At 71.1% G+C, this 56,959-nt stretch carries 51 protein-coding genes and 1 tRNA gene (2 of these 52 cut by a window edge); 27 read left to right on the top strand and 25 right to left on the bottom strand.

Annotation, left to right across the window (positions count from 1 at the left end):
- Positions 1-407, top strand: the 3' end of a protein-coding gene (locus tag JIX56_RS28215) for an LCP family protein (RefSeq protein ID WP_257544673.1). Its footprint begins 895 nt before the window's first position; 407 of the gene's 1,302 nt are visible here — the last part of the coding sequence; the start codon falls outside the window, past its left edge; the stop codon is at positions 405-407.
- Between the two features lie 69 nt (positions 408-476).
- Here the strand turns inward: JIX56_RS28215 and JIX56_RS28210 are convergent, their stop codons facing one another.
- Positions 477-845 carry a four-helix bundle copper-binding protein gene (locus tag JIX56_RS28210; protein ID WP_257544672.1) on the bottom strand — a complete coding sequence of 123 codons (369 nt, stop codon included), beginning with the start codon at positions 843-845 and terminating at the stop codon, positions 477-479.
- Positions 846-1,020: 175 nt separating this feature from the next.
- Entirely contained in the window at positions 1,021-2,178 is a 1,158-nt protein-coding gene (locus tag JIX56_RS28205) for an acyl-CoA dehydrogenase (RefSeq protein ID WP_257544670.1), read from the bottom strand.
- A gap of 206 nt (positions 2,179-2,384) precedes the next feature.
- Between JIX56_RS28205 and JIX56_RS28200 the strand changes: the two genes are divergently transcribed.
- The 7 genes from JIX56_RS28200 (at position 2,385) to JIX56_RS28170 (ending at position 9,099) form a co-directional block, all read left to right on the top strand.
- A complete protein-coding gene (locus JIX56_RS28200) occupies positions 2,385-3,728 on the top strand; it encodes a UDP-glucose dehydrogenase family protein (RefSeq protein ID WP_257544668.1) in 1,344 nt (447 codons plus the stop codon).
- A 350-nt stretch (positions 3,729-4,078) separates the two neighbouring features.
- The gene (locus JIX56_RS28195; RefSeq protein ID WP_257544666.1) at positions 4,079-4,798 is read left to right on the top strand and encodes a hypothetical protein; all 720 of its coding nucleotides are present in this window, start codon (positions 4,079-4,081) and stop codon (positions 4,796-4,798) included.
- Entirely contained in the window at positions 4,795-6,144 is a 1,350-nt protein-coding gene (locus tag JIX56_RS28190; RefSeq protein WP_257544664.1) for a copper resistance CopC/CopD family protein, read from the top strand. The genes JIX56_RS28195 and JIX56_RS28190 overlap by 4 nt, the downstream gene beginning before the upstream one ends.
- Positions 6,145-6,171: 27 nt before the next feature.
- Positions 6,172-7,257, top strand: a complete 1,086-nt coding sequence (locus tag JIX56_RS28185; RefSeq protein WP_257544662.1) for a cupredoxin domain-containing protein — start codon at positions 6,172-6,174, stop codon at positions 7,255-7,257.
- Positions 7,258-7,379: 122 nt separating this feature from the next.
- The gene (locus JIX56_RS28180; RefSeq protein WP_257544660.1) at positions 7,380-7,889 is read left to right on the top strand and encodes a hypothetical protein; all 510 of its coding nucleotides are present in this window, start codon (positions 7,380-7,382) and stop codon (positions 7,887-7,889) included.
- Positions 7,886-8,644 carry a cupredoxin domain-containing protein gene (locus JIX56_RS28175; RefSeq protein WP_257544658.1) on the top strand — a complete coding sequence of 253 codons (759 nt, stop codon included), beginning with the start codon at positions 7,886-7,888 and terminating at the stop codon, positions 8,642-8,644. Before JIX56_RS28180 ends, JIX56_RS28175 begins: the two co-directional genes overlap by 4 nt.
- Before the next feature lie 89 nt (positions 8,645-8,733).
- A complete protein-coding gene (locus JIX56_RS28170; RefSeq protein WP_257544657.1) occupies positions 8,734-9,099 on the top strand; it encodes a VOC family protein in 366 nt (121 codons plus the stop codon).
- Between the two features lie 289 nt (positions 9,100-9,388).
- Here JIX56_RS28170 and JIX56_RS28165 read toward each other — a convergent pair whose 3' ends face one another.
- The 4 genes from JIX56_RS28165 to JIX56_RS28150 form a co-directional block, all read right to left on the bottom strand.
- On the bottom strand, positions 9,389-10,675 hold the full coding sequence (locus tag JIX56_RS28165) for a dipeptidase (protein WP_257544655.1): 1,287 nt from the start codon (positions 10,673-10,675) through the stop codon (positions 9,389-9,391).
- Between the two features lie 139 nt (positions 10,676-10,814).
- Positions 10,815-11,993 carry a dipeptidase gene (locus JIX56_RS28160; protein WP_257551169.1) on the bottom strand — a complete coding sequence of 393 codons (1,179 nt, stop codon included), beginning with the start codon at positions 11,991-11,993 and terminating at the stop codon, positions 10,815-10,817.
- 43 nt (positions 11,994-12,036) lie between these two features.
- The gene (gene purE / locus JIX56_RS28155; protein WP_257544653.1) at positions 12,037-12,561 is read right to left on the bottom strand and encodes a 5-(carboxyamino)imidazole ribonucleotide mutase; all 525 of its coding nucleotides are present in this window, start codon (positions 12,559-12,561) and stop codon (positions 12,037-12,039) included.
- Positions 12,558-13,697 (bottom strand): 5-(carboxyamino)imidazole ribonucleotide synthase, encoded by a 1,140-nt coding sequence (locus JIX56_RS28150; RefSeq protein WP_257544651.1) that lies wholly within the window; start codon positions 13,695-13,697, stop codon positions 12,558-12,560. The genes purE and JIX56_RS28150 overlap by 4 nt, the downstream gene beginning before the upstream one ends.
- Before the next feature lie 262 nt (positions 13,698-13,959).
- On the opposite strand from JIX56_RS28150, the gene JIX56_RS28145 reads away from it, so the two are divergent.
- Complete coding sequence (locus JIX56_RS28145; RefSeq protein ID WP_257544649.1) at positions 13,960-14,502, top strand: GtrA family protein; 543 nt, start codon at positions 13,960-13,962, stop codon at positions 14,500-14,502.
- Positions 14,503-14,656: 154 nt separating this feature from the next.
- On the opposite strand, the gene JIX56_RS28140 is transcribed toward JIX56_RS28145, so the two are convergent.
- Positions 14,657-15,925 carry an ATP-binding protein gene (locus tag JIX56_RS28140; RefSeq protein ID WP_257544647.1) on the bottom strand — a complete coding sequence of 423 codons (1,269 nt, stop codon included), beginning with the start codon at positions 15,923-15,925 and terminating at the stop codon, positions 14,657-14,659.
- Positions 15,926-16,125: 200 nt separating this feature from the next.
- The gene (locus tag JIX56_RS28135; protein WP_239754987.1) at positions 16,126-16,803 is read right to left on the bottom strand and encodes a response regulator transcription factor; all 678 of its coding nucleotides are present in this window, start codon (positions 16,801-16,803) and stop codon (positions 16,126-16,128) included.
- A gap of 639 nt (positions 16,804-17,442) precedes the next feature.
- Between JIX56_RS28135 and JIX56_RS28130 the strand changes: the two genes are divergently transcribed.
- Positions 17,443-18,987 (top strand): peptide MFS transporter, encoded by a 1,545-nt coding sequence (locus JIX56_RS28130; protein ID WP_257544645.1) that lies wholly within the window; start codon positions 17,443-17,445, stop codon positions 18,985-18,987.
- A gap of 117 nt (positions 18,988-19,104) precedes the next feature.
- Here JIX56_RS28130 and JIX56_RS28125 read toward each other — a convergent pair whose 3' ends face one another.
- The 4 genes from JIX56_RS28125 to JIX56_RS28110 all read right to left on the bottom strand — a co-directional run bounded on the left by JIX56_RS28125 (position 19,105) and on the right by JIX56_RS28110 (position 22,529).
- Positions 19,105-20,214 (bottom strand): hypothetical protein, encoded by a 1,110-nt coding sequence (locus tag JIX56_RS28125; RefSeq protein ID WP_257544644.1) that lies wholly within the window; start codon positions 20,212-20,214, stop codon positions 19,105-19,107.
- A gap of 20 nt (positions 20,215-20,234) precedes the next feature.
- Positions 20,235-20,972, bottom strand: a complete 738-nt coding sequence (locus tag JIX56_RS28120) for an LPXTG cell wall anchor domain-containing protein (RefSeq protein ID WP_257544642.1) — start codon at positions 20,970-20,972, stop codon at positions 20,235-20,237.
- A gap of 201 nt (positions 20,973-21,173) precedes the next feature.
- A complete protein-coding gene (locus JIX56_RS28115) occupies positions 21,174-21,689 on the bottom strand; it encodes an ATP-binding protein (RefSeq protein WP_257544640.1) in 516 nt (171 codons plus the stop codon).
- A gap of 471 nt (positions 21,690-22,160) precedes the next feature.
- Complete coding sequence (locus JIX56_RS28110; protein ID WP_257544638.1) at positions 22,161-22,529, bottom strand: STAS domain-containing protein; 369 nt, start codon at positions 22,527-22,529, stop codon at positions 22,161-22,163.
- Positions 22,530-22,776: 247 nt separating this feature from the next.
- Between JIX56_RS28110 and JIX56_RS28105 the strand changes: the two genes are divergently transcribed.
- Positions 22,777-23,679, top strand: coding sequence for an RNA polymerase sigma factor SigF (locus tag JIX56_RS28105; RefSeq protein ID WP_257544636.1), 903 nt, complete (start codon positions 22,777-22,779; stop codon positions 23,677-23,679).
- 266 nt (positions 23,680-23,945) lie between these two features.
- Entirely contained in the window at positions 23,946-26,021 is a 2,076-nt protein-coding gene (locus JIX56_RS28100; RefSeq protein WP_257544634.1) for an RICIN domain-containing protein, read from the top strand.
- Between the two features lie 7 nt (positions 26,022-26,028).
- Here JIX56_RS28100 and hutI read toward each other — a convergent pair whose 3' ends face one another.
- From hutI to hutU, 4 genes are all read right to left on the bottom strand, one after another.
- Entirely contained in the window at positions 26,029-27,318 is a 1,290-nt protein-coding gene (gene hutI, locus JIX56_RS28095) for an imidazolonepropionase (RefSeq protein WP_257544632.1), read from the bottom strand.
- Complete coding sequence (locus JIX56_RS28090) at positions 27,315-28,685, bottom strand: formimidoylglutamate deiminase (RefSeq protein ID WP_257544630.1); 1,371 nt, start codon at positions 28,683-28,685, stop codon at positions 27,315-27,317. Before JIX56_RS28090 ends, hutI begins: the two co-directional genes overlap by 4 nt.
- On the bottom strand, positions 28,682-29,887 hold the full coding sequence (locus JIX56_RS28085; RefSeq protein ID WP_257551167.1) for an allantoate amidohydrolase: 1,206 nt from the start codon (positions 29,885-29,887) through the stop codon (positions 28,682-28,684). Before JIX56_RS28085 ends, JIX56_RS28090 begins: the two co-directional genes overlap by 4 nt.
- 227 nt (positions 29,888-30,114) lie before the next feature.
- Positions 30,115-31,788, bottom strand: coding sequence for a urocanate hydratase (gene hutU / locus JIX56_RS28080; RefSeq protein WP_257544628.1), 1,674 nt, complete (start codon positions 31,786-31,788; stop codon positions 30,115-30,117).
- 155 nt (positions 31,789-31,943) lie between these two features.
- Between hutU and JIX56_RS28075 the strand changes: the two genes are divergently transcribed.
- The 7 genes from JIX56_RS28075 (at position 31,944) to JIX56_RS28045 (ending at position 38,483) form a co-directional block, all read left to right on the top strand.
- Entirely contained in the window at positions 31,944-33,377 is a 1,434-nt protein-coding gene (locus JIX56_RS28075; RefSeq protein ID WP_257551166.1) for a diaminopimelate decarboxylase, read from the top strand.
- Between the two features lie 378 nt (positions 33,378-33,755).
- A complete protein-coding gene (locus JIX56_RS28070; protein ID WP_257544626.1) occupies positions 33,756-34,154 on the top strand; it encodes a hypothetical protein in 399 nt (132 codons plus the stop codon).
- Positions 34,151-35,047 carry a hypothetical protein gene (locus tag JIX56_RS28065; RefSeq protein ID WP_257544624.1) on the top strand — a complete coding sequence of 299 codons (897 nt, stop codon included), beginning with the start codon at positions 34,151-34,153 and terminating at the stop codon, positions 35,045-35,047. Before JIX56_RS28070 ends, JIX56_RS28065 begins: the two co-directional genes overlap by 4 nt.
- A gap of 37 nt (positions 35,048-35,084) precedes the next feature.
- Entirely contained in the window at positions 35,085-35,693 is a 609-nt protein-coding gene (locus JIX56_RS28060; protein ID WP_257544622.1) for a roadblock/LC7 domain-containing protein, read from the top strand.
- Between the two features lie 16 nt (positions 35,694-35,709).
- On the top strand, positions 35,710-36,084 hold the full coding sequence (locus JIX56_RS28055) for a hypothetical protein (RefSeq protein ID WP_257544620.1): 375 nt from the start codon (positions 35,710-35,712) through the stop codon (positions 36,082-36,084).
- Between the two features lie 172 nt (positions 36,085-36,256).
- Positions 36,257-36,976 (top strand): lipoprotein, encoded by a 720-nt coding sequence (locus JIX56_RS28050; protein WP_257544619.1) that lies wholly within the window; start codon positions 36,257-36,259, stop codon positions 36,974-36,976.
- 145 nt (positions 36,977-37,121) lie between these two features.
- Positions 37,122-38,483, top strand: a complete 1,362-nt coding sequence (locus tag JIX56_RS28045; RefSeq protein ID WP_257544617.1) for an APC family permease — start codon at positions 37,122-37,124, stop codon at positions 38,481-38,483.
- A 2-nt stretch (positions 38,484-38,485) separates the two neighbouring features.
- Here JIX56_RS28045 and JIX56_RS28040 read toward each other — a convergent pair whose 3' ends face one another.
- The 3 genes from JIX56_RS28040 to JIX56_RS28030 form a co-directional block, all read right to left on the bottom strand.
- Entirely contained in the window at positions 38,486-39,055 is a 570-nt protein-coding gene (locus tag JIX56_RS28040) for a hypothetical protein (protein ID WP_257544615.1), read from the bottom strand.
- Positions 39,056-39,155: 100 nt separating this feature from the next.
- Positions 39,156-40,016: a MurR/RpiR family transcriptional regulator gene (locus JIX56_RS28035; RefSeq protein WP_257544613.1), complete on the bottom strand. Its 861-nt coding sequence runs from the start codon at positions 40,014-40,016 to the stop codon at positions 39,156-39,158.
- Positions 40,013-41,590 (bottom strand): aromatic amino acid ammonia-lyase, encoded by a 1,578-nt coding sequence (locus JIX56_RS28030; RefSeq protein WP_257544611.1) that lies wholly within the window; start codon positions 41,588-41,590, stop codon positions 40,013-40,015. Before JIX56_RS28030 ends, JIX56_RS28035 begins: the two co-directional genes overlap by 4 nt.
- 236 nt (positions 41,591-41,826) lie before the next feature.
- Here JIX56_RS28030 and JIX56_RS28025 point away from each other — a divergent pair, with 236 nt between their 5' ends.
- Complete coding sequence (locus JIX56_RS28025) at positions 41,827-42,528, top strand: 2-phosphosulfolactate phosphatase (protein WP_257544610.1); 702 nt, start codon at positions 41,827-41,829, stop codon at positions 42,526-42,528.
- A gap of 314 nt (positions 42,529-42,842) precedes the next feature.
- Positions 42,843-43,280 (top strand): hypothetical protein, encoded by a 438-nt coding sequence (locus JIX56_RS28020; RefSeq protein WP_257551164.1) that lies wholly within the window; start codon positions 42,843-42,845, stop codon positions 43,278-43,280.
- Between the two features lie 370 nt (positions 43,281-43,650).
- Here JIX56_RS28020 and JIX56_RS28015 read toward each other — a convergent pair whose 3' ends face one another.
- Positions 43,651-45,045, bottom strand: coding sequence for a cystathionine beta-synthase (locus JIX56_RS28015; RefSeq protein WP_257544608.1), 1,395 nt, complete (start codon positions 45,043-45,045; stop codon positions 43,651-43,653).
- A gap of 168 nt (positions 45,046-45,213) precedes the next feature.
- Between JIX56_RS28015 and JIX56_RS28010 the strand changes: the two genes are divergently transcribed.
- The 3 genes from JIX56_RS28010 (at position 45,214) to JIX56_RS28000 (ending at position 48,945) form a co-directional block, all read left to right on the top strand.
- Positions 45,214-46,320 (top strand): SGNH/GDSL hydrolase family protein, encoded by a 1,107-nt coding sequence (locus JIX56_RS28010; RefSeq protein WP_257544606.1) that lies wholly within the window; start codon positions 45,214-45,216, stop codon positions 46,318-46,320.
- A 326-nt stretch (positions 46,321-46,646) separates the two neighbouring features.
- Positions 46,647-47,867 carry an acetyl-CoA C-acetyltransferase gene (locus tag JIX56_RS28005; RefSeq protein ID WP_257544604.1) on the top strand — a complete coding sequence of 407 codons (1,221 nt, stop codon included), beginning with the start codon at positions 46,647-46,649 and terminating at the stop codon, positions 47,865-47,867.
- 295 nt (positions 47,868-48,162) lie between these two features.
- Positions 48,163-48,945, top strand: a complete 783-nt coding sequence (locus JIX56_RS28000) for a hypothetical protein (protein ID WP_257551162.1) — start codon at positions 48,163-48,165, stop codon at positions 48,943-48,945.
- 152 nt (positions 48,946-49,097) lie between these two features.
- Here the strand turns inward: JIX56_RS28000 and JIX56_RS27995 are convergent, their stop codons facing one another.
- The gene (locus JIX56_RS27995; protein ID WP_257544602.1) at positions 49,098-49,409 is read right to left on the bottom strand and encodes a hypothetical protein; all 312 of its coding nucleotides are present in this window, start codon (positions 49,407-49,409) and stop codon (positions 49,098-49,100) included.
- A 103-nt stretch (positions 49,410-49,512) separates the two neighbouring features.
- On the opposite strand from JIX56_RS27995, the gene JIX56_RS27990 reads away from it, so the two are divergent.
- The gene (locus JIX56_RS27990) at positions 49,513-49,743 is read left to right on the top strand and encodes a DUF4287 domain-containing protein (RefSeq protein WP_257544601.1); all 231 of its coding nucleotides are present in this window, start codon (positions 49,513-49,515) and stop codon (positions 49,741-49,743) included.
- 80 nt (positions 49,744-49,823) lie between these two features.
- On the opposite strand, the gene JIX56_RS27985 is transcribed toward JIX56_RS27990, so the two are convergent.
- Positions 49,824-50,702, bottom strand: a complete 879-nt coding sequence (locus JIX56_RS27985; protein ID WP_257544599.1) for a Bax inhibitor-1/YccA family protein — start codon at positions 50,700-50,702, stop codon at positions 49,824-49,826.
- Positions 50,703-51,013: 311 nt separating this feature from the next.
- Positions 51,014-51,096, bottom strand: a tRNA-Leu gene (locus tag JIX56_RS27980).
- Positions 51,097-51,565: 469 nt separating this feature from the next.
- On the opposite strand from JIX56_RS27980, the gene JIX56_RS27975 reads away from it, so the two are divergent.
- Together JIX56_RS27975 and JIX56_RS27970 are read left to right on the top strand one after the other, a co-directional pair.
- A complete protein-coding gene (locus tag JIX56_RS27975; protein WP_257544597.1) occupies positions 51,566-52,336 on the top strand; it encodes an ABC transporter ATP-binding protein in 771 nt (256 codons plus the stop codon).
- Between the two features lie 70 nt (positions 52,337-52,406).
- Entirely contained in the window at positions 52,407-54,944 is a 2,538-nt protein-coding gene (locus JIX56_RS27970) for an ABC transporter permease (RefSeq protein WP_257544595.1), read from the top strand.
- A 150-nt stretch (positions 54,945-55,094) separates the two neighbouring features.
- Here JIX56_RS27970 and JIX56_RS27965 read toward each other — a convergent pair whose 3' ends face one another.
- Complete coding sequence (locus JIX56_RS27965; protein ID WP_257544593.1) at positions 55,095-56,393, bottom strand: class I SAM-dependent methyltransferase; 1,299 nt, start codon at positions 56,391-56,393, stop codon at positions 55,095-55,097.
- 392 nt (positions 56,394-56,785) lie between these two features.
- Positions 56,786-56,959, bottom strand: the final stretch of a protein-coding gene (locus JIX56_RS27960) for an NAD(P)/FAD-dependent oxidoreductase (RefSeq protein ID WP_257544592.1). The gene runs 1,212 nt beyond the window's last position; only the last 174 of its 1,386 coding nucleotides appear in the window; the start codon falls outside the window, past its right edge; its stop codon occupies positions 56,786-56,788.

Here is a 56,959-nt window from a genome sequence, read left to right as displayed (position 1 = left end):
TCGAGGCGGGCAATCAGACCCTGAACGGCGAGCAGGCCCTCGCCTTCGTCCGGACCCGCTACGCCCTCGCGGGCAGCGACCTGGACCGTACGAAGAACCAGCAGAAGTTCCTCGCGGCCCTTGCCAGTCAGACGGCGACGCCGAGCACGGTGCTGAACCCGTTCAAGCTGTACCCGACGATGAGCGCCGGCCTGGACACCCTGATCGTCGACAAGGACATGGGTCTGTTCGACCTGGCCGACATGTTCTGGGCGATGAAGGGTGTGACGGGCGGCGACGGCAAGTCGATGAACATGCCGATCTCGGGCAACTCCGCCAACGGCAACCTCCAGTGGGACACCGCGAAGGTGAAGCAGCTGGTGGAGCAGCTGAAGAACGACGAGACGGTGACGGTGTCGAGCAACTGACCCGCCGGACCGCTTGACTGAGGGGCATCCCGTGCTGGGGTGCCTCTCAGCCGTGGGTCGTACGGCGGGTCAGGCGGTCGCGCCCGCCATCGTCCGGCACATCTCGGAGCAGCGGCGACACGCCTCGGCACAGCGCATCATCTGCTGGTCGTCCGGCATGGACATACACGCCTCGGCGCACATGTCACAGGCGCGGGCGCACATCGCGCACATCTCGGCGGACAGCGGCGAGCGGCGCATCATCATGTCCGCGCACATACGGGTCATCTCGGCGCAGTCCATCAGGGCGCGCATGATCTGCATCTGAGCCTGGCCGCCGGCCTGCATGCAGGAGCTCATGGTCTCCTCGCACACGCTGTGGCAGGTCATGCAGGCGTTGACACAGTCCTGCATCTCCTTGCTCATCGCGGTCATGCTTCGGGTCTGCTGCTGCGTCATGGCTCCTCCTGGAGGTGGTGGGAGCGGGATCCGGGGCGGACCCCGTGCCCTTCCGTCCTACGCCTCCTCGCCCCCGCGCGCCATCGGGCGGACGGCAACAATCCGCCCCCTGCGTCCCGCACGACGACGGCCCCCGGCGGGTGCCGGGGGCCGTGTACGGGTTGCGCCGAAGGGGTTACGGAAGGTTGCGGGCCATCACGATCCGCTGGACCTGGTTCGTTCCTTCGTATATCTGGGTGATCTTCGCGTCGCGCATCATGCGTTCGACCGGGTAGTCGCGGGTGTAGCCGTAGCCGCCGAGGAGCTGGACGGCGTCCGTGGTGACCTCCATGGCGACGTCGGAGGCGAAGCACTTGGCGGCGGCGCCCTGGAAGGTGAGGTCCTTGTCGCCGCGCTCGGACTTGGCGGCGGCCTGGTAGGTCAGGGCGCGGGCGGCCTCGATCTTCATGGCCATGTCGGCGAGCATGAACTGGATGCCCTGGAAGTCGGCGATCGGCTTGCCGAACTGCTTGCGCTCCTGGACATAGCCCTTGGCGTAGTCGAGGGCGCCCTGGGCGACGCCGAGGGCCTGGGCGGCGATGGTGATGCGGGTGTGGTCCAGGGTCTTCATCGCCGTGGCGAAGCCGGTGCCCTCCTCGCCGATCATGCGGTCGGCGGGGATGCGGACGTTGTCGAGGTAGACCTCGCGGGTCGGCGAACCCTTGATGCCGAGCTTCTTCTCCGGGGCGCCGAAGGAGACGCCCTCGTCGGACTTCTCCACGACGAAGGCGGAGATGCCCTTGGAGCGCTTGGTGGGGTCGGTGACCGCCATGACCGTGTAGTAGTCGGAGACGCCGGCGTTGGTGATCCAGCGCTTCACGCCGTTGAGGATGTAGTGGTCGCCGTCGCGGACCGCACGGGTCTTCATACCGGCCGCGTCGGAGCCGGCGTCCGGCTCGGAGAGGCAGTACGAGAACATCGCGTCGCCCTTGGCGAGGGGGCCCAGGTACTTCTTCTTCAGTTCCTCGGAGCCGGAGAGGATCACGGGCAGCGAGCCGAGCTTGTTGACGGCCGGGATCAGGGAGGACGACACGCAGGCGCGGGCCACCTCCTCGATCACGATGACCGTGGCGAGCGCGTCGGCGCCGGCGCCGCCGTACTCCTCGGGGACGTGCACGGCGTGCAGGTCATTGGCGACCAGCGCGTCGAGCGCCTCCTGCGGGAAGCGGGCCTCCTCGTCCACGGCGGCCGCGTGGGGCGCGATCTTCGCCTCGGCGAGGGAACGGATCGCGTCGCGGAGCATGTCGTGCTCCTCGGACGGGCGATACAGGTCGAAATCAGCCGATCCGGCCAAGGTCTCTCACGCTCCTGACGCTAACTACCGTTAAGTAACCCGAATTTTAGAGGTCCGCCCACGTGAGTGATACGTGAGCTTGACGACAGGCCGGGGCCCGCGGGGAATCTGCCCGGTGAAGGGCTCGAACACGCCCCGACTATGCTCAGGCAGCGCACGACCAGATCATGTTTGACACCTCATGGCCGGACATCCCAGGAGCACTCATGGCCCTCAAGATCACCGTGATCGGCACCGGCTATCTCGGCGCGACGCACGCCGCGGCCATGGCCGAGCTGGGGTTCGAGGTGCTCGGGCTCGATGTCGTCGAGGAGAAGATCGACATGCTCCGGCGCGGCGAGGTCCCGATGTACGAGCCGGGGCTGGAGGAGCTGCTGCGCAAGCACGTCGCGGGGATCGAGGGGTCCAGCGGGCGGCTGCGGTTCACCACCGACTACGCCGAGGTCGCGGCCTTCGGTGACATCCACTTCGTCTGTGTGAACACCCCGCAGCGGCACGGCGAGTACGCCTGCGACATGTCGTACGTCGACGCGGCCTTCGCCTCGCTCGCCCCGCATCTGACGGGCCCTGCCCTCGTCGTCGGCAAGTCGACCGTGCCCGTGGGGTCCGCCGACCGGCTGGCCGCCTATCTCGCCGAGCACGCGCCCGCCGGGGCGGACGCCGAGCTGGCCTGGAACCCGGAGTTCCTGCGCGAGGGCTTCGCCGTGAAGGACACGCTGCACCCCGACCGGATCGTGGTGGGTGTGCGCAGCGAGAAGGCCGAGAAGCTGCTGCGCGAGGTGTACGCGGCACCGGTCGGCGAGGGCTCGCCCTTCGTCGTCACCGATTTCCCGACCGCCGAACTGGTGAAGACCTCCGCGAACTCCTTCCTCGCCACCAAGATCTCCTTCATCAACGCCATGGCCGAGGTGTGCGAGGCCGCCGGGGGTGATGTCGCCATGCTGGCGGAGGCCATCGGGCACGACGACCGGATCGGCAAGAAATTCCTGCGGGCGGGTATCGGCTTCGGCGGTGGCTGTCTACCGAAGGACATCAGGGCGTTCATGGCCCGCGCCGGTGAGCTGGGTGCCGACCAGGCGCTGACCTTCCTGCGGGAGATCGACTCCATCAACATGCGTCAGCGCGGGCAGATGGTGGAGCTGGCGCGGCAGGCGCTGGGCGGTGGGTCCTTCCTGGGCAAGCGGGTGGCCGTGCTCGGCGCCAGCTTCAAGCCGGACTCCGACGACGTACGCGACTCGCCCGCCCTCAACGTGGCCGGGCAGATCCACCTCCAGGGCGGCCAGGTCACCGTCTACGACCCCAAGGGCATGGACAACGCCCGGCGGCTCTTTCCGACGCTCGGATACGCCGATTCCGCGATCGAGGCCGTACGGGGCGCCGACATCGTGCTGCACCTGACCGAGTGGCGTGAGTTCCGCGAACTGGACCCGGCGGCGCTGGGCGAGGTGGCGTCGACCCGGCTCGTGCTGGACGGGCGCAACGCGCTGGATCCTGAGCTGTGGCGCCGGGCGGGCTGGAAGTACCGGGCGATGGGGCGACCGACCGCCTGAGGCGGTTTTTATGGGGCCGGCTGAATCCGGCTAATCGCCGGTGCCAAAGGGCAGTTGGCCCTTCCGCTCTCCCTCCCGCACCCCCTTCCTTTTCGAATTCAATTCGAGCACTGTGAAGGAATCGGTGTCCCTTCTGCTCGCTTTCTTCACGATCACATTGCGCGGAATACGACCGATGTCGACCGTTCTCACGGGAGGGTCACCCCCGAAAGAGAGGTAGGCAACAAGCGGTTAACAAATGCGTATTCGCATGGAATCCGCTTGCCACTCCACTGGTCCGCATTCGCTGATCGACATTCGCCGTTCCGCATTCATCGACCGGGATTGTCCGGACCATGCCAGGAGTGATCATGCCTGTCTCGCGCAGGGTGGAGTGGCCCAGGGACCACCGTGACGAACTGGTCGCGGGAGCGCTCGTCGGCGCCGTGGTGATCGTGCTCGGCTACGCGTCGGGCATCGGCGCGTCCTCCGCCCAGGGCCCGGGCGAGGCCGCCGCTCCCCCGGCCTCGCCCCCTGCCGCGACAGCGCCCCCCGCTCCCACGCCCGCGCCGCAGAACCCGATGGACCAGATGCCGGTGGACAACGGGCAGCTGCCCGTGTCGGACGGCGGCGGCGACACGCACACCGGGCACGGGGGCGGTGACGATGAGGGGCACTCCGGAGACGAGGGGCACTCGGGGGACGAGGGCGGGCACGAGCACGGCACCACCCCCACCGGCTCCCCGTCGCCCTCGCCGTCGGAGTCCGCGCCCGGGGACGACCCCGGTGACGAGCCCGGGGACGGCACCGACGACGGCGGCTGCGCGGACGGCGAGGTGCGGCTCGTGACGCCGCTGCTGACCGGGGTCACCCAGCCGCTGTTCGGCGTCCTCAACGGCACCGCCGCGACGCCCGAGCCCCCGTCCTCGCCTTCGCCCTCTCCCTCGTCCTCGCCCTGTGTGGGACTGGTCCCGCTCACCGGCCTGCTCGGGACCTCCGGGATCACCGGCGTACCTGGGGTCTCAGGGGTCCCCGGGGTTCTCGGACTTCCCGGGATCTCCGTCTCCCCGCTGCCGGAGGCCACCCCGTGACCGGCCGCAGCCACGGAGCCCGCCCGCGACTCCACGCCGTCCTGCTGCTTCTCCTCGTCCCGCTGCTCTACGGCGTGGTCGGTGCCACGCCCGCCTCCGCCCACACCGAACTCGTCCGTTCGACGCCCCAGGACGGTGCCGAACTCGCCGAGGTGCCCGACCGTCTCACCCTCGTGTTCGACGAAGCCGTCGACCTCGGTGACGTACGCGTACTGACCATGGACGGCGACCGGCTGCCCGTGAGCCGGTCGCCGGGTGAGAGCGCCGAGACCGTACGTGTCGCCCTCGGCGATCCCGCCGGGCACGAGGTGGCCGTCATGTGGTCCGTCGTCGACGAGGAGGACGGGCACGCCTCCTCCGGCCGACTCGCCTTCGGCATCGGCGCGACCGCGCCGGTGGCCGACCAGGAACGCGGCGACGAGGCCGCCCCCGCACCGTCCCCCCTGGTGCGGAAAGGCCTCGTCGCCGCTCGCTGGACCGGATACGTGTCGCTGGCCCTCTTCGTCGGCGGGCTCGGCTTCGTCGCGCTGCTGTGGCCGCGCGGCGCACACGAGCCCCGGGCCCGCGCGCTGCTCGGGCTGGCGTGGACCGGCGGGCTGCTCTCGACCGTCGCGGGGCTCGGGCTGCAGGGCGCGTACGGCACGTTCGGCGGGCTGCGGGACGCGCTGCGGCCCGAGACGTTCGCCGAGGTGCTGGCCACCCGGCCCGGCGTCGTGCTCGCGGCCCGTGCGCTGGTGTGGGTGCTCGCCGCCGTGGTGCTGGCCGGGCTGTTGCAGGGCGGTGGGCGCACGGCGCGCTCGCCCGGCTGGTGTGTGGGTGCCCTCGCGGTGACGCTCGGGCTGCTGCGGACGACCGGCATGACGGGTCACAACGCCGAGGGCGGCGAGCCCACATGGGGTGCCGTCGCCGATCTGGTCCATCTGCTGGGTGCCTCGCTGTGGGTGGGCGGGCTCGTCATGCTGACGGTGGCGGTGCTGCCGCGTCGCGAGCCCGGTGAGCTGGCCGCGGTGGTGCCCGGGTATTCACGGCTCGCCGCCGCGAGCGTGGCCGCCGTCGCCGCCGCCGGGCTGGTCCTCGCCTGGCAGGTCGTGGGGTCGTACGACGCGCTGCTGCACACCTCGTACGGGCAGCTGCTGTTGCTGAAGACCGGTGTCCTCGCCGTGGTGCTGGTGGCGGCCCAGTGCAGCCGCCAGTGGGTGCGCACCCGCCTCGATCTCGCCGTGCTGCTGCGCGGCGACGCCGCCTCCGTGCGGCCCTTCGCCTACTCGGTCGCGGCGGAGGCGGGGCTCGTCCTCGCCGTCCTCGCCGTGACGAGTGTGCTGGTCACGGCCGATCCCGGCCGCTGAACTCCCCCGAAACACAAAGGAGTTGTTGTGGAAAGCACCAAGGAACCCGGCGAGCGGGAGTTGCGTCGCAAGCCGCCGGCCGGGAACCGGGCCCTGCTCGTCGGCGGGCTCGGAGCGGCCATGGCCGCCGTACTGAGTCTGGGGCTGCTGCAGGCGGCCGCGGGCACTTCGGCGAGCGGTTCGGAGGTGACCACGGACGCGGCTCAGGCGCCCGCGGCCGCCGCCGAGGCGCAGCCGGCCGCCGCCGCCGCGCCGGACCACCAGATCGACATCATGAACTACGAGTACGGGGACGGTGAGCAGCTCGTCGTCAAGGTCGGCGAGACGGTCCAGTGGACCAACCACGACAGCGCGCCGCACACGGTCACCACCACCAAGGCGCCGGCGGACTTCGACTCCGGCACGCTGCAGCAGGGCGACTCCTGGTCGTACACCTTCACCAAGGCCGGGACGTACGAGTACTACTGCGCGGTGCACCCGGACATGGTGGCGTCCGTGAAGGTCGTCGAGGACGACAGCGGGTCGACGGGCGGGTCCACCGGTGGCTCGACCGGCGGGTCCACAAGCGGGTCCACGGGCGGTTCGACCGGCGGGTCCACCGGGGGGACCACGGGCGGCACGACCGGTGGCACCTCCGGCGGTACGACCGGCGGCACGACCGGCGGATCCAGCGGTGGTTCCGACTCCGGTGGGTCGAGCACCAGCGGGGGCACCACCACGTCCGGTGGCACGAGCGGTGGCGGGGACGGTGACGACGAGCAGTGCGCCAGCGTCCAGGACGTGCTGCTGCCGATCCTGCAGCACCTCAACAGCGCCCACCTGGAGCGCTCGCCGGGTGAGCAGGTGCAGGACGCGCTGGCGCTCGACTCGTACATCAAGATGCACACGGTGTGGGTCGAGACCATCCTGGCGCCGGTCGTGGAGGGTGGCGGATCGATCTCCGACGACACCCTCTCGACGCTGTTGAACCACATCAACAAGGCGCACCTGGAGCAGTCGCTCGGGCAGCAGGTCACCGACCTGCTGAACGCCGACAGCTACGTGAAGATGCACACGGTCTGGGCCGGGCAACTGCTCGCCCCCACCGAGGACTTCCTCACGAACAGCTGCTGACGCGTCCCGCCGCGACGAAGGTGGGCGCCGGTCCGGCCGGGGCTCAGCCGGCCGGACCGGCGCCCACCCCCATTCTCCACATCCTCCCCACACCTCGGGAACCGCTTCCAAGGAGATCCGGGATGACAACCGTCACCCTGCCCACCGTTCCCCCGCCCCCGGAGTCCCGCGGCGGAACCGACCCGCCACCCTTTCCCCTGCCCGGCCGGTACGCCGTGGCCCCCGACCGCTCACTCGTCGAACTCACCGCGTGGTACGGCCCACTGCCGACCGGCCGCCGCCGCGTCACCCTCACCGGGGCGTCGCTGACCGTGCCGGACGGCTCCGAACAGCCCGTGTTCCGGTTCGAGTTCGTCGGGAGGGCCGGGGCGCGGTCCGTTCTCGTCTCCGAGCAGGTCGACTCCCTCGACGGCGGGCGCCGGCTGCGGCTGCTCGCCGACCTCGACGTGCGCGGGGTCGCCTTCCCCGTGCTGCTGTGGCTGCGGGTGGTCGAGCGTGGCGACGACCGGCTGCTCGTGGTCGGCACCGCCCGGCTGCCGTACCGGCTGCTGCGCCGGGCCACCGGGTTCCGGTTCGGGCGGCTGCGCCCGGCGACGCGGCTGCGGCTGCTGGTCGCCGCGGAGTTCGCGTGAGGACGCGCGGGCGGGCGGCCCCGGGTGCCGTCCCCGCCGTACTGGTCCTCGCCTTCCTGTCGTTCTCGCTCTTCTCGCTGTTCTCGCTGTTCGTGGCACCGGAGCGGGCGTCGGCGGCCTCGTACCGGGTGACGATGAAGGGGTACGCCTACGCGCCGGGCACACTCACGGTCGACGTCGGCTCCACCGTGACCTGGACCAACCAGGACACGGCACCGCACGACGTGAAGACCACCTCGGGCCCCGCCTCGATCCACTCCCCCATGCTCGACAAGGGCCAGAGCTGGAGCTTCACCTTCACCGTGGCCGGTACGTACGGCTACTACTGCACCGTCCACCCCGACATGACCGCCCGGATCGTGGTCCGCGCGCCGGCGCCCGCGACCTCGGCGGCGCCCACCGCGCACGACCACTCGGGGACCTCCGGCGGGCATCAGGAGACGGTGCCGAGCCGGGCCGCGACGACGGCACCCCGGACGGGCGACCGGACTCCGGCGCGCACGACTCCCTCGTCGGCACCGCCGCCCACCACGGCCCTGGCGTCCACGCCACCCGCCGTGGCCGTGGACCCCGTGCCCGCGACCACCGCGCCACAGACCCAGACGACGACCGCGTCGGCGGCCCGCCCCCTGGACCCGCTGCTCGTGCTGGCCGGGCTGGTCGCGGGGGTCGCCGTCCTGTGTCTGCTGCTGGTCGGCTCACGGGCGGCGGCCGCGCGGGAGGGGGAGGGGGAAAGGCCCGGCTCATCGGGGTGACCCGGGTGGGTGACCCGGGCTGGTGACCCGTGGAGTGATGTGACCGGGGTGGGTACCCCTTGAGTGGCACCGATTGCAAGGAGGAAGTCATGGCTGTCGCCAAGCTGGGTGTCGTCGTCCTGGACTGCCCCGATCCGCGGTCGCTCGCCGGTTTCTACGCCGGCGTGCTGGGCGGCACCGTGAAGGACGAGAACAACGGGGAGTGGGTGGATCTGAAGGTGCCGGGCGGGCAGTCGCTGGCGTTCCAGGCCGCCGAGGGGTACGTACCGCCGAAGTGGCCCGCGCCCGACGCCTCGCAGCAGTTCCATCTGGACCTGACCGTGGAGGACATGGACGCGGCCGAGAAGGAGGTGCTCGCGCTCGGGGCGCGGCCGCTGGACGCCGAGGACCGCTCGCGGAGCTGGCGGGTCTACGCGGACCCCGCCGGCCACCCGTTCTGCCTCTGCGCCGACTGACTCCGCGCCCGCCGAGACGCCCGGCGGCCCACGCACAGTCCGAGACGGCCGGCAGCCCCACGAACAGTCCGAGACGCCCGGCAGCCCCCGCACAGTCCGAGACGCCCGGCGGCCCACGCACAGTCCGAGACGCCCGGCGGCCCCCGCACAGTCCGAGACGCCCGGCGGCCCACGCACAGTCCGAGACGCCCGGCGGCCCCCGCACAGTCCGAGACGCCCGGCGGCCCCCGCACAGTCCGAGACGCCCGGCAGCCCACGCACAGTCCGAGACGCCCGGCAGCCCCACGGACTATCCGTCCAGCTCCGTGATCTTCGCCGTCGACGCCTCGCGGCGGTCCTGGGCCGCCCGCGCCGTGAAGTCGGCGCTGCGCAGGACGCGCTGAACGTTTCCCCAGGTCAGGAGGGCTAGGTCGTCCGCCGACCAGCCTCGGCGCAGCAGTTCGGCGACGAGGTGGGGGTAGCAGGAGGGGTCGGGGAGGTTGGCCGGGTGGGCGGCGCCCGAGTCGTACGTGCCGGCGAGGCCGACGCACTCGGGGCCGGCGACCGCGCGGACGTGGTCGAGGTGGTCGGCCACGTCGCGGATGGACGGGCCGGTCTGCTCACTGGTCAGCGGCACCATGCACAGGCCCTGTGCCTCGCCCAGCTCGGCGAGGAGGTCGTCGGGGAGGTTGGCCGGGTGGGGGCACAGGGCGCGGGCCGCCGAGCGGGTGCACAGGACCGGGGCGCGGGAGACCGCGAGGGTGCGGCGGACGGTCGCCTCGGAGGCTCCGCAGACGTCGGCGAGGACGCCGATGCGGTTCATCTCGCGGACCACCTCCTCGCCGAACCTGGTCAGCCCGGCCTCGCCCGTCCAGGACACACCGGCGAGGGTGAGGATCTTCAGGCCCAGGGCGTGCAGGGTGCGCAGGATGCCGAGGGAGTCGCCGAGGGCGGGCGCTCCGGCGGGGCCGAGCAGGATGGCGACCCGGCCGCAGTTGCGGGCGTCGGTGGTCTGCCCCGCGCTGTGCACGAGCCGCAGGCCCTCGGGGTGGGACTGGACGACCGTCCTGACCAGGTCCAGCTGCTCCAGGGTGGCGCCCACCGCCCGGTCGCCCGTCATACCCTCCGGCAGGTGCAGCGACCAGAACAGCGCGCCGATGTGGCCCTTGCGCATCCTCGGCACATCGGTGTCCACACCGCCCTCGCCCAGTTCCAGGTCGTACCAGGGCAGATGGCGCAGCACCCACGGCAGCCCGCTGTAGCCGTCGGCGACGGGGTGCTCGACGAGGAACGCGTGTGCCTCCGCCAGCTCATCGGGGGGCTCGGCGCCCCCGGGCTCGGCGTTCGCGAGCGCGGTCGTCCCGGCCTCGCCGTGCCCGGCGCTCCCGGGCCCGGGGTGTTCAGCGGTCCGAGGCTCCGCCGTCCCCATGGGCGTCCCGGGCTCGGCCGTCCCCGCCGTCCCGTCGCCCGGGGATATCGGCTCCGCGACCGGTGACCGATCGCCCCGTTCGGGCTTCCGCTTCGTACCGGTGGTGGGCGCGGTGTCGAGTTCCCCCGCCTCCCCCGCCGCTTCCAGTTCGTCCTGCAGATCTGCCATGGCGGACCTCCGTAGCCGTTGGGTGATCGCAGTACTGGTCACCGTGGCACGGGGGCCGCCCGCCTTCCTGGTGGGTGGGGCGTTCGGGTTGTACGGCCGCCGCGAGGGCCGCCGTACGCCACCCGGGTGACGCCCGGGGTCACCCGTCCAGCTGCTCCAGCGTCGCGTTCGAGGGGCCCGTACGGCTCTGGAGGTCCCGGGCCACGTCCTCCGCCGCGCCCAGTACCCGGACCGCGTTCTGCCAGGTCAGCTTGGCCAGGTCGGTCCGGGACCAGCCGCGGTCGAGGAGCTCGGCGATCAGGTTCGGGTAGCCGGAGACATCGTCCAGGCCGTCCGGGGTGAACGCGGTGCCGTCGTAGTCGCCGCCGATGCCGAGGTGGTCGATGCCGGCGACCTCGCGCATGTGGTCGAGGTGGTCCGCCACCGTGGCCGCCGTGGCGATCGGGCGCGGATTCCGCTCCTCGAAGGCGCGGTGGACCGCCATCCCCTCGGGGGTGGTGTCGAGGTGGTGCAGGCCGTGGGCGCGCATGTTCTCGTCGGCGGCGGCCGTCCAGTCGACGGCGGCCTGGAGCACGAACTTCGGCACGAACGTGACCATCGCCACGCCCCCGTTGGCCGGCAGGCGCTCCAGGACGTCGTCCGGGATGTTGCGGGGGTGGTCGCAGACGGCCCGCGACGAGGAGTGGGAGAAGATCACCGGGGCCACGGACGTGTCGAGCGCGTCGCGCATCGTCGTCGCGGCCACGTGCGAGAGGTCGACGAGCATGCCCTCGCGGTTCATCTCCTTCACGACCGCGCGGCCGAACGCCGACAGACCGCCGACCGCCGGGTCGTCGGTCGCGGAGTCCGCCCAGGCGATGTTGTCGTTGTGGGTGAGCGTCATATAGCGGACGCCCAGTGCGTACAACGCCCGCAGGGTGGCGAGGGAGTTGTCGATGGAGTGGCCGCCCTCGGCACCCATCAGCGAGGCGACGCGGCCCTCGGCGCGGCCCGCCTCCATGTCGGCGGCGGTCAGCGCGGCCCGCAGCTCTGCCGGGTAACGGTCGATCAACTGCCGTACGCAGTCGATCTGTTCGAGCGTCGCGGGCACGGCCCCCGGGCGATCCGAGGGGACATACACCGACCAGTACTGCGCCCCGACTCCGCCCGCGCGCAGCCGCGCCAGGTCGGTGTGCAGATAGGCGCTCTGGTCGGTGGCGATGTCCCGCGCGTCCAGGTCGTAACGGACCTGCTCGCGCAGCGCCCAGGGCAGGTCGTTGTGCCCGTCCGCGACCGGGAACTCCCGCAGCAGCTCCCGGGCTGCTTCCAGCGATGCCATACCCATGTCCCCCGTCATCCCGTCATCCCGTCATCCGTTACGTCTACTTCCCGAAGCCGAAGCCGTTGCCGGCTCCCTCGACCTTGGTGCGCAGGCGCTTGCCCTTCTCGGCGGCCTGGTCGTTCAGCTCCTGCTGGAACTCCCGCATACGGCCGAGAAGTTCCTCGTCGCGCGTGGCCAGGATGCGCGCGGCCAGCAGGCCGGCGTTGCGGGCCCCGGCGACGGAGACGGTCGCGACGGGCACACCGGCCGGCATCTGCACGATCGACAGCAGCGAGTCCATGCCGTCGAGGTACTTCAGCGGCACGGGCACGCCGATGACCGGCAGCGGGGTCACGGAGGCGAGCATGCCGGGCAGATGGGCGGCGCCGCCCGCACCCGCGATGATCACCTTGATGCCCCGGTCCGCGGCCTCCTCGCCGTACGTGATCATCTCGCGCGGCATCCGGTGCGCCGAGACGACGTCGACCTCGTACTCGATCTCGAACTCGTCGAGGGCCTGCGCGGCGGCCTCCATGACGGGCCAGTCGGAGTCCGATCCCATGACAATGCCTACGACGGGGCTCATTCGGTGATCGTGCCTCTCAGGTAACCGGCGGCGTGACGGGCGCGCTCCAGCACGTCGTCCAGGTCGTCGCCGTAGGTGTTGACGTGGCCCACCTTGCGGCCGGGCTTCACGTCCTTGCCGTACATGTGGATCTTGAGCTGGGGGTCGCGGGCCATGCAGTGCAGGTACGCGGAGTACATGTCCGGGTAGTCGCCGCCGAGGACGTTGACCATGACGGTCCACTTGGCGCGCGGGCGCGGGTCGCCGAGCGGCAGGTCGAGGACGGCCCGTACGTGGTTGGCGAACTGCGAGGTGATCGCGCCGTCCTGGCTCCAGTGGCCGGAGTTGTGGGGGCGCATGGCCAGCTCGTTGACGAGGATGCGACCGTCGCGGGTCTGGAAGAGCTCGACGGCGAGGTGGCCGACCACGTCCAGTTCCTTGGCGATGGTCAGGGCCAGCTGCTCGGCCTTGAGGGCGAGGGCCGGGTCGAGGTCGGGCGCGGGCGCGATGACGGTGTCGCAGACGCCGTTCACCTGCCGCGACTCCACGACCGGGTACGCGACGGCCTGGCCGTGCGGCGACCGTACGACGTTGGCGGCCAGCTCCCGTACGAAGTCGACCTTCTCCTCCGCGAGGACCGGGACGTCGGCGCGGAAGGGCTCGGCGGCGTCCTCGACCGACCGGACGACCCACACGCCCTTGCCGTCGTAGCCGCCCCGCACGGTCTTGAGAACGACCGGAAACCCATCGCCCTCGGCGGCGAAAGCGGCCACGTCGTCGGGGTCCGCGACGATGCGGTGCCGGGGGCACGGCACACCGATCGCGTCGAGCTTCGCGCGCATCACCCCCTTGTCCTGGGCGTGCTGGAGCGCGTCCGGCCCCGGGCGGACGGGGATGCCGTCCGCCTCCAGGGCGCGTAGGTGCTCGGTGGGTACATGTTCGTGATCGAAGGTGATCACGTCGCAGCCCTGCGCGAACGCACGCAGCGTGTCGAGGTCGCGGTAGTCGCCGATGACGACATCGCCGACGACCTGCGCCGCGGAATCCTGAGGGGTGTCACTGAGGAGCTTGAACCTGATGCCGAGCGGGATGCCCGCCTCGTGTGTCATACGAGCGAGCTGCCCCCCGCCGACCATGCCGACTACCGGGAACGTCACGCCCCCAGGGTATCGGCCACGGAATCGGCCACTCCCAGCTGTCCGATTTCCCCGCCCCTTTCCCCCCTGGACCACCCCTGTACCGCCTCCGTACCGCTCCCGTACCGCCGCTGTGAGCTTCTGCACAGGCATTGCCGAGGAGCGCTGGTTAGCATGGCTGAACCAGTGGATTTCGACCGAAGATCAACTCATTTCGGACGGAACAGCAACCGGCTGACCACCGGCACCACACCGACCGGACCGAGTGACGGGGGCCGTACCCATGGGAAGTACCACCTCGGGGCCTGATACGAAGCCCCGCAGCGCTCTGCGCCGCCGGATCGACCTGCTCATACGGGAGGTCGCCAAGTTCGGCGCGGTGGGCGGTGCGGGGCTGTTGGTGAACCTCGCCGTGTTCAACCTCGTGCGGCACACCACCGACCTCCAGGTCGTCCGGGCGAGCGTCATCGCCACGGTCGTCGCCATCGCCTTCAACTACATCGGCTTCCGTTACTTCACGTACCGGGACCGTGACAAGAGCGGCCGTACGAAGGAGATGTCGCTCTTCCTGCTGTTCAGCGCGGTCGGACTGGTGATCGAGAACGGCATCCTCTACACCGCCACGTACAGCTTCGGCTGGGACAGCCCCCTGCAGTCCAACATCTTCAAGTTCCTCGGCATCGGCGTCGCGACCCTCTTCCGCTTCTGGTCGTACCGCACCTGGGTGTTCCGCGCCCTCCCGGCCCGCGAGGCGGTGGCAAGCGCGGAATCGTTCCTCGAAGCAAGGGCCGCCCACCCACCCGCGACCACGGGCAAGCGCCGCTGAGGGGCAGCGCCCCGTAAGGGGCGCGGGGAACTGCGCGAGCAACCACGAACCATCCGCAGTCGCCGTCCTACGCCCCGGAGCTACGGCGCATCCGCGAACACCACTCGCACCGAGCCACCGGGCCACCGAACCGCCGAGCTACCGAACCGCCGAGCTACCGAACAGGCCGGTCATCGCCGGACGGCGCCCTCACCGGCGTACGCGACAGGAACAGGCCGAACACCGGCGGCTGCGTCTGGAGCATCTCCAGCCGCCCCCCGTCGGCCTCCGCGAGGTCCCGCGCCACGGCCAGCCCGATCCCCGTCGAGTTGCGCCCACTGATCGCCCGCTCGAAGATCCGCGCCCCGAGGTCGGCGGGAACGCCCGGCCCCTCGTCCGTGATCTCGATCACCGCCTGGTTCCCGGTCACGCGCGTCCGCAACGCCACCGTGCCGCCCCCGTGCATGAGCGAGTTCTCGATCAGCGCGGCCAGCACCTGGGCGACGGCGCCGGGCGTGCCCACGGCCTGCAGGTGCCGCTTGCCCGAGCTGACGATGGCCCGTCCGGCGCTGCGGTACGCCGGCCGCCACTCCTCCAGCTGCTGTTTGATGACCTCGTCGAGCTCGAAGGAGACGGCGGAGCCGTTGCGGGGGTCGCGGGAGTTGGTGAGGAGCCGCTCCACGACGTCCGTGAGGCGTTCGACCTGGGTGAGGGCGATGTGCGCCTCCTCCTTCACCGTGGCGAGGTCGTCGGTGAGGGTGATCTCCTCCAGCCGCATGGACAGCGCGGTCAGCGGCGTACGCAGCTGATGGGACGCGTCCGCCGCGAGGCGCCGCTCGGCGGTCAGCATGCGGCCGATGCGCTCGGCGGAGGCGTCCAGCACGTCCGCGACGCGGTCCAGCTCCGGGACGCCGTATCTCTTGTGGCGGGGGCGCGGGTCGCCGGAGCCGAGCCGTTCGGCGGTCTCGGCGAGGTCCGTGAGGGGGGACGCGAGGCGGTTGGCCTGGCGTACGGCGAGGAGGACGGCGGCGACGACGGCGAGCAGGGCGACCGCCGCGATGATCAGCAGCGTACGGCCGACCTCGCGGCTGACCGCGGAGCGGGACTCCTCGACCGTGACGATCTCGTCCTTCTCGCCCTTGGCCTGGTGCCGGATGACGTCACCGACGGGCTTCTCGCCGATCTCGATCGTGGGCTGGCCCGGGACCTCGATACGGGCGTAGCGCTCGTCGCCCACCTGGTCCCTGAGGACCTCCGCGGTGATCCGTTCGTCGCCGATGATCCGGCTGTCCACGATGCTCGTCAGCTGGACCGCCTCGGACTCCACGCGTTCCTGGGCGCTGTTGCTGATCGTCCGGGTCTCGACGATGACGAGGGAGACACCGAAGACCGCGATGACGACGAGGACGACGGCGAGGGTGGACTGGATGAGACGGCGACGCACGGTTGCCCTCCGGGCGGGGCGGTGTGTTTTACGTGGACCAGTGTCCCCCCGGGTGTTCTGGCACCCGGGGGCAGGGGCGCCCGTAAGGGGCGCGGGGCTGCATCCATATGCGGCTCCGCCGCGTGGGCGCGATCAGCCACGAACCACACGCGGCCGCACAGAAACGCGAACCCCCGAGCTGGTAGGCCCCCCGGGGCCCGTCAGTTCTTCTCGAAGCGGAACCCAACCCCCCGCACCGTGGCGATGTACCGCGGATTCGCCGCATCGTCGCCCAGCTTCTTCCGCAGCCAGGAGATGTGCATGTCCAGCGTCTTCGTCGACGACCACCACGTCGTGTCCCAGACCTCCCGCATCAGCTGGTCACGGGTGACGACCCGCCCCGCGTCACGCACGAGCACCCGCAGCAGGTCGAACTCCTTCGCCGTGAGCTGGAGCTCCTCGTCGCCCATCCACGCCCGGTGCGACTCGACGTCGATCCGCACCCCATGGGTGGCCGGCGGCTGCGCCGGCTCCGCGGCACCGCGCCGGAGGAGGGCCCGGACACGGGCGAGCAGCTCGGCCAGCCGGAAGGGCTTGGTGACGTAGTCGTCGGCGCCCGCGTCGAGGCCGACGACGGTGTCCACCTCGTCGGCACGCGCGGTCAGGATGAGGATCGGGATGGCGTGACCCTCGGCGCGCAGCCGGCGGGCCACCTCCAGGCCGTCCATTCCGGGCAGCCCCAGGTCCAGGACGACCAGGTCGACACCACCCTGCATTCCGGCGTCCAGCGCGGTGGGGCCGTCCTCGCGGACCTCCACCTCGTACCCTTCCCGGCGCAGTGCGCGAGCCAACGGCTCCGAGATGGACGCGTCGTCCTCGGCGAGCAGTACACGGGTCATGGAGTGATGGTAGTCCGCCGAGAACCGCAGGTGGAGGGTGATCGGCAAGCGTGATTCACACCTTTGTCCAACGGTTCTCTTACTTCGCCGGGGCATGATCCACTGCGGCGGGCGTTTCGTCCCGCCCCGGTGAAGATGCGCGCCGATGCGTGGAGAAGGTGCCCGGGTCCGGTGCGGATCGCGCGCTGATCCCGTGAACATGGCGTCGCCGTACCGCACCCTCCGTAGTCATGCCCTGCGTCTGTGCGATGCGAACCCATGAATGACCTTCGAATAGGCGATCACGGTTCCCTTCTTACCTGTGATTCACCTCTCAAGCCCTTCCGTTTCCCTCAGTCTTCTGACGTATGGTGACGGAACGCCTGTAGCAACACGTGGGGGCCTTTGGCGGCATATCTGCGCTGAAGGTCTCTTTTGTGTGCGGAACGACCTGTGGCCGGGCCCCGAACACGCGGGACGCATCGACGCGTCGACGCGCGCACAGGGGCGTGGATCCCGGTGGTCGCCGTCCGCCGCCCCGTGACCCGGGGCGGAATCCCCGTGGGCGTGGGGTGGACGTCCCGGCCGGCCGGTGCCGGCCGCCCCCCTCCACCGGGCGCGCGCCCCCACGTGCGCCGTCCCCACCTGCAAGGAACGACCATGGCGTCCAGCCTGACGAAGGACTCGGCCGGCCGGGGAACCCCCGGCACCGAGGGCACCTTCTTCGGCCACCCCCGCGGACTGGCCACTCTCTTCATGACCGAGATGTGGGAGAGATTCTCCTACTACGGCATGAAGGCCCTCCTGACCGTGTATCTGCTCTCCGGCGGCCCCGACGCCGGCAAGGGCAGCATGGGCGGCGGCCTGGCCATGGACCTGGCCACCACCACCACGATCGTCGCCGTCTACTCGGCGATGGTGTACCTGCTCGCGATGCCCGGCGGCTGGCTCGGCGACCGTGTCTGGGGTCCCCGCAAGACGGTGACGATCGCAGCGGTCACGATCATGTCCGGGCACCTGGTGCTCGCCCTGCCGGGCGGCCAGGCCCCGTTCTTCGCGGGCCTGGCGCTGGTCGCGGCCGGCTCAGGTCTGCTGAAGGCCAACATCTCCACGATGGTGGGCCATCTGTACGACGGCCCCGAGGACCCGCGGCGCGACGGCGGCTTCACGATCTTCTACATGGGCATCAACGCGGGTGCCTTCTTCGCGCCGCTGGCCATCGGCACCGTCGGCCAGGAGGTCAACTGGCACCTCGGCTTCGGTCTCGCCGCGGTCGGCATGGCCATCGGCCTCGCGGCCTTCCTCCTCGGCAGCCGGACCCTGAACCCGAAGAGCGACATCGTCCCCAAGCCGCTCGCGGCCGAGGAGCGCGCCGCCTGGCTCCGCAAGGGCCTGCTCTGGCTGGCCGTCGCGGCCGTCTTCTACGGCGCCGTCGGCCTCAGCGGCCACTTCACCCTGAACTGGGCGATGATCCCGCTGACCGTCATCGGTCTGATCGTCCCGGCCGGCGTGCTGCTGCGTATCAAGCGGGACAAGGAGCTGTCGGCCGCCGAGCAGTCGAAGATGACCGGCTACATCTGGTTCTTCGTCGCCGCCGCCGTGTTCTGGATGATCTACGACCAGGGCGCGTCCACGGTCCAGGCGTTCGGCTCGAACGACGAGAAGGTGGCCGGCTCGCTGCTCGGCTTCGCCTTCCCGACCTCCTGGTACCAGTCGCTGAACCCGCTGTTCATCATGGCGCTGGCCCCGGTCTTCGCCTGGCTCTGGCTGTGGCTGAACCGTCAGGGCAGGGAGCCCAGCACGGCCGTGAAGTTCGCGATGGCCCTGGTGCTCATCGGCGTCTCGTTCTTCTTCTTCCTGATCCCGCTGGGCATGGCGGCGGACGGCACGCTGACCAGCCCGATGTGGCTGGTGGGCATCTACTTCATCCAGACCGTCGGTGAGCTGTGCCTCTCCCCGGTCGGTCTGTCGGTGACGACGAAGATGGCCCCGGCCAAGTACGCCAGCCAGATGATGGGTGTGTGGTTCCTCGCGGTCACCGCGGGCGACTCCGTCACCGGTCTGCTCTCCAACCCGGCCGTCGGCGGCTTCGACCTCAGCGGCACCGGAATGGTCGCCTTCGAGGCCACCCTCGCCGCCCTCGCCGGCTTCGCGATCTACATGTACCGCAAGAAGGTCAGGGCCCTCACGGGCGACGTCCACTGAGCCCCGGCCCCGGACGATCCGATGCGGACGATGCGCAGGAAGGGCCGCCGTACCTCCGGGTGCGGCGGCCCTTCCCCGTTCTTTGCGTGTCTCACAGCCTCAGATGTCTCAGGCCTCTCACGTGGATGTGTCTTCCTGCCGTACGGAGAGCCGCGCGGCCCCGGTCGCGCCCGGATCGTTGTCCGGTGTGAACCACGGCAGGGTCGAGGCCGTACGCGTGCGGGACGACGTACGGGGTTGCGCGTGCGCGGCGGTCGAGGTGCCCAACCTCGGTACCCAGACAGGGAGTTCGGGCATCCTCCACCCCCGTCCCCGCCCCCGCCGCCCGGCCGTCGTGCGCCCCGGCCGTACCCGGTCCACCACCGCCATCCCGATCCGGAACAGCGCGGCCGGTACGACGACGCAGAGCATCAGCCAGAAGAGGGTGACGCCCCAGGGGCGGCCCACGCCCCACGACTGTTCGGCGAGGACCTTGCCGCCGTACTTGAGGGAGACGGTGTAGTCGCCGTGGGCCCCGGCCGCGAGGTCCACGGGCAGGGTGACGAGGGCCTTGCGGCCCGGCTGGATCGTGCCGCGCCACCGCTGTTCCTCCCACTGCGGCGCGAACACACCGTGGGAGGTGCCGACCTGGAAGACGGGGTTCTCGACCGGGGAGGTGCCGACGTTGCCGACGGTGAAGACCAGTTCGCGGGCGGGCGGCGCCCCGAACCAGGTCAACAGCCCACTGGAACCCTTCAGCCGACCGTCCGTCAGGAGCGACAGCCGTCCGCCGGTCGCCTCCTGGGGCAACGGTTCGACCGAGTGCCCGGCGACCTGGAGGACCGCGTCGGCCTCGGCCTTCGGACCCGTGATGGTGCTGACGTGCACCACGCACGGACACGGCACCGGCGGCTCCGCCACCGGCACCTCCCGCTCGAAGTGGCCCTTGCCGTCGGCGGTCACGGCCCGCCCGTCGGCGTTGGCGCAGGTGTCGGTGCCGCCGGGCACACCCCGCGACGGCTCGGACCGACCGCAGATCAGGATCATCAGGATCGTTTTCGGCCGCCAGCCGCTGCCGGTCACGGTGACCGAACCACCGGTCCCGGCCTGCGACTTGGACAACGTCACCGTCGGCTTCTCCGCAGCCCGGGCGACCCCACCGGCGAACGGCGCCACGAGCAGCGCGAGCACGCACGCGAACGTGAACACCACCACCGCCGACGCGGAGAGCCGCCGCCTTCCGATCACGTCACCGCTCCCGTCTCCCGTCAGCGACGTACGGCCTGATTCCTGCGCGTCACCCACAGCACCCCCGCCGCCCCGGCGAGCAGCACCGTGCCGCCGAGCGTGCCGAGGGCGACCGCCGAGTCCAGGGGCCCGGTCTGCGGAAGCTCACCCTCCGACCCACCGGATCCACCCGAGTCCGAGCCGCCCCCCGTACCACCCGAAGTCCCACCCGAGGCGCTCCCGCCCGCGGCGGTGACGTCGAGCGTCAACGACGGCCCGGGATCGTTCCCCGGCGTGCAGGTCGTCACCGTCCCGAGGGCCTTGATGGTGAGCACGCCGGCGGTGAAGTCGACCTTGCCGGTCTCCTTCGGGGTGTACGTGCCGCTCAGGTCATTGATCTCGATCGGCGTATTGGCCGGAATCGCCTCTTGATTGGCGGGCCCGGTCACCGTGAGCGTGCCGCTGTCGGCCCCGCCCAGCTCGATCGTGGCGCTCGGCGTCATCGCGCCCTTGCCCAGCTCGACCGGGCTGGACGACACGCCCTTCTGCCACGACATCGTGATCTTGTAGCCGTCGCCGCTCTCGACGCCCTTGATGTCGATCGGCGACACCGCGGACTTGTCCCCGATCGGCGTCTTGCAGTTGTACTCCACGTCCACGACCTCGGCATGGGCCACCGGAGCGGCCATCAGCACCGCCGAGCCGGCCAGGGCCGCGAGGGACGCGAGCGCGGCGGTTCGTTTCTGGTACGTCCGGTACGACACCTTGGCACCCCACATTCTGACGGAACATCAGATCGGCCGCTCAAGGTACGCCGGGCCTCGTGGAGAAGGAAGACACACGCAAGTGTCGGATGTGTGTCGATGAACCGGGCTGGGCTTCGAGGCCATGGGCTCGCCCGGGATACCCAGGGGCGCGGGGAACTGCGCGATCAGCCACGAACGACCCTCAGCCGCCGAACCAGAGCACCCCCACGACGCTTAGGCCGGTGCCCCCAACTCCGCCCAGACAGTCTTCCCGGCCGCCCCCGGAGCCCGTACAACCCCCCAGTCCAGACAGAGCCGCTGCACGATGAACATGCCATGCCCGCCCGGCCGCCCAGCCCGATGCGGTGTCCGCGGCGCGGGATTCCCCGCCCCCCGGTCGGACACCTCGATCCGCAGCACCTTGTTGTCGCAGCTGATCCACAACTGGGCCGGGCCCTCCGCATGGAGACACGCGTTGGTGACCAGCTCGGACACCACCAACAGCACATCCTCCGCCGCCGCCCGCTGATCCGCGGTCGCGGCCGGCAACCACCCCCACGCGTACAGGGCCTGCCGCGTGAAGTCACGGGCGAGCGGAACCACCCCGCTCTCGCCGTCGAAGCTCAACCGGCGGGACTGACGGCTCGCGACGGGTGCCGCGGGCGGGTCCTCGCCTGGCGCCCCGGAAGCGCCGCCGGCACCCGGTTCCGGGCCGCGGTCGCCCGGCGAGAAAGGCCGGGTGGTGCTCATCAGCGCTTCACCTCACCGATTCGCCAGTTCACGATTCAGGACTCATCAAGGGTGCGGGACGAAGGCCCGCGGCACATGCCGTTTTCTGCTGTCATCCGTAGCGCCATCCGTACTTCCGTCGTACCGCCAAGCCTCTGCGGCCGCTGCCGAGTTGCCGCCGGGCCGCCGGGCCGCCGCCGAACCCCTGTCCGTCCACGCCGCCGCCCGTCCACGCCGCCGCCCGTACGCGCCACCGTCACCGAACCGTTCCCGGGCCGCTGACGACATGTTCAGGATGTCTCCTGCCCGAGCGAACCGTGAGAACACCCACGTTTTCGGCACAGAACCTGTGACGAGAACAACCCGCCGTTCGGGGTGGGACACCTGGGGACGGCGCCGAAGGCGGGCGACCGGTCCGAGAGCTGAGACCGGTCCGGCCGACCGGTCGGCGGCACCCCCTCCCCGGGGTGCCGCCGACCGGTTCGGCCACTCCTAGTCGCCCAAGGCCGCCGCAAGCGTGTCGTGCACGGTGAACACCGCGTCCGCCCCGGTGATCTCGAACACCCGCGCCACCGCCGGGAGCATTCCCGCGAGATGGACCCCGCCGCCCGCGGCCTCCGCCCTGAGCCGCACGCCCAAGAGGACGTTCAGCCCGGTGGAGTCGCAGAACTCCAGGCGTGAGCAGTCCACCACCAGGCGCGCGAATCCCTTGTCCAGGCAGCTTTCGAGTGGCTCACGCAACAGATCGGCGGTGTGGTGATCGAGCTCACCCGCCGGGGTCACGACGGCGCTGGGGCCCACTTCCCGCACCTCGACCCGTAGTCGGCCCGACTGCGCGTTGCCGACCGTCCCACGGTCCATGCCGTCTCTCTCCCGACCGTCGTGCCTGCTGACTCGCCCTCGAACACTACGCCTTCTCCACACACCCCGACACCCGAACAATCGCCCACAAATGGACATTTCGCCACAGTAGGCACTTGCGACGACGTCGTGAAACCGGGTAGGGCTAGTAGAGACACGAATCGACACGGCCGGCTTTGGAGGCGCCGCACACCGCAGTGCACGTATTGGCATCGGCGGCCATATGCCGAGAACGATGGAGGACATCATGTCACCCCGGCTCGACGAATCGCATACCCAGAGGGCGACGTCGGCACCCTCTCCGGAAGAGATCCCGGACGACCTCGCCCACGATCCGGGCGACGCGCTCGCCGGCCTTCCGGAGATCCCCCCGTACGACGAGGTGGGGCCGGTGGACGCACGGGCCCTGTCCAAGACCCTCTTCGAGCGGCTGGAGTCCCTCGAGGAAGGCACGTACGAATACTCGTACGTCCGCAATACTTTGGTCGAACTCAACCTGGCCCTGGTGAAGTTCGCCGCCTCACGCTTCCGGTCGCGCAGCGAGCCGATGGAGGACATCATCCAGGTCGGCACGATCGGCCTGATCAAGGCGATCGACCGCTTCGAACTGAGCCGGGGCGTCGAGTTCCCCACTTTCGCGATGCCGACCATCGTCGGCGAGATCAAGCGTTTCTTCCGTGACACGAGCTGGTCCGTGCGGGTCCCGCGCAGACTTCAGGAGCTCCGGCTCGACCTGGCCAAGGCCGGTGACGAGCTCGCCCAGAAGTTCGATCGCGCTCCGACAGTGGGAGAGTTGGCGGAGCGCCTCGGGCTGACGAACGACGAGGTCGTCGAGGGCATGGCGGCGTCGAACGCGTACACCGCCTCGTCACTGGACGCCCAGCCCGAGGAGGACGACTCCGAGGGCGCGCTGGCGGACCGGATCGGCTACGAGGACCACGGCCTCGAAGGCATCGAGTACGTCGAGTCCCTGAAGCCGCTGATCGCCGAACTGCCGCCGCGCGACCGGAAGATCCTCTCCTTGCGGTTCGTCGCCAATATGACGCAGTCCGAGATCGGGGACGAACTGGGCATCTCCCAGATGCATGTCTCCCGGCTGCTGTCCCGCACGCTGGTACGGCTGCGCAAGGGACTGACGCTGGAGGAGTGAGCGCGTTCCGACGCCGAGAACATCGGTGTCGGCGCGGGCCAGTGACGGCGATGACGGCGGTAGTGACACAAGTCGGCCGGGTGCGGCAGGAGTTGCGACACTCCTCCCGTACCCGGCCGAACTGTTCCCGGCCCGACCCCTATAGCAACCCCTTACCGCGAGAAACACCTTCCCCGCGGTCCTCCTTCCGCCACTATGGTCACGCGCCCAGACTGATCGGTATGCCAGAACCGGCGGGCGGACACGGGGGGCGAGGAGGCACGAGGATGACTCGGGCTCGGGACGAGCGCCCCGGCGACGACGACAGCCATGAGGCACACCAGGACACCAACGCACTGGGCGTACGCCCGGGCGACGGCATACGCCCGGGCGACCCGTCCGACAAACGGCACGCGGGCGCGTCCGACGCGCGCCTCACCGCGCTGTTGCGCGCCGACTCGCCCATCGCGTATCCGGCCCTGCGGGAACTGCGCGAACGCCACCACCCCTCGGTCCTCGCCTACGCGCGGCTGTGCGCCGCGAGCGAGTCCGCGGCACGGCAGTTGGCGACCCAGGTGTTCACCGTCGCCACCCGGGAGACGGCGCGCGGCAGCGAGCCGACCGTCCCCTGGCGCCACCATCTGCTCCTGCTGACCGCACGGGTGGCCGCCACCTGGGCCGCGGACGACCACGCGTCCGGCCTCGCCCGCGGCCTCCGCCGCGCCTTCGACACGGTGGGCCCCAACGGCCTCGTCCCGCCCCTGCTCGCGGCGTTCGAATCCCTGCCGTCGCGCGCCCAGGGCCTCGTCTGGTACGGCGTGGTGGAGCGCGAGCCCGACGACCGTACGGCCGTGCTCCTCGGCCTCACCGCCGACGAAGTGGCGTACCGGCGGGACCCCGCGCTCAACGCCCTGCGCCAGGCCTGTCTCAGAGTGCGCCTCGTCGCCTCCGAGGACCCGCGCTGCCAGGACTTCCGCCGGCTGATCGAGGAGTCCGTACGCCCGGACACCCCTCGCCACAGCACGGATCTGCAGGCCCACATGGCGCACTGCACACACTGCACCGGCGCGTACGAGGAACTGTGCGCCCTGCGCGACCACCCGCGCGCGACGCTCGCGGAGGGGTTGCTGCCGTGGGGCGGTACGGCGTACGCGGGGGGCGGGGTGGGGGCACATGGCGGACCCGGTGCGCTTGACGGACCAGGTGATGGACCGGGTGCGCTTGGCGGACCAAGTGCGCGTGGGGGACCGGGCTTTGGTGGCGGTCGTCCGGGCGCCGGGGCGGAAGCCGCCGAGAATTTCGCGGACCCGGTTGCCGAAGCCGGGCCGGGAGCACGGGCGGGGACCGGGGCAGGCTTCCGAGCAGGGGGATGGGCGCCGGCAGCGGCGGAGCCGTGGGGAGAGCCGGGCGTCGGCTCCGGCGTCGAGGCCGACGGCCGGGACCGCGCGGAGGCCGGGGCGGAAGCTGAGGCTTGGGCCGGGGCCGGGGCTGGGGCGGGGGTTGAGGCCCGGTTCGGTGCGGTGGCCGGAGCGGGGGGCGGGGTCCGAGCCGACGCGTCGGCCGGGGTCGCGGGCGGCGTGGCAGCCCGGGCCGGTGCTGCGAGCGGGGCCGGGGCCGGGACCCCGGCTGGTGTGTGGCCGCCGTCACGGCGGCTCGTGCTGTCCTCGGTGGCCCTGGGCGTGGCGCTGGCGCCGCTGCTGGCGTTCCTGGTGTTCTCGGGCCGGGGCGACTCGTCGTCACCGGACGCGGCGGATTCCGCCGGTACGCCGTCGGTTCCGCCACCGGTCAGCGTGACGCCGACGGCCCCGTCGAGCCCGACGCCCTCTCCGACCGCTTCGCGCACCGAGCGGCCGTCGAAGCCCCCGAAGTCCCCCAAGCCGACGAAGAGCCCGAGCCCGAGCCCGTCGAAGCCGGACACCACGACACCGTCGCTGCCGTACGGGCCGCCGCTGAACGGTGCCTACACCCAGGTGGTGAACGTCGCCTCGGGCCTGTGCCTGGACATCCGGGGCGAGTTGGAGAAGGGCACCGACGTCGTCACGGCCACCTGTTCCTCGCGTGACACCCAGCGCTGGCGGGTCGACGCCGAGCGGGACGCCCTCCAGTCGTTCGCCGACCCCGACCTGTGCCTCGACAGCCGGGGGGCGACCGACGACGGTGTGGGCATCTGGGAGTGCGACTCGCTCGACGGCGACAACGGCGAGAACCTGCGGTTCGAGGTCGACTCCCGGGGAGTGATCCGCCCGGCGATCGCCCCGGACCACGCGGTGACACCGGATGCGCTCGGCTCCGTCGCCTTCGCCGAGGAGAAGGGGCGCGACCGGCAACGGTGGCGGGCGGGCGCCGGGCCCGTGCACGGCTGAGGCCCGGTCAGACCACGCGTACGCCCCTGCGCCACACCCCCGCGACCAGGGGAACCCCCGGCCGGTAGGCGAGATGGACATGGCTGGGCGCGTCCAGCAGCGCGAGATCGGCGTACGCGCCCGGCGTGAGGCGGCCGATGTCATCGCGGCGGAGCGCCCGCGCACCCCCCGCCGTGGCCGACCAGACGGCCTCGTCCGGGGTCATCCCCATGTCCCGCACGGCGAGCGCGACGCAGAACGGCACGGACGACGTGAAGGACGACCCGGGGTTGCAGTCCGTCGACAGGGCCACGGTGACGCCCGCGTCGAGGAGTCGGCGGGCGTCCGGCCACTCGGCGCGGGTGGAGAACTCGGCGCCGGGGAGGAGGGTGGCGACCGTCCGGCTGTGGGCGAGGGCGTCCACGTCGGCGTCGGTGAGATGCGTGCAGTGGTCCGCGCTCGCCGCGTCCAGCTCGACCGCGAGTCGCACACCCGGGCCGTACGACAGTTGGTTGGCGTGGATGCGCGGGTGCAGGCCCTTGGCCTTGCCGGCCGTGAGGATCGCACGGGCCTGGTCGCCGTCGAAGGCGCCCTTCTCGCAGAAGACGTCGATCCAACGGGCGTACGGGGCACAGGCGTCGAGCATCTCACCGGTGACGAGGGCTACGTATGCGGCCGGGTCCTCGGCGTAGTCGGGGGACACGATGTGCGCGCCGAGGTACGTCACCTCGTCCGTGTGCCGCGCGGCGATGCGCAGCGCCCGGGCCTCGTCCTCGACGGTCAGGCCGTAGCCGGACTTCGTCTCGAAGGTGGTCGTGCCCTGGCGGAGGGCCTCGCGGAGGTAACGGGTGAGGTTGGCCTCCAGTTCCTCGTCGGACGCGGCGCGGGTGGCCGCGACGGTCGTACGGATGCCGCCCGCGCTGTAGGCCCGGCCGGACATACGGGCGTTGAACTCGGCGGTCCGGTCGCCCGCGAAGACCAGGTGGGAGTGGGAGTCGACGAAGCCCGGGATCATCGCCCGGCCACCGGCGTCGACCCGATTGTCAGTGGCGGGTGCTTTGCTTTGATCACCGGTCCACGCGATGCGTTCACCGTCGATGACGACGGCCGCGTCCTGGATCAGTCCGAGGGGCGACCCGTCGCCCAGGGAGGGGTCGTTGGTGACCAGGGCAGCGATGTTGGTGATGAGCGTGCTTGCGGTGCTCGCTGAGTTGGCGGGGCTGACGGTCGTCGGGCTGCTCATGGCGTCCTTGGTTGCCTGGTCGGCGGTGGGGTCGGGTTCGGGGACCGGTCGCGCGGGCGGGCGGCCGGGGGTCATCCGCGCAGTGCCGCGACGGCGTCCGCGAGGGCTCTCGGCACATCCGGTACGAGCGCGTGCGCCCCGTCCCGTACGACGTGCCGACCACCCACGACCGTGTGCGACACGTCTGCTGCCGACGCAGCGAATACCGCGGTCTCCGCGCCCAGCCGTGGAAGCGGCCCTGCAGTCCTGACCGAGTCGAGCGCGATCGTCGTGAAGTCGGCGAGCGCGCCCGCCTCCAGGGCACCGGCGTCGTCCCAGCCGATCGCCGCGTGGCCGTCGGCCGAGGCCGCCCGCAGCAGGGCCGCCGCCGTCCAGTGACCGCGCGTACGGGTGCGCAGCCGCTCGTTCAGCTCCATCGCGCGCGCCTCTTCGAGCAGGTCGATGACGGCGTGGCTGTCGGAGCCGAGGGAGAGCGGGGAGCCCGCCCGTTGCAGGGCCGCGGCGGGGCCGATGCCGTCCGCGAGGTCGCGTTCCGTCGTGGGACACATGCAGGTGCCGGTGCCGCTGTCGCCGATCAGGGCGATGTCCTCGTCGGTGAGGTGGGTGTTGTGGACGCCCGTCGTCCGGGGGCCCAGCACACCGTGCTCGGCGAGGAGTTGGGTGGGCGTGCACCCGTGTGCCTGACGGCAGGCGTCGTTCTCCGCCGTCTGCTCCGACAGGTGCACATGCAGCGGGGCCCGCCGCTCCTCGGCCCACCGCGCCACGGTCGCCAACTGCCCGGCCGGCACGGCCCGTACGGAGTGGACGGCCGCACCGATCCGCGCGTGATCCCGGTCCTTGAGAACTGAACAGCGTTCCGCCCAGGCCTCCGCCGTGCCGTCGGAGAAGCGGAGCTGGTGGTGGTTGGGCGCCTGGCCGCTGTGCTTGTTCAGGATGCCGGCGGACAGGTAGGCGGTGTCGAGGAGGGTGATCCGGATGCCCGCCTCGGCGGCGGCCGCGATGAGCGCCTCGCCCATGGCGTTGGGGTCGGCGTACGGGATGCCACCGGGCGCGTGGTGCACGTAGTGGAACTCGCCGACGGCGGTGATGCCGGCCAGGGCCATCTCCGCGTACACCGCCCGCGCGAGAGCGTGGTACGTGTCCGGGGTCAGCCGTTCCGCCACCTGGTACATGACCTCGCGCCAGGTCCAGAAGGTGCCCGAGCCGACCTGCACGGTGCCGCGCAGGGCCCGGTGGAAGGCGTGGCTGTGGGCGTTGGCGAGGCCGGGCAGGGTAAGCCCGCGCAGGGCCACGGCACCGGGCGGCGGGGTGGGCGTGTCGGTGCGCACGGCGGTGATGCGGCCGGCTCGGGGGCTGCCCTCTCCCGCCACGGTCAAGGCCACGCCCGGCTCGACATGCGTGCCGAGCCAGGCGTGTTCGAGCCAGTAGGTCGTCTCCGTCACCTGCGGGCCAGCCCTTCCAGTACGTCGGCGAGCGCGGTCACCCCGGCCAGGCAGTCGTCCTCTGCGGCGTGCTCGGCCGGGGAGTGCGATACGCCCGTGGGGTTGCGCACGAACAGCATGGCGGTCGGGACGCTCCCGGAGAGGATCCCGGCGTCGTGTCCGGCGCCGGTCCCGAGCACCGGCACGTTCAGTTGGGCCGTGTCCCGGCCCAGGATGCGGGCGATCTCGTCCCGCAGCGCGTGCTCGAACTCGACGACGGGGGTGAACGACTCCCGGACGACATCGAGCTCGATGCCGTGTTCCCGGGCGTAGTCACGGGCGGCCTCTTCGATCGCGCCGACGACCGTGTCCAGGGTCTTCTGGTCCTCGGCGCGGGAGTCGAGCCAGCCGCGCACGAGGGAGGGGATGGCGTTGACCCCGTTCGGCTCGACGGAGATCTTGCCGAATGTGGCGACGGCCCCGGCCAGCCGCGCCTCGCGCCGGGCCGCGAGCACGGTCTCCGCGTAGGACAGCATGGGGTCCCGCCGGTCGACGAGCCGTGTCGTGCCGGCGTGGTTCGCCTCGCCCCGGAAGTCGAACCGCCACCGCCCGTGCGGCCAGATGGCACTGGCGATCCCGATGGCGTCCCCCGACAGATCCAGCGCCCGCCCCTGCTCGACGTGCAGTTCGACGAAGGCCCCGATCCGCGCGAGCCGCTCCGGATCGGGCCCGATGCCCTCGGGGTCGTACCCCGCGGTCTCCATCGCCTGCGGCAACGTGACCCCGTCCGCATCGGTCAGCCGCCCCGCCTGCTCGACGGTCAGCTGCCCGGCAGCCAGCCGAGACCCCACACAGGCCAGCCCGAACCGGGCCCCCTCCTCATCCCCGAAGTTGACGATGGCGAGGGGTTTGTCGAACCGGGCGCCCCGGGCCCGCAGTTCATCGAGTGCGGCGAAGGAGGACACGACACCGAGAGGGCCGTCGAAGGCGCCCCCGTCGGGAACGGAGTCGAGGTGCGATCCGGTGACGACGGCATCCCCGGCGGCGGGATCCCCGAGCCAGGCCCACTGATTCCCGTTCCGGTCCACCTCATGGGTCAGCCCACGGTCCCGGGCCTGCTCCTCGAACCAGGCCCGGCACTCGGCATCGGCCCCGGTCCAGGCGAACCGCCGATAGCCACCGGATTCGGGGTGCCGCCCGATGGGCCGCAGCTCACGCCACATCTCATGGAAGGAGGCACCGCGGGTGACGGGCTGCCGGCCACCGCCCTCCTGCGCGGCCACAGGCCGGGCCTCACCGACCCCGGCCACAGGCCGTCCAGGCCGCGGGCCGCCGCCACCCGCCACAGGCTGTGGGTAGTCGTTCCGCATGGCGGAACGGGTGGGCGCAGGCGGCGACGCGGCATCGGCCCCCGCCGAGGCGCTGCCGCTACGTCCGCCTTCGCTCCGGGTCACGCGTCCTCACCCTCGCCGCCCTCACGCATCGGCACCCGCACGCCCCGCTCGTCCGCGACGGACTCCGCGATGTCGTAGCCCGCGTCGACGTGCCGGATCACACCCATCCCCGGGTCGTTGGTCAGCACCCGGCGGATCTTCTCCCCGCCCAGCTTCGTGCCGTCCGCCACGGTCACCTGCCCGGCGTGGATGGAGCGGCCCATGCCCACGCCGCCCCCGTGGTGCAGGGACACCCACGAGGCACCGGACGCCACGTTCACCATCGCGTTCAGCAGCGGCCAGTCGGCGATCGCGTCGGAGCCGTCGAGCATGGCCTCGGTCTCGCGGTAGGGGGAGGCGACGGAGCCGCTGTCCAGGTGGTCGCGGCCGATCACCAACGGCGCCGCGAGCTCCCCGCTCGCCACCATGTCGTTGAACCGCTCACCGGCCTTGTCCCGCTCGCCGTAGCCGAGCCAGCAGATACGCGCGGGCAGGCCCTGGAACTGGACGCGCTCCCCGGCCATCTTGATCCAGCGGTGGAGGGATTCGTTCTGGGGGAAGAGGTCGAGGATCGCCTTGTCGGTCTTGGCGATGTCGGCGGGATCGCCGGAGAGGGCCGCCCACCGGAAGGGGCCCTTGCCCTCGCAGAACAGCGGCCTGATGTAGGCGGGGACGAAGCCGGGGAAGGCGAACGCCCGCTCGTATCCGGCGAGTTGGGCCTCACCACGGATGGAGTTGCCGTAGTCGAAGACCTCGGCACCGGCGTCCAGGAAGCCGACCATGGCCTCGACGTGCCGGGCCATCGACTCACGCGCACGGGTGGTGAAGCCGGCCGGGTCCTTCGCCACGTACGACGCCATGTCGTCGAAGTCCACGCCCACCGGCAGGTAGGCCAGCGGATCGTGGGCGGAGGTCTGGTCGGTGACGATGTCGATGGGGGCGCCCATGGCGAGCAACTGGGGGACGAGTTCGGCGGCGTTGCCGAGGAGGCCGATGGACAGCGGACGGCGGGCGTCACGGGCCTCCACCGCCAGCTGGAGGGCGTGGTCGAGCGAGTCGGCCTTCACGTCGAGGTACCGGTGCTCGATACGGCGCTCGATGGCGCGCGGGTCGCAGTCGATACAGAGGGCGACGCCGTCGTTCATGGTCACGGCGAGCGGCTGGGCGCCACCCATGCCGCCGAGGCCGGCGGTGAGGGTGATGGTCCCGGCGAGCGTGCCGTCGAACTTCTTGGCGGCGACGGCGGCGAAGGTCTCGTAGGTGCCCTGGAGGATGCCCTGGGTGCCGATGTAGATCCAGGAGCCGGCGGTCATCTGCCCGTACATGGTCAGGCCCAGCTGTTCGAGCCGCCGGAACTCCTCCCAGTTGGCCCAGTCGCCGACGAGGTTGGAGTTGGCGATGAGGACGCGGGGCGCCCACTCGTGGGTCTGCATGACGCCGACGGGGCGGCCGGACTGGACGAGCATGGTCTCGTCCTGCTTGAGGGTCCGCAGGGTGCGGACCATGGCGTCGAAGGAGCGCCAGTCGCGGGCGGCCTTGCCCGTGCCTCCGTAGACGACGAGTTTGTCGGGGTGCTCGGCGACCTCGGGGTCGAGGTTGTTCTGGAGCATGCGCAGGGCGGCTTCCTGCTGCCAGCCCAGGGCGCTGAGTTCCGTACCGCGCGGCGCCCGAACGGGGCGGGGTCCTGACACGTCTGCCTCCTCGCTTTACAGCAACTATTCACATCCTGACTTGATGAATAGAACTAGTCAATACAGTCGTACGGCCAGCGACGGCGCGTCGCGGGTGTTTGGCTGGACACACTGGCCGCGTGGGTGCGGACATCGACACGACAACGGGGGAACAGATGGGAGACGTGACGAACGGGACCGGTGAGGACAGGTCGGCCGAGGGCTGCGCCCACCCGCGGGACGAGGGGGACGGTGAGCGCACGCTGCGGCTGTTCGACACCGACGGCGAGCGGGCCGCCCGGCGGGACGAGGCCGTGCGGGCGGCCGTGGAGCAGGGGCTGCTCGGTCCCGGCACTCCGGTGGTCGCGCTGCTGGACGTGACCGGGATCCGGGCCTCGGCGGGAGCGCTGCGGAGGGCGTTCGACGCGGTGACGGCGCCCGGCACACCCGTCCTGCACGCGTTCGCGGTGAAGGCGACGCCGCTCGTGCCCGTGCTGCGGCTGCTGCGGCAGGCGGGGATCGGCGCGGAGGTGGCGAGCGCCGGGGAGCTGGCCCTGGCACGGGCGGCCGGGATGTCACCGAAGCAGACCGTGCTCGACTCCCCCGCCAAGACCCCGGCGGAGCTGCGGGAGGCGCTGGCGCTGGGCATCGCGGTCAACGCGGACAATCCGCAGGAGCTGGACCGCATCGACGCGCTCGTACGGTCGGCCACCACCCGCTCCCCCCTCGGCATCCGGGTGAACCCGCAGGTCGGCGGCGGCACGATCGACGCGCTGTCCACGGCGACGGCCACGTCGAAGTTCGGGGTGGCGCTCCGGGACGAGGGCGCCCGGGAGTGGGTCGTACAGGCGTATCTGGACCGCCCCTGGCTGAGCCGGCTGCACGCGCACACCGGGTCGCAGGGGATGCCGCTGTCGCTGATGACGCGGGGGATCTCCGAGACGTACGAGCTGGCGGAGGAGATCAACCGGCGGATCGGGCGGCGGCAGATCGACACGATCGACATCGGCGGCGGACTGCCGGTGAACTTCGCGTCGGAGGCGGCGACCCCGACGTACGAGCAGTACGCGCGGCTGCTGGCGGAGGCGGTGCCGGGGCTGTTCGACGGGCGGTACGGGCTGGTCACCGAGTTCGGGCGGTCGCTGCTCGCGAAGCACGGGACGATCGTCGCGCGCGTGGAGTACACGAAGAGTGCGGGCGGGCGGGTCATCGCGGTCACCCATGCGGGGGTGCAGGTGGCGACGCGGACGGTGTACGCGCCGGGGTCCTGGCCGTTGCGGATCGCGGCGTACGACGGGAAGGGCCGGGTGAAGAGCGGGCCGGTGGCGGTGCAGGACGTGGCCGGGCCGGCGTGTTTCGCGGGGGATCTGCTGGCGGAGGGGCGGGCTTTGCCGCTCTTCGAGCCGGGGGATTACGCGGCCGCGTTGGACACGGGCGCGTATTACTTCGCGCACCACTATGCGTACAACTCGCTGCCGCGGCCGGGGGTTTATGGGTACGCCCCCGGGGAGGGGGAGATGCGGTTCGCGGTGGTTCGGAAGGCGCAGACCGTGGAGGAGATCGTGGCGGAGGCGGGGGGAGTGGAGAGGTCGGGGCTGTTGGGGCTTTGACGCCTGAGAGCTCGAGGTAACTGTGATGTGGCGGCTGCGGGTTGTTCGTGGCTGATCGCGCAGTTCCCCGCGCCCCTGGGTGTCCGGGGGGCGCCCAGGAGTATTAACCGCCCCCATTCGCGCGCTCCTCAAGCCCCCCAGAAGGATTGACGCCCGGCGTCGCGACCCGGCCCGGCATGCGAGGTGTCCGCATATGCCCACGTCAACACGGCAGCGTGCCTCCCGGGTCTCAACAGCGGTGAAAACCAGGCAAGTCGACCTACGTTAGTCGCCTGGCCGCATGTTCCGCTGGAAAATGCCAGATCCCTCACTCCTCGCGCACACGTTGCGTAGCGTCTGGGTCACTCAGCCGAACCGCAGGCAGGAGGGGGAGCCACGGTGCCCGGAATCGACGAGTGTCTGGTGGAGGCCATGAGGCTGCCCGGTGCCTTGGGCGCCGCGGTGGTCGACTGGACCAGCGGGCTGGCGCTGGGCACGGTCGGGGAGGCACCCGGCGGTGACCATGAGACGACCGCGGCGGAGGCGGCCGAGTTGGCGCGGCTCGCGGCGGAGCACCGGGCGTTCGCGCCGGAGGCGGGTTCCGACTGGTCCGGGGCGGATCTGCCGGTCGAGGACCTGATCGTCAGCAACCGGGACACGTACCACGTGCTGCGGTTCGTGCGGACGACGTTCGACAGCAGTGTGTTTCTGCATCTGTGGCTGACCCGTACGGACGGCAATCTCGCGCTGGCCCGGATCCGGCTCGGCGAGATGGCGGGACGGCTGGTGCTGGCATGAGCGTGATCACCACACCCGCGCCCCGGCTGCCCGTGCGGGACGAGCACACCCCGCACGCCGTCTCCCCCATGCTGAGCCGGCTCGCCGCCGAGCGGGCCACCGGCGTACTGCTGCGCGAGAGTGGTTCGCTGTATCTGTCCGAGGGCGAGGTCGTGCACGCCGAGAGCCCCCGCTCCCCCGGCCTCGACGTGCTGCTCACCACCGGCGGCATCCTGGACGGCGACGGCTGGCGGGAGGCGGTCGACACGGCCGGGGCCGGGCTGCGGGTCGGGCGGTTCCTCGTGGACAGCGGCCGGGTCGCCCGGGGCGCGCTGGAGCTGTGCCACGCGGGGGCGCTGTTCGACGCGGCGTACTTCGTCCTCGGCCCGAGCGGCGCGCCGGCCCGCTTCCGTTACGGGGCCGCGCACTGGCTCGGACCGATCCGCCCGGTGCCGGTGGCCACCGTGGAGCGCGAGGCCCGGCGCCGCCGCGACCTCCTGCACCGCATCTGGCCCGACCCGGCGACCGACGACGCCCCGCTGATCAGGGCGGCGAGCCTGGACGTCCCACCGGTCCCGGCCCGCCAGGGTGCCGTACTCGGGCAGGTCAACGGCTTCCGCACGGCCGCCGAGATCTCCCTGACCCTGGGGCGCCCCGCCTTCCACACCCTGGTGGACGTACGACGGCTGGCGGCGGCGGGCCTCATATCCCCCACTCGGCACAGCCCGGCCGGAACACCACCGATGCCGGCCGGCCCCGGCCATGCCCTGCCGACCGAACCGGGCCGCGACCCGTCGGCGGAGTTGGCGGTCGGTGACGGGAAATCACACCCCACCCCACCTTGGCCGCTCACCACCACAGACCCCGACGTGGCCCTACTGCAAAGGCTCAGGGATGCGCTGGAGGCCCTTTGAGCGGCAGCGGGAGCGTCCCGCCGAGAGGAGACTGCTCATGGCCGCAGAGGCCGAAGTCCTCGATGAACTGCACCGGTTGAGGGCCCGTGTACCCCAGCTGACCGGCGCGCTCGCGGCCAGTGTGGACGGGCTGGTCCTGGCTCACGACACCCCCGGCGTGGAACCGGAGGGCCTGGCGGCGCTCACCGCGGCCGCGCTCGGCGTCGCCGTGCGGATGACGGACGCCGCCGGCCGGGGCGAGCTCCGCGAACTGCTGCTGCGCGGCGACCACGGCTATGTGGCGACCTACGCGGCCGGCGACTCGGCCGTGCTGACCCTGCTGGCCCAGGACCGGGTCAACGTGGGCCGACTGCACCTGGAGGGCCGCCGCGCCGGCAGCCGTATCGGCGAGCTGATGGACGCCCCGCCCCGGCCGGACGACACGGCCGCCGCCAAGGCGGCCACCAAGAACGCGGCCCGGTCGGCGGCGAAAACCGCGAGCGCCGCCCCGAACACCGCCCCGAGCGCGGCCACCACCGCGATCTCGCCACAGACGCCGGCCACGGCCACGGTCAGGTCGACCATGCCCCGCCGGACCCCCCGCACGACCACCCCACGCGCCACCCCCAGAACCACTCCCAACACCGCTACCACCACTGAGAGTTGAAAGGACACCGCACACCATGGCCAACACCGAGACCGCGTTGAAAGAGGCCCTCGCGTCCATCGAGGGCGCGACCGGCGCCGCGCTGGTCGACTACACCAGCGGCATGGCACTGGGCACGATCGGCGGCAGCAAGGGGTTCGACCTCACCGTCGCCGCCGCCGGCAACACCGATGTCGTCCGCGCCAAGCTGCGCACCATGGAACACCTCGGCCTCAAGGGCGAGATCGAGGACATCCTGATCACCCTGTCCGACGCGTACCACCTGATCCGCCTTCTCACCGGCCGCGGCGGCAACGGCCTCTTCCTCTATCTGGTCCTCGACTCCAAGCGGGCCAACCTGGCCATGGCCAGGCACCAGCTGAAGAGGATCGAGGCGGAGTTGGAGGTCTGACCACGCTGACACCAGGGTGATCACCCTGAGGGCTCCGGCGGCGCCCCCCTCACGCGGGGAGCGCCGCCCAGCGCATTCCCCGGCAGAAGCCCCACCCCCGCACACCCGTGCGAACACCGTCCCTGTCCCTCGGCTACCGTGTCCGCCCTGGAACGACAAGGGGAGGGTGGCCGTGGGAAGAGCGGTACGGGGGACGGTGCTGGCGCAGATGGCGCTGCTGGCCGGGGTGCTGACGGGATGCTCGGAGGCGGCCGACGGCGACGACGCTAAGGCGTCGGCCGGCGCCACCAAGCCGGCAACGGCGGAGGCTGCGGCGGAGGCGATGGCGCAGGCCCCGGAGGGCACCGTCGAGAGCGGCGGCAGCGTCGGCGCGGCCGGTTCCGCCTGCGAACTGCCGGTCACCTTCGACACGGCCGAGAAGTGGCAGCCGGAGGCCGTCGAGACGGAGGTGCCCGGCGGCGGGAGCGGTTCCGAGGAGGACCAGCTCGCCGCGGAGCTGGCCGAGGGGCTGCTCCACCAGGGCCCGTTCACCGCCGCCTGTGAGATCGACGCCAAGCCGGCCGGGAACATCGGCTTCCTCCGGGTCTGGACCGGCGAGGCGGGCGCGAAGGAGGGCGAAGCGGAGGCACTGCTCAAGGAGTTCGTGGCGGCCGAGGGCAACACGAGCAAGGCCGAGTACACCGCGTTCACCTCGGACTCCGACGTCTCCGGCGCCGAGGTCGAGTACCTCTACACCAGTGAGGTCCTGGAGGAGACGAAGAAGGAGCGGGCTTTCCTCGCGGTCACCCCGGACGGCCCCGTCGTCGTCCATCTCGGCGGCTTCGACACCCAGGAACACGAGGAGATGCTCCCGGCGTACGAGCTCGCCAGGCGGACCCTGCGCACCACCTGAGCCCCGCGCGCCCCACACTCACCCCGCGAGCCGTGCCCATGCCTCCGAACCTCTGGTGAACCTCTGAGAATCGGTTGCGAGTGCATCCATGGCCCGCGACCGGGCAGGACTCCCTCGGACGGATCACCGATCGGGGGAGGTTCTCTTGTCCACCACCGAAAGCACCACCGGTACACCGGCACCCGCAGAGGAGGCCGGCCTCAAGCGGGTGCTCGGGCCCAAGCTGCTGATCCTCTTCGTGATCGGCGACATCCTCGGCACTGGCATCTACGCGACCACGGGCAAGGTCGCCGGGAAGGTCGGCGGAGCCCTCTGGCTCCCCTTCGTCATCGGTTTCGTGGTGGCGATCCTGACGGCGGCCTCGTACGTCGAACTGGTCGGCAAGTACCCGAAGGCGGCCGGGGCGGCCCTCTACACGCAGAAGGCCTTCAAGCTGCCCTTCGTGACCTTCATCGTCGCCTTCATGGTGATGTGCTCGGGCCTGTCGTCCGCGAGCGCCGCCGCGCGCGCCTTCAGCGGCGACTATCTGGACGAGCTGACGAACGGCGCCCTGCCGCCCACCCTCATCGCCATCACCTTCATCGTGCTGCTGGCCGCCCTGAACCTCCGGGGCGTCTCCGAGTCGGTGAAGACGAACGTGGTGCTGACCCTGGTCGAGCTGACCGGCCTGCTGATCATCCTCACGATCGGCGCCTGGGCGGTCCTGGGCGGCGACGGCGAACCGGCCCGCCTCACCGAGTTCGAGGCGAGCGGCGCGGGATACGCGCTGCTCACCAGCGTTCTCGGTGCCACGGCCCTCGGCTTCTTCGCCTTCGTCGGCTTCGAGGACTCGGTGAACATGGCGGAGGAGACGAAGGACCCGACCAGGACCTTCCCCCGAGCGATCTTCATCGGCGTGGCGGTCACCGGCACGATCTACGTCCTGGTCGCCCTGGTCTCGTCCCTGCTGGTCGACTCCAAGACCCTGGCGGGCTCCAGCGGCCCGCTGCTGGAAGTGGTGAAGGCCGGCGGGGTCGACTTCCCGCACAAACTCTTCGCGCTGATCGCCCTCTTCGCGGTCACCAACTCCGCCCTGATCAACATCATGATGGCCTCCCGTCTCTGCTACGGCATGGCCAACGAGCGCATCCTGCCGCGCGGCATGGCCCGTGTCCTGCCCCGCCGCCGCACCCCGGTCGTGGGCATCGTCTTCGTCACCCTCCTGGCCATCGGCCTCGTCTCCACCGGCGAGATCGAGGGCCTCGGCGACACCACCGCCTTCCTCCTCCTCTGTGTCTTCGCCGTCGTCAACATCGCGGTGCTGGTGCTCCGCCGCGACCCCGTCGACCACGCCCACTTCCGGACACCGACGGTTCTGCCCGTCCTCGGCGCCGTCACCGCACTGATTCTGGCCAGCCCCCTGGCCGACCGTCCGGCCGACGTCTACATCCGCGCCGGTGTGCTGCTGGCCATCGGCATCGCCCTGTGGGCCGTGAACAAGCTGGTCCTGCGGACACGCGGCGAGTAGCCCTACCTCCGCCGCCCGCCCCCGGGCCCCGCGTCGCCCGCGCCGAGCCCGGTGGTCCGGTAGCCGGCCACCCGCTTGCCCGTCGGGCGGCCGGCCCCGGCCGAGAGCCAGTCGACGCGGAGCCAGTAGAGCTGACCCGTGGCGAGTTCGTGGCGGCCGAACCAAGCCGCCTTGAGGCGGAGGCCGGTGCCGAGGCCGGCGAGGAGCATGCCGCCCGCCGCGGGGACCGCGAAGGAGGAGCCGAGCGCGGCCGCGAAGCCGAGGAGCAGCCACCAGCGGTGCCCGCGGCGCCAGTTGCGAGCAGTGACGGCCCGGTCCTGGAGCACATCGTGCTTGCCAGCGCGCACAGCAGCGCGCGCCGGAGTGAGATACCGGCCGCGCCGCACCCACGCCACCGCACCGGCGGCGACGAGGAAGAGCACGGCCCCGGCCAGCACCCCGATCCGCCGCCCCGTCAGCCCCGACGGCACCACACCGATGCCCGCCGCGACCACTCCGAGCCACCACAACGGTGCCGCTCCGGCCCGCACCACGACGGCCACCCGAGCCAGCCCCTGCCCTCCGCGCGCCACGCTCCGCCTCCCGTAATTCCAAGGTCGTACGACAGTCGCCCGGCACGGTAACCAGCGAACGTGAAACGCGCCTGAGAATCACGGATTCGTTCCCGAAGTGCTACTCCACGAACAGCCCCCGCGTCGCGGCCCTCGCGTCGAACTCCTCCAGGCGGGCCTGCGCCTCCGGCAGGTCGTCGCACATGGCCTCCAGGAGCACCCGGCCCAGCAGCATCGGCGCGCAGGCGGTGTCGAAGGCGAGCCCGGTGCCGACGGCGGCGGGCAGCAGCAGGTCGGAGACCTTGGCGACGGGCGCGAAGGCGGAGTCGGCGACCGTGACGACGAAGAGCCCCGCCTCCTTGGCGTACGCCAGGGTCTCGACGACCTCGCGCGGATGCCGGGGCAGCGCGAAGCAGAGCAGGGCGGTCGCGCCCGCCCGTACCGCCGCGTCGATCCGGTCGTGGAGCATGCTGCCGCCCTCGTGCAGCAGCCGTACGTCGGGGTGGACCTTCGCGGCGAAGTACGCGAAGCCGTACGCCTGGGAGGCCGCGGCGCGCAGCCCGAGCACCGGCAGCGGCCGGGACGCGGCCAGCAGCCGCCCGGCGCGCGTCACCGGGGCGGGGTCGGCGAGCACCTCGGCCAGATGCCGCAGGTTCTCGATCTCGGCCTCGACGGCCTGCTGGTACTCGTTGTAGGCGGTGGTGTCCGGGGCCGGTTCGGCGGGCGCGACGTCCCGCAGATGCCTGCGCAGCGCCGGGTAGCCGTCGAAGCCCAGCGCCACCGCGAACCGTGTCACGGACGGCTGGCTGACCCCGGCCAGCTCCGCCAGCTCCACGCTCGACAGGAACGGCGCGTCCGCCGCCCGCCGCACCATGCTGTGGGCGATCCGCCGCTGGGTGGGCGTCAGCCGGTGCCCCTCGAAGAGGGTCTGCAACCGCGCGGCAGGACTGTCCGTCACGCCCGTGCCCTTGTCCGCGCTCATGACGCGCTCCCCCTCCGCAGGTCGTCCTGGACGTCCGTCCAGATCTCGGTGAACCGGTCGAGCAGTACGGCCGCCGCGCTCACGTCCGCCGTCAGCGGCCGGTCGGCCGGGTCCGGGTCGAGCACCGCCTCCGCCAGCTCCAGCGCCCGCCCGACGGGCAGCTCCGGATCCGGCCGCAGGTCCCGCTGGCGCAACGCCCGTACCGCGGCGACGAGTTCGCAGCCGACGACGAGCCGGTACGCGCCGCACGCCCGTAGCGTCTGCCGTGCGGCGAGCGAGGCGAAGCTGGCCTGTTCCTCGACGCCCCGGGAGAGTACAGCGTGGCCGAGCGACGCGGGCGCGGAGAAGGCCCGGAGATCACCGAGGGCGGCCCCGGCGGCGTACTCCAGGATCATCACGCCCGACGAGGCGGGCTCGTGGTCGGCGAGGAAGGGCCGCAGCCGGGTGTACCCGGGCTCGTTGAGCGAGGACAGCCGGGACGTCGACAGCCGCGCCACCTGCGTCGCTGCCAGCCTGAAGTGGTCCAACGCCAGGGCGAGTTGTGCCTGGTAGAAGCCGCCGTGGTGGTACGCGGCCATGTCCTCGGGGCAGATCAGGGGGTTCTCCGCCGCCGCGTTGATCTCCACCTCCAGCACGCCGTCCAGCGCGTCCGCCGCGTCCAGGGCGGGCCCGTGGACCTGCGGCAGGCACCGGAAGCCGTACGGGTCCTGGATCCGTCCCAGCGGCGGGGTCGGCCGGTCGGCCGCGCCGATCAGCTCCCGCATGCGCCGCGCCACTTCGCGCGACCCCCGGTGGGCGCGCGCGACGTGCACGGGAGCCGCGTACGCCTCGTGCGAGCCGTCCACCGCGAGCAGCGACAGCGCGGCGACGACCTGGGTGGCGGCGATCAGCCCCCGCAGTTCGTGCAGGGCCAGTGCGGCCTGTCCGAGGGTGAGGGCGTTGCTGCTGATCAGGGCGAGGGCGTCGTTGTTGTCGAGCGGCTGGGCCTCGGGAACGCCGGAGCCGACCTCGACCGAGGTCCCCGGCCCCCGCCAGGGGTGCTCCCCCGCCAGCGCCAGCCCCATCTGCGCCAGCGCCGCGATGTCCCCCGTACCCACCGAGCCGAACTCGTTCACCACGGGGTACACCCCGCTCTCCAGCGCCTCGCACAGCGCGGTGACCACGGTCGGCCGGAGCCCGGCGCCGCCCGCGAGCAGCTGGTTGGCGCGTACGGCGAGCATGGCCCGTACCTCCCGGGCGGGCAGCTCCTCCCCGATGGCCCCGGCGTGGCTGCGCAGCAGCCGCAGACCGTGCTCGGCGGCGGCCTCGGTGGGCACGTCCTCGCTGCGGTTGGCGCCGACGCCCGTGGAGCGGCCGTACACGCGTCCGGTCGCCGCGATCTGCCGGGCCGCGTCCCAGGACTTTTCGACCCGCCGCATCGCCTCACTGCCCGGCACGGGCCGCGCGGCCCCGTCGGCGAGCCGTACGACATCGGCGACACCGAGCGCGTGCCCGTCGAGGACGACGAGACCGGTCGGAGCGGCCGCCACGGCGGGAGTGGGGCCGTCCGTCGCGCCCTTGATCCGAGAGGACATCACCCGCAGCCTCCTCAGCCCCAAGCAGACACTACATATTCAGACACCGAGAACTCTGCATGAAGCTATACAGGCCGGGCAAGAGCTGCCGGACCTGAGAATCCGGTGAAGGGGTCCCCGCACGACCACCGAGCGCGGTCAGGGGCACGAAGTCGAGGGGTTGCGTTCCGAGACCGTCGGTGTGATGCGCATCTCTGTCCGGGTGCTTCGGGTCGGGCATGCTCGATCATGATCGGATGGACGCTCGTTTCCTTGGCATCGCCGAGCTGGTCGAAGCCCCGTCCGTGGCGGTCGTGGTCGACGTCATGCGTGCTTTCACGGTGGCCGCCTGGGTCTTTGCCCAGGGGGCGGAGAAGATCGTTCTCGCTGAGTCGCTGGACGAGGCCCTGGCGGTCAAGGCTCGCCACCCGGATTGGATGGCGCTCAAGGACGGCCCGCCCGCGCCCGGGTTCGACATGGTCAACTCGCCGGGCCTGCTGCGGTCTGTCGACCTTGGCGGACGGACCGTTGTGCAGAAGACCACGGCAGGGACGGTCGGCGCCCTCGCGGTCAAGGAGGCGTCGCTGGTGCTGTGCGCCGGCTTCGTGGTGGCGGAGGCAACGGCTCGGCTCCTGCGGACGCGCAGGAGCGACAGTGTCACGTTCGTGGTCACGGGCGAAGATGGGCAGGCCGACGAAGATCTGGCGTGCGCTCAGTACATCGCTCGCAGGGCCACCGAGGCTGGGACGGACGCAACAGAGTTCCTCCGCCGCGCCGGCGAGTCACGCGCCGCCGCCGAGTTGGCGGAGGGTGTGCGTCAAGGAGTCCATCCTGATGACGTCGCACTCTGTCTTGAGCTCGACCGGTTCCCCTTTGCCATGGTGGCGGCCTTGGAGGACTCACTCATGGTCCTCCGCCCGCGCGCCGTGCCTTCGCCGACCGACGAGGCTTCGATCTAGTGCCGCGTCAGCCAAGGTTCGCCCGTCAAGGAGCGGCGTCCGGTGCGTGCTCTCGGCGTGCCGGCCGGAAGGCCCCGTCGATGGACCGGACGTACTTGGGCTTTCGGCCGGTGCGGCGGTGGGGGCCCCTCCCGTTCGAGCGAAGCCGAGAATGGGGGAGCGTGCCGGGCGTCGCGACGGGGCGAACCTTGGCTGACGCGGCACTAGGTGAGGTCCAACGCGGGCACCCTCGGGACCAAGTGGTGCCGGGAACAGGGGGGCTAACCCCAGTGTCAAGCGGCCCCCGGCTCCCTACCGTGAACGGCATGACCGGAATGCATGCCCGTGACGCACAACTCGAAGACACCGAGCTGAAGAAGGAACTCGCCGCCACCCTGCACGCGCGGAAAGAGCTGGGCGACGACTACGAGTCCGCGCTCGTGGAGTCGTTCCTGGAGAAGGTGGACCAGCGCATCGACGGCGCGGTCGACCGCCGGGTCCGGCGGCAGGTCGCCGAGCAGCAGATGGTGGTGGCCCGTGGCACCCGCTCCCCCAAGTCCACCGACACCTGGGGCGAACGCTACGGCTTCGGCGTCGTCTCCCTCGTCGTCGCCATCCCCCTCTCCGGCATCGGCGGCGGCGTCGCCGACCTGCCCGGTCTCTTCGTCACCTGGGCGGGGATCGTGGGCGTGAACATGGCGTGGGCGCTGCGCGGTTCCTCGGCCCTGCGCCGCCGCAGGGGCAAGCAGGGGGACTCGGACTGGGAAGAGTGATCCCGACTAGGTTCCCGGAAGAGGGCAAAAAAAATAGCGCGGGGACCGCCGCACCCCCGTGTGACGGGGGGCGGGACGACGGCGGTCCCCGCGAGGGACGCGGGCCGGGTCAGGACCGGGCTTACGCGTCCTTGGCGTCCATGGAGGTCCGGGAGCCGCTCCGGAGGTCCTTGGCGCCGTTTTGGTTGCCGGCCCGGGCGGGGAGCCGCTCCCGCCCTGCCGACATCCACTAATGTGCCGGACCCGTGTTAAGCGAGTGCTGCGCGGACGTGTCGCGCTCGTACCACTTCCGCGAAGTTAAACGCGCGACCGCTCAATTCCTCACCCCGGAGAGCCTCTTGAGGGCACCTCCTCCCCCGGTGAGGCATTTCTACTGCTTCGTCCCGCCCTTGGCGAGGAACGCGAGCAGGTCCTGCCGACTGACGACACCCGTCGGCTTGCCCTCGACCAGCACGATCGTCGCGTCCGCCGAGCCGAGCACGGACATCAGGTCGGCGACCGGTTCACCGGAACCGACCTGCGGCAGCGGCGCCGACATGTGCTTCTCCAGCGGGTCGTCGAGCGAGGCGCGCTGGGTGAACAGGGCGTCCAGCAGTTCCCGTTCGACGACGGACCCGACCACCTCGGCGGCCATCACGTCCGGGTGCCCGGCGCCCGGCTTGACGATCGGCATCTGCGAGACGCCGTACTCCCGCAGCACCTCGATCGCCTGCCCGACCGTCTCGTCGGGGTGCATGTGCACGAGGGAGGGGATGGCGCCGTGCTCCTTGTGGCTGAGGACGTCGCCGACGCGCGCGCTCGGCCCCTCGTCCTCCAGGAAGCCGTAGTCGGCCATCCACTCGTCGTTGAAGATCTTGCTGAGGTAGCCGCGCCCGCTGTCCGGCAGCAGGACGACGACCACGTCGTCCGGGCCGAGCCGCTCGGCGACCTTCAGCGCGGCGACGACGGCCATGCCGCAGGAGCCGCCCACGAGCAGGCCCTCCTCCTTCGCCAGCCGCCGGGTCATCTGGAAGGAGTCCTTGTCGGACACGGCGACGATCTCGTCGGCGACGGTCCGGTCGTACGCGGTCGGCCAGAAGTCCTCACCGACGCCCTCGACGAGGTACGGCCGCCCGGAGCCGCCGGAGTACACGGACCCCTCGGGGTCGGCGCCGATGACCTGGACGCGGCCGTCGCTGGCGTCCTTCAGGTAACGCCCCGTGCCGGAGATCGTCCCGCCGGTCCCCACACCCGCCACGAAATGCGTGATCCGCCCCTCCGTCTGATCCCACAGCTCAGGGCCGGTCGAGTGGTAGTGGGAGAGCGGGTTGTTGGGGTTGGAGTACTGGTCGGGCTTCCAGGCACCCGGCGTCTCACGGACCAGCCGGTCGGAGACGTTGTAGTACGAGTCGGGGTGCTCGGGGGCGACAGCGGTGGGGCAGACCACGACCTCGGCCCCGTAGGCCCTCAGCACATTGATCTTGTCGGTGCTCACCTTGTCGGGGCACACGAAGATGCACTTGTACCCCTTCTGCTGGGCGACGATGGCGAGCCCCACACCGGTGTTTCCGCTGGTGGGCTCGACGATCGTGCCGCCTGGCCTCAGCTCTCCGCTCTTCTCCGCCGCCTCGATCATGCGCAGTGCGATGCGGTCCTTCACGGAACCGCCGGGATTGAAGTACTCGACCTTGGCCAGGACTGTCGCCTGAATGCCCTCGGTCACGCTGTGGAGCCTCAGCAGCGGGGTGTTGCCGACGAGGCTGATCATCGAGTCGTGGAATCGCACCGTTGTCTCCGGAGCCGCGAAAAGGGATGTCGTGATGTTCCGCCAGCCTAAGCCCCGCCTTCACTCTTCTCCTCCCTGTTCACCTTCCGTCGGGATTGACCGAGGGCCGGTACGGGGCAATGAGTGTGTACGGCTAAGGCAGGTCCTCCAAGGAGGTGGCGGCGGCGTATGTCGAGCATGTCCAGAGCGAGGGTGGCCCGGCGTATCGCGGCGGGCGCGGCGTACGGCGGTGGTGGCATCGGGCTGGTCGGTGCGGCGGCCGTGGGTGTGCTGCTGGCCGAGGTACGGATGGCCAGGCGCGTCGTGGGCAACGGGCACAGCCCGCATCCCCCGAGCGCGGAGGGGCTGTACGGCCACGCGTACGGCAGTCGGTACGCCAGTCGGCACGGCCGTACGTACGACTCATACGGCTCGTACGGTAGTTCGTACGACACTCCCGGCGATCCCCCGCTCCGCCTCGTCATGCTCGGCGACTCCACGGCCGCCGGCCAGGGCGTCCACCGGGCCCGGCAGACCCCGGGCGCCCTCATCGCCTCGGGGCTCGCGGCGGTGGCCGAGCGCCCGGTGCGGCTGCGCAACGTCGCGCTGCCGGGCGCCCAGTCCGACGACCTGGACCGGCAGGTGGCACTCGTCCTGGAGGACCCGGCCCAGGTCCCCGACGTCTGCGTGATCATGATCGGCGCGAACGACGTGACCCATCGGATGCCCCCGACCCGCTCGGTCCGCCACCTCTCCGCGGCCGTACGGCGGCTGCGGACCGCCGGCGCGGAGGTGGTGGTCGGCACCTGTCCCGACCTCGGCACGATCGAGCCCGTGCAGCAGCCGTTGCGCTGGCTCGCCCGCCGGGCCTCGCGGCAGCTGGCGGCCGCCCAGACGATCGGGACCGTCGAACAAGGCGGCCGCACCGTGTCCCTCGGAGACCTCCTCGGCCCCGAGTTCGAACAGAACCCCCGCGAACTGTTCGGCCCCGACAACTACCACCCCTCCGCCGAGGGCTACGCGACCGCGGCGATGGCCGTCCTGCCGACGGTGTGCGCGGCGCTGGGCCTGTGGCCGGCGGAGGAGGAGCGGCCGGATGTCAGCCGCCGCGAGGGCTTCCTGCCGGTTGCCCGCGCCGCCGCCGAGGCCGCGTCGGAGGCCGGCACCGAGGTGACGGCCGCCATGCCTACGGGGCCGCGTGGGCCTTGGGCTCTGCTGAAGCGGCGGCGTCGGCGGAGGGTGCCGGTGTCGGACCCGACGCCGGCCGCGGCCGCGGAGGCGCAGCCGGGCGCCTAATGGGTGGGGGGCCTGTGATCGGGCGACTGCGGGTGCGTGGGGGCTGGTCGCGCAGTTCCCCGCGCCCCTGAAAAGCAGGGCTGCGCCCCTTGCTTTTCGGCCCGTAGGGCCGTGTCGTTTAAGGGGCGCGGGGAACTGCGCGAGCAACCACGAATCACCCGCAGTCGCCCGATCACAGGCACCCCCCACCCATGAGGCGCCCAGCAAAAAGCAAGCGCTTAGAAAAGTGCGGTCGGTGTCACACCCCCTTGCCCGTGACCCGACCCGTACGTACGGGTAACTTCCCCCACAGCCCTGCTTTCCGTACGCATGCCAATGGAGCCGTGATGCCCGAAGCCGTGATCGTCTCAGCCGCCCGCTCCCCCATCGGCCGCGCCTTCAAGGGCTCGCTCAAGGACCTGCGCCCCGACGACCTGACCGCCACGATCATCGAGGCCGCCCTCGCGAAGGTCCCGGAGCTGGACCCGAAGGACATCGACGACCTGATGCTCGGCTGCGGCCTCCCCGGCGGCGAGGCGGGGCACAACCTGGGCCGGATCGTCGCCGTACAGCTGGGCATGGACCACCTGCCGGGCTGCACGATCACCCGCTACTGCTCCTCCTCGCTCCAGACGTCCCGCATGGCCCTGCACGCCATCAAGGCCGGCGAGGGCGACGTCTTCATCTCGGCCGGTGTCGAGACGGTGTCCCGGAGCGTCAAGGGGACCAGCGACGGCCTGCCCGACACGCACAACCCCCTCTTCGCCGAGGCCGAGGCCCGTACGGAGGCCGTGTCCAAGTCGGAGGGCGCCGACTGGCACGACCCGCGTGAGGACGGCCTGCTCCCCGACCCGTACATCGCGATGGGGCAGACCGCCGAGAACCTGGCCCGCCAGTGGGGTGTGACCCGCCAGGACATGGACGAGTTCGGCGTCCGCTCGCAGAACCTCGCCGAGGAAGCCATCAAGAAGGGCTTCTGGGAGCGCGAGATCACCCCCGTGACGCTGCCCGACGGCACGGTCGTCAGTGCGGACGACGGCCCGCGCGCGGGCGTCACCCTGGAGGCCGTACAGGGCCTGAAGCCGGTCTTCCGCCCGGACGGGCTGGTCACCGCCGGCAACTGCTGCCCGCTGAACGACGGCGCCGCCGCCCTCGTGATCATGTCGGACACGAAGGCCCGCGAGCTGGGTCTGACCCCGCTCGCCCGCATCGTCTCGACGGGTGTCTCCGGCCTCTCCCCCGAGATCATGGGCTACGGCCCGGTGGAGGCGTCGAAGCAGGCCCTGTCCCGCGCGGGCCTCACCGTCGACGACATCGACCTGTTCGAGATCAACGAGGCCTTCGCCGCCCAGGTGATCCCCTCGTACCGCGACCTGAACATCCCGCTGGACAAGCTGAACGTGAACGGCGGCGCCATCGCCGTCGGCCACCCCTTCGGCATGACCGGCGCCCGTATCACCGCCACGCTCATCAACTCCCTCCAGTTCCACGACAAGCAGTTCGGCCTGGAGACGATGTGCGTCGGCGGCGGCCAGGGCATGGCGATGGTCATCGAGCGCCTCAGCTGACCGACCGCCCGCGCGCGAACCCGTCACCGTACGGGTGCGCACGGTGATGCTGTGGCCCGGAGTCCCGGTTTCTGGGGGGCTCCGGGCCGTTTTGTGATCCAATCTCCCCCAGGATGTGACCTATCTCCCCCCGGAGAGCGATGTACGCAGGTCAGAGCCGTTTCACCACCAAACATCGGGACAAAAATCCTGCCCGTTTCGTGACGTTACGCACTGACAGCTGGTTAGTCCGCCCTTCAAGCTGATGTAGGAAGTCGGGGGTCGACTTTGAACCGGGAGTACGTCAGTGAGCGCCATGCCGATCGCCTTGCTGCTCGCCACGGCCGCCACCGCCGCCGTGGGCGTCGCCGTCCTGCGCACCCTCACGGGGTTGCGCCGACAGGTCGCCGCCCTGCGCACCGAGCTCGCCGAGAGCCGGGCCGTCGGTAGGCGCGCCCTGGTGCCGGCCGCCCGTCCGGCCGCCGACACGGAGGAGATACGCGCGGCCGTCGCCGAGGCGCTCGCCGAGGAGCGGGAGCGTGAGCTGGCCGAGGCGCGGGCTTTCTGGGCCGCCCAGGAGTCCCGTGACGTCTCGGACACGCCCTCCCTGCTGGGTCTGCCCGACAGTGACCTGTTCCTGCCCAGGCAGTCCGATTTCGCGGGTCTGGAGCACCTTGAGCCGGTGACCGAGCCGAGCCTTGAGGGCGACGAGTTCGCCGCGGACTCCGCGGAGCTGGCCGCGGCCCGCCGCCGCCACCCCTCGCACCCCGATTTCGTGCCGGTGCAGTCAGCTGTCACCACCGACCACGAGCGCACGGTCGCCTGCCTGGAGGACCTCGCCGCGTCCCGCACCGAGCTGGCCGACGTCCGCCCGGGTCCCCTCGGCACCCTCGACGTCTACGTCTTCGCCGACGGCACCACCCTCTGCATGACGCCCGGCCACCGCGAAACCGCCGAACGGCTCGCCGGCGCCCTCCACACCGGCGACACCCCCGTCCTCCTCGGCGGCTCGGGCATCTCCGGCGCCTACACCCTCACGTTCCAGTGCGGCGACGACATGGTCTACATCCTGGCGGACAGGGTGATCGCGTCACTGTAGGACCATTTTTCAGCTGCCGGTGAAGGGCAGCCGCGCCCCATCAGGGGCGCGGAGCTGTGTTGGATATGCGGCTACCGCCGCGTGGGCGCGATCAGCCACAGACAACCCGCAGCCGCCCGATCACAGTGGCCCCCGAGCTCCTGGGCGCCGACTCACACCCCGGCCCGCCGCTGAGCCTCCTCCACCAGCGCAACCGCCTCCGCCAACTCGCCTTCATCACCCAGAACCAGCGCGAGATCATTCCCGGCAACCATGACCTGATCAGCCGCCGCGAACATCCCCACGTCCGGCATCTCCCGAAGAGGCCCCCCGGGCGACTCCAACCGCTGGGCACGCAGTGCCAAAGCCCTGGCCAGCGCCAGCGCCTCCGCGGCGGCGCCCCGCTGCAGCCGGCTCTGCGGAGCGGCCCGCAACCGGTCGGCGAAATGGTCCACGGCACGGGTCAACGGCGTCGTATCAAGCACGCCGCGAGAGTACGCGCCTTAACTGGACTGTTGCCAACAGGCCGCCACTCAGGCAACGTGACCTGAAGGACCGGCTTACATTCCCTTTCGTCCGGAGGCGCCGATGTCCCAAGTCTTCTCTGAGGAGACCCATCGCAACCTGCTCGCCCGCATCCCCCATTGCACCGGTCGTGAGATCTCCGACTGGATCCGCAAAGTCGACGAAGGCCCCGCTCTCTTCAACTTCGAGGAGAAGGTCAGCTGGCTCCGGCACGAGTACGACCTCGCGTACGGCCACGCCAAAGCGATCGTTCACGAGTACGACCTGAGGAGGGCCGCGCGCAAGCTCCGCTGAGGACACCGAAACCACGAAGGGCCCGCGAACCTGTCGGTTCGCGGGCCCTTCGACCGTGTCACGTCGCCTTGCGGGGCGCTTTAGTCGTCGCCGCTGAAGATGGCCACCAGGCGGAGCATCTCGACGTAGATCCACACGAGGGTCATGGTCAGGCCGAACGCGGCCAGCCAGGCCTCCTCGCGCGGGGCGCCGTACGCGATGCCGTCCTCGACCTGCTTGAAGTCGAGGGTCAGGAAGAACGCGCCGAGCAGGATCGCGAGGATGCCGACGATCGCGCCGAGCGGGCCCATGCTGCGCAGTCCGCCGTCCGGGGCGAGCCCGAAGACGACCAGCAGCAGGTTGACCGCCATGACGAGGATGAAGGCGATCGCGATGGTCATGCCGATGCGGGCGTACCGCGCGGTGACCCGGATCCAGCCCGCCTTGTAGACCAGGAGGGTGGCGCCGGAGACGGCCATGGTGCCGAGCACCGCCTGGAAGGGCGCACCGCTCCACTGCGAGTTGAACATCTCGCTGAGCACGCCGAGGAAGACACCCTCGAAGGCGGCGTACGTCAGGATCAGCGCGGGCGAGGCCTTGCGCTTGAAGGACTGCACCATCGCCAGGACGAAGGCGATGAGCGCGGCGCCGATGGCCAGCCCGTAGCTCGTGGGCGACACGGGCAGGAGGGCCCAGGCGAGGATCGCGCCGACGACGACGGTGCCGAGCGTCATGGCCGAGCGCATGACGACGTCGTCCATCGTCATCCGGCCGGTGGTGACCGGGGCCTGCGGCGGGGCGCCGTGCTGTACGTCCTGCTGGGCGTACGGGTTCGTCGCGTACGGGTTGCCGCCCTGGGCGTAAGGGTTGCCCTGGGTGCCGACAGCTGCTCCCCCGGCCTGCGGCGCGGTGTTGAAGCCCGCGTGGCCGTTGTCGCGGCTGAACCCCCGTCGCGAGAAGACCGGGTTGCTGCTCCTCATTTCACTCCTCCATGGCCACCCTGCGTGGCCTTGGCTCAAGAGTAATAGGTAGGCAAAGGATTGACCCTAGTGCTTGGGGAGGATCTTTCCCTGCCCTGTCATCGAACACGCTACGCGTCTCCCTGATTCCCCGTCCCACCACCCTCAATCCATGACGAACCCGGTACACACCCGCGATCGTCCAGAGATCAACCGCGATCAACCACCGGCGGCCAGGGAAACGACGTACGGCCGGGGGAGTGCCGGGTGTGGGTTGCCCGAGGGGGCAGAGTGTGGGGTTATGGGGGAATGTGTGCGGGGTTGGTCGGAGGTGCCCGGAACCGGACTTGAACCGGTACGCCCGCGAGGGGCAGCGAGGTTTAAGCTCGCCGTGTCTGCATTCCACCATCCGGGCAGGCCATGGGCTCCGCGCTGAGGTGCCGAGCCTATCGGGACGCTTCCCCCGAACAGTCGATGAGCGGACCGATGTTGTCTTATTTTATTGACGTCTGAGGGTGCATCAGCCCAGGGAACACGCCATCCGCACTTGCCAGTAGCCTTTCGGAGGCCACGACCGGGTGTATGCGGAATGACGGAATTTCACCGCCCGAACGGGCGGTCCCACCGTGGATACGAGCGGTGACGCGGTGACTCGTGTCGGTCATGCGCTCCAGAGGCCCCCTCGGGGCCCGCCGTCATCCCCAGGTATGACGCGACGCCTGTCCGTCCGTCAGAAGTCTGCCCCCGGAACCAGAACTGCGGCTGACTACACGGCGCCCTTCCGTCGCGACGATGGAGGTATTCCACGAAACGGCCTCCGGGCACGTCCCCGGCCGTCCCTCGAAGGCCCCCACATGCCGTCGTCCCGCAAGGAGTTCCCACCCGTGACCACCACTCCCCTCGCCGACCGGGCCACCGCCGTGGCCGCCCGCGCCACGGAACTGTCGAAGGTCTACGGACAGGGCGAGACCCGGGTGGTCGCCCTGGACCAGGTGACCGTCGACTTCCGGCAGGCCCAGTTCACCGCGATCATGGGCCCCTCGGGGTCCGGCAAGTCCACGCTGATGCACTGCGTGGCGGGCCTGGACACCTTCTCGGCCGGCTCCGTCCGCATCGGTGAGACCGAGTTGGGCTCACTGAAGGACAAGCAGCTCACCAAGCTCCGCCGGGACAAGATCGGCTTCATCTTCCAGGCGTTCAACCTGCTGCCCACGCTGACGGCGCTGGAGAACATCACCCTCCCGATGGACATCGCGGGCCGCAAACCGGACAAGCGGTGGCTGGACACCGTGATCCAGATGGTGGGCCTGGCCGACCGGCTGACCCACCGGCCCGCGCAGCTCTCCGGCGGTCAGCAGCAGCGCGTGGCCGTGGCACGGGCGCTCGCCTCGCGGCCGGACATCATCTTCGGGGACGAGCCGACCGGAAACCTCGACTCGCGTTCGGGCGCCGAGGTGCTGGGCTTCCTGCGCAACTCCGTACGGGAGTTGGGGCAGACCGTGGTGATGGTGACGCACGACCCGGTGGCCGCGGCGTACGCGGACCGGGTCATCTTCCTCGCCGACGGGCGCATCGTGGACGAGATGCACGAGCCGACGGCGGACTCCGTCCTGGACCGTATGAAGCGGTTCGACACCAAGGGCCGTACGAGCTAGGGCAGTTCGCCCCCGAGGCAGCACCCGACCACCCGTCATCGCTTCCCCACCCCGAAACAGGGACCCCTTCATGTTCCGTACCGCCCTGCGCAACGTGCTCTCGCACAAGGCCAGGCTGCTCATGACCGTGCTCGCGGTGATGCTCGGCGTCGCCTTCGTGTCCGGCACGCTGGTCTTCACGAACACCATTTCGGACGCGCTCCAGAAGAGCTCGGCCAAGGGCTTCGACCACGTGGACGTCGCGATCGAGCCGGACTACCGACCGGACGAGGGCGACGCCATCGCCGAACAGCCGAAGCTGACGCCGGAGCTGCTGAAGAAGGTCGAGCGCGCGCCCGGCGCCGAGTCGGCGACCGGTGTGGTGAGCGGGTTCACCGCGCTCGCCGACAAGGACGGCGAGCTGATCGGCGGCGGCTTCCAGTCCCAGGGCGGCAACTACTGGGAGACGGACGACCCCCGGTATCCGATCCAGGACGGCCGCGCGCCCAAGGGCGAGAACGAGATCGCCATCGACTCGCAGACCGCGAAGCGGGCCGGGTACAAGGTGGGCGACACCGTCCGGCTGTCCGTCAACGGGCCGGTCCTCACGCCCACCGTCACCGGGATCTTCACGACGGACGACGGCAATGTCGCGGCCGGCGGCAGCCTCACCCTCTTCGACACGGCGACCGCGCAGCGGCTCTTCCACATGGACGGCGAGTACGACGCGATCAACGTGACGGCGGCGGCCGGCACCAGCCAGGACCAGCTGCAGTCGGCCGTCGAGAAGATCCTCCCCGAGGACACCGCGTACACCACCACCGGCCAGTTGCTCGCCGACGACCAGGCCACGCGGATCGCCGCCGAGATGAGCGGTTTGAAGAACGGGCTGCTGGTCTTCGCGGGGATCGCCCTGTTCGTGGGCACGTTCATCATCGCCAACACCTTCACGATGCTGGTCGCCCAGCGCACCAAGGAGCTGGCGCTGCTGCGCGCGGTCGGCGCCTCCCGCCGCCAGGTGACGCGGTCCGTGCTGATCGAGGCGTTCGTCGTGGGCGCGGTCGCCGCGGTCACCGGTCTCGCCGCCGGTGTCGGCATCGGCGCCGGCATGCGGGCCCTGGTCGGCGCGCTCGGCGAGACGGTCCCCGACGGCCCGCTGGTGGTCTCCCCCGGCACGGTCGCCACCGCCCTGCTCGTCGGCGTACTGATCACCATGGTGGCCGCCTGGCTGCCGGGCCGCCGGGCGGCGAAGATCCCGCCGGTCGCCGCGATGAGCAGCGTCCACGCGAAGGCGACGACCAAGTCGCTCGTCGTACGGAACACGATCGGCGCGCTGTTCTCCGGCGCGGGCATCGCCACCGTCCTGTACGCCACGACGATGGACGGCTCGGACGGCCAGGCCCCGATGGGCATCGGCGCGGTCCTCCTGATCATCGGCGTCTTCGTCCTGACGCCCCTCCTCTCCCGCCCCCTGATCGCGGCCGCGGCCCCCGTCATGCGTGTCTTCGGGATCTCCGGCAAGCTCGCCCGGCAGAACTCCGTCCGCAATCCGCGCCGCACCGCCGCCACCGCCTCGGCGCTGATGATCGGCCTGACGCTGATCACCGGTATGACGGTGATGGCGGGCAGCCTGCAGACGTCCATCGGCAAGATGGCCGCCGACGCCATCAAGGCGGACTACGTCGTCTCGATGGCCAGTGGCAACTACCTCTCCCCCGAAGTGGAGAAGAAGCTCGCCGCCGCCGAGGGCGTCACCGCCACCTCGTCGCTGCGCAACGCCGAGTCGCGCATCGAGGGCGAGACCGAGTACCTCACCGGGGTCAACGGCTCGGCCATCGGCAAGCTCACGGACCTCCCCGTCGACAACGGGACGTTCAAGGTCGGCGGCGCGGACGTCGTCGTGGACGCGGAGACCGCCGAGCGGCGCGGCTGGAAGGCCGGTTCGGAGTTCACCGCCGGGTTCCAGGGCAGCGAGAAGCAGAAGCTGACGGTCGCCGGGGTCTACGAGAGCAACGAACTGATCCAGGGCATCCTCCTGGACAACGCCACGCTCACCGAGCGCCTGCCGGCCGCCGCCGACCCGGCCGACATGATGGTCATGGTCAAGACCTCGGCCGGCGCCTCCGACGCCACCAAGGACGGGCTGGAGAAGGCCCTCGGCGAGAACCCGGCGATCAAGGTCCAGAGCGGGCAGGACCTCTCCGACGACATCGCGAAGATGTTCACCCTGATGCTGAACATGCTCTACGGACTGCTGGCCATGGCCGTGATCGTCGCCGTCCTCGGGGTCATCAACACCCTCGCCATGTCGGTCTTCGAGCGCTCCCAGGAGATCGGCATGCTCCGCGCGATCGGTCTCGACCGACAGGGCATCAAGCGGATGGTCCGACTGGAGTCCCTCGTCATCTCCCTCTTCGGCGGTGTCCTCGGCATCGGCCTCGGCGTCTTCTTCGGCTGGGCCGCCGGCGAACTCATCGCCAGCAAGATGCCGACGTACGAACTGGTCATCCCCTGGGCCCGGATGGCCGTCTTCCTCCTCCTGGCCGCCACGGTCGGCATCCTGGCCGCCCTGTGGCCGGCCCGCCGCGCGGCGAAGCTGAACATGCTGGCGGCGATCAAGTCGGAGTAGCCGCGAGGGAGGCGTGACAGCAGGTGAGTGGGCCCCCGTTCCGCGCAGGAACGGGGGCCCACTCGCGCTCGCGCGTCCGGGGGTCCTACGGGGGGGCGCTCACTCACCGCCGCCCCCCCCTACACGCCCGCACACGCCCCCGTACGGCCGTCAGCTTCCCCAGGTCCGGGCCCTGAGCGGCAGCCCCGACGCACCCCCTTCCGGGGTCCGTACGGCCAGTACCTGGTTGACGCCGATGCGGTTGCGTTCGAAGCCGAGGGCGGAGGCGGCCATGTAGAGGCGCCAGACGCGGGCACGGCCCGCGCCGACGAGGCCGACGGCCTCGGCCCACCGCGCTTCGAGGTTGGTGACCCAGGCGCGCAGGGTGAGGGCGTAGTGCTCGCGCAGGGACTCCACGTCGCGGACCTCGAACCCGGCGCGTTCGAGCAGGGTGACGGTGGTGCCGACGGGGGCGAGTTCGCCGTCCGGGAAGACGTACGCGTCGATGAAGCCGTCGACGGAGTACGTGCTCTCGTCGCGCTGCGGCCGCCGGGAGATCTGGTGGTTGAGCAGCCGTCCGCCGGGGGCCAGGAGCCGGTACAGATCCTGGGCGTACTCCAGGTACTTGTCCGCGCCGACGTGTTCGGCCATGCCGACGGAGGAGATGGCGTCGTACGGCCCGTCGGTGACGTCGCGGTAGTCCTGGACGCGGATCTCGACCCGGTCGGTCAGGCCCTCGTCGGCGACGCGTTTACGGGCGTACGCGGCCTGCTCCTGGGAGAGGGTGACACCGACGACATGGACGCCGTACTCGCGGGCGGCGTGGACGGCCATGGAGCCCCAGCCGCAGCCGACGTCCAGGAGCCGCTGCCCAGGGCTGAGGGCGAGTTTGCGGCAGATGAGGTCGAGTTTGTCGTGCTGGGCGGCTTCGAGGGTGGTGCCGTCGGGGGCCGCCCAATAGGCGCAGGAGTACACCATCGACGGGCCGAGGACGAGCTCGTAGAAGTCGTTGCCCACGTCGTAGTGGTGGCTGACGGCCCGTCTGTCCGTGCGCCTGGTGTGCAGGTGGCGGGTGCGGACCTCCTCGCGCGGCGGTTCGGGCGGGAGGAGGACAGCGGGGCCGGCCAGCTTCAGCAGGCCCTTGACGGCCGCCCGCACGTCCGGGTCGCGCAGGGACTCGGCGAGGCTCCGGGCGTCCTCGTCCCGCTCCCACACGTGTCCGGCCACCAGATCCAGTACGGCGTACAGGTCCCCCTCGATGCCGAGGTCTCCGGCGACCCAGGCGCGGGCGAGGCCCAGTTCCCCCGGCTTCCACAGCAGCCGGCGCAGGGCCCTGCGGTTCCGTACCACCAGTGCGGGGGCCTGAGGGGGGCCGGCCTCCGAACCGTCCCATGCCCGCAGCCGGACCGGGAGCGGGGCCCCCAGCATCTGCTCGAGCAGGGTCTTCAGCCGCGACGCGGCGTCCTGCATGGCGCACACCTCCGTGACGAGAGATCCCGGAATGTCCAACGCCAACGTAATCACCTGCGGGGCTGAGCCGTATTCCCGCCGGGAGGTGTGTTCTTCGGGTGCGGGTGCGTGGGGGGTGGTCGCGCAGTTCCCCGCGCCCCTGAAAAGCAGGGGCTGCGCCCCCGTGCTTTTCGGCCCGCGGACCCGTCGCTTTTCAGGCCCGCAGGGCCTGATCTTTTAGGGGCGCGGGGAACTGCGCGACCAGCCCCCCACCCACCCGCACCCGCCAACGCACCCCACCCCTCGAGCTCTCCCGCGCCAACAGACCGAAGAGTCTCGGCAACGCCGAAGGACCCCCCGCACCACGGATGGCGGGAGGTCCTTCAGGTCGAGCAGAGGGGTGACCGGGAGGGTCAGGAGGCCTTCGCCTTCTCCTCGGTCTTGGCCGGAGCGGCGGCGACCGGCGCCGGCTTGGCCGCCTCGTAGAACTCCTCGCGGGGAGTCTCGATCGCGCCGAGCGAGACGACCTCGCGCTTGAGGAACATCGCGAGGGTCCAGTCGGCGAAGACGCGGATCTTGCGGTTCCA

Origin of the sequence: Streptomyces sp. CA-210063 (assembly GCF_024612015.1) — a bacterium.
Lineage (GTDB): Bacteria > Actinomycetota > Actinomycetes > Streptomycetales > Streptomycetaceae > Streptomyces.
The sequence above is the reverse complement of the archived record's forward strand: the minus strand, read 5'-3'. Positions and strand labels throughout refer to the sequence as shown.

Excerpts from the sequence above, each read along its gene's own strand:
- JIX56_RS28210 (WP_257544672.1), bottom strand. The coding sequence starts at position 845 with ATGACGCAGCAGCAGACCCGAAGCATGACCGCGATGAGCAAGGAGATG.
- JIX56_RS28200 (WP_257544668.1), top strand. The coding sequence starts at position 2,385 with ATGGCCCTCAAGATCACCGTGATCGGCACCGGCTATCTCGGCGCGACG.
- JIX56_RS28195 (WP_257544666.1), top strand. The coding sequence starts at position 4,079 with ATGCCTGTCTCGCGCAGGGTGGAGTGGCCCAGGGACCACCGTGACGAA.
- JIX56_RS28180 (WP_257544660.1), top strand. The coding sequence starts at position 7,380 with ATGACAACCGTCACCCTGCCCACCGTTCCCCCGCCCCCGGAGTCCCGC.
- JIX56_RS28170 (WP_257544657.1), top strand. The coding sequence starts at position 8,734 with ATGGCTGTCGCCAAGCTGGGTGTCGTCGTCCTGGACTGCCCCGATCCG.
- JIX56_RS28165 (WP_257544655.1), bottom strand. The coding sequence starts at position 10,675 with ATGGCAGATCTGCAGGACGAACTGGAAGCGGCGGGGGAGGCGGGGGAA.
- JIX56_RS28160 (WP_257551169.1), bottom strand. The coding sequence starts at position 11,993 with ATGGCATCGCTGGAAGCAGCCCGGGAGCTGCTGCGGGAGTTCCCGGTC.
- purE (WP_257544653.1), bottom strand. The coding sequence starts at position 12,561 with ATGAGCCCCGTCGTAGGCATTGTCATGGGATCGGACTCCGACTGGCCC.
- JIX56_RS28145 (WP_257544649.1), top strand. The coding sequence starts at position 13,960 with ATGGGAAGTACCACCTCGGGGCCTGATACGAAGCCCCGCAGCGCTCTG.
- JIX56_RS28135 (WP_239754987.1), bottom strand. The coding sequence starts at position 16,803 with ATGACCCGTGTACTGCTCGCCGAGGACGACGCGTCCATCTCGGAGCCG.
- JIX56_RS28130 (WP_257544645.1), top strand. The coding sequence starts at position 17,443 with ATGGCGTCCAGCCTGACGAAGGACTCGGCCGGCCGGGGAACCCCCGGC.
- JIX56_RS28120 (WP_257544642.1), bottom strand. The coding sequence starts at position 20,972 with ATGTGGGGTGCCAAGGTGTCGTACCGGACGTACCAGAAACGAACCGCC.
- JIX56_RS28115 (WP_257544640.1), bottom strand. The coding sequence starts at position 21,689 with ATGAGCACCACCCGGCCTTTCTCGCCGGGCGACCGCGGCCCGGAACCG.
- JIX56_RS28110 (WP_257544638.1), bottom strand. The coding sequence starts at position 22,529 with ATGGACCGTGGGACGGTCGGCAACGCGCAGTCGGGCCGACTACGGGTC.
- JIX56_RS28105 (WP_257544636.1), top strand. The coding sequence starts at position 22,777 with ATGTCACCCCGGCTCGACGAATCGCATACCCAGAGGGCGACGTCGGCA.
- JIX56_RS28100 (WP_257544634.1), top strand. The coding sequence starts at position 23,946 with ATGACTCGGGCTCGGGACGAGCGCCCCGGCGACGACGACAGCCATGAG.
- hutI (WP_257544632.1), bottom strand. The coding sequence starts at position 27,318 with ATGACCCCCGGCCGCCCGCCCGCGCGACCGGTCCCCGAACCCGACCCC.
- JIX56_RS28085 (WP_257551167.1), bottom strand. The coding sequence starts at position 29,887 with ATGTGGCGTGAGCTGCGGCCCATCGGGCGGCACCCCGAATCCGGTGGC.
- JIX56_RS28075 (WP_257551166.1), top strand. The coding sequence starts at position 31,944 with ATGGGAGACGTGACGAACGGGACCGGTGAGGACAGGTCGGCCGAGGGC.
- JIX56_RS28065 (WP_257544624.1), top strand. The coding sequence starts at position 34,151 with ATGAGCGTGATCACCACACCCGCGCCCCGGCTGCCCGTGCGGGACGAG.
- JIX56_RS28060 (WP_257544622.1), top strand. The coding sequence starts at position 35,085 with ATGGCCGCAGAGGCCGAAGTCCTCGATGAACTGCACCGGTTGAGGGCC.
- JIX56_RS28055 (WP_257544620.1), top strand. The coding sequence starts at position 35,710 with ATGGCCAACACCGAGACCGCGTTGAAAGAGGCCCTCGCGTCCATCGAG.
- JIX56_RS28035 (WP_257544613.1), bottom strand. The coding sequence starts at position 40,016 with ATGAGCGCGGACAAGGGCACGGGCGTGACGGACAGTCCTGCCGCGCGG.
- JIX56_RS28030 (WP_257544611.1), bottom strand. The coding sequence starts at position 41,590 with ATGTCCTCTCGGATCAAGGGCGCGACGGACGGCCCCACTCCCGCCGTG.
- JIX56_RS28025 (WP_257544610.1), top strand. The coding sequence starts at position 41,827 with ATGGACGCTCGTTTCCTTGGCATCGCCGAGCTGGTCGAAGCCCCGTCC.
- JIX56_RS28020 (WP_257551164.1), top strand. The coding sequence starts at position 42,843 with ATGCATGCCCGTGACGCACAACTCGAAGACACCGAGCTGAAGAAGGAA.
- JIX56_RS28010 (WP_257544606.1), top strand. The coding sequence starts at position 45,214 with ATGTCGAGCATGTCCAGAGCGAGGGTGGCCCGGCGTATCGCGGCGGGC.
- JIX56_RS28005 (WP_257544604.1), top strand. The coding sequence starts at position 46,647 with ATGCCCGAAGCCGTGATCGTCTCAGCCGCCCGCTCCCCCATCGGCCGC.
- JIX56_RS28000 (WP_257551162.1), top strand. The coding sequence starts at position 48,163 with ATGCCGATCGCCTTGCTGCTCGCCACGGCCGCCACCGCCGCCGTGGGC.
- JIX56_RS27990 (WP_257544601.1), top strand. The coding sequence starts at position 49,513 with ATGTCCCAAGTCTTCTCTGAGGAGACCCATCGCAACCTGCTCGCCCGC.
- JIX56_RS27985 (WP_257544599.1), bottom strand. The coding sequence starts at position 50,702 with ATGAGGAGCAGCAACCCGGTCTTCTCGCGACGGGGGTTCAGCCGCGAC.
- JIX56_RS27970 (WP_257544595.1), top strand. The coding sequence starts at position 52,407 with ATGTTCCGTACCGCCCTGCGCAACGTGCTCTCGCACAAGGCCAGGCTG.
- JIX56_RS27965 (WP_257544593.1), bottom strand. The coding sequence starts at position 56,393 with ATGCAGGACGCCGCGTCGCGGCTGAAGACCCTGCTCGAGCAGATGCTG.